Origin of the sequence: Pseudoalteromonas ruthenica (genome assembly GCF_008808095.1) — a bacterium.
In the GTDB taxonomy this organism is placed as follows: Bacteria; Pseudomonadota; Gammaproteobacteria; order Enterobacterales; family Alteromonadaceae; genus Pseudoalteromonas; species Pseudoalteromonas ruthenica.
Map to the genome: position 1 here is coordinate 2,555,172 of NZ_CP023396.1, position 57,671 is coordinate 2,612,842.

The following is a 57,671-nucleotide window of genomic DNA, read 5'->3' on the forward strand; positions in this document are numbered from 1 at the left end:
TCAAGGTCATCAAACAGGCTGGACCTCTCGCGGTGGGTGCTATATTAGTAGCCATACCTCTAATCCCTGTTACAGGTGGGGCGAGTGTACCAACTGCTGCTTTTTTTTCTTCAGCTGGCACCTCCGTTGCTGCAACCACAATTGCAGGACTGGTTATAGCGATTGGCGGAACGGTCGTAATTAGCTTATTTACTGACTGGGAGCAAGTAGAGTTGAACGGAGTTTTCAAATTGAAAAGAACACCCAAGCAACCAACTTAAGGGGCTCAATGCCCCCAGGGCATACTTCTATAAACTAGAATTTTTACTCTTAATTCATCTCAATATATGCCTTACTTAGGCATTATTGCGTGCCTTATCTCAACCCCACATGAATTAAAGGCACGTACCTCTTAAACTGCCATTTTCGTAACCAAAGTTAGTGATTGAATGCCCTCAAAGTCGCCAGGTAGACAAGCTGAAAAAAGTTGGTGAAGGCTCGCTATTGAAAACCCCGACCTTGGTATACTGACCTTAGAACGTTTTAAAAGGCTATGCACCTACAAAGCACCTTTCTCTCGACATCTATGCCCACATTGTTGACTAAAAAGTTGAGAACTCTTTTAATAATGTTAATGTAATCATTATCATGATGATGCATGGATAGGCCCAACTCATCCAATGCACAAAGCTAAATGCCAAAATTAATTTGTTGGTAGGCTTAAAGGTTAAATGGAGTTTTAGCACATGTCAGCGTCTCACCAAAATGGCAATTTCGGATTCCTCGCAGAACATGACCCTTTATTTGCCGAACTAACTTTATCGGCAGAGCGCGCTTTCGCGAGCGACCCAAACACAACATTAATAAAGCTACGCCAATTGGGTGAAGCCCTTGCACAGCATATTGCAGCGTTAGCCGGAATCCAGTTCGATGAACAAACAACCCAGGCTGACTTACTATACAAAATCAACCGTGAGTTAAAACTTGAAGCCGTTGTAAGAGAGTTATTTCATACCCTTAGGATTGAAGGCAATAAAGCGACTCATCAATTTAAAACTAAGCACAAAGAAGCAATTAACGGGTTGGTCGTAGCTCGTAAATTAGCAATTTGGTTTCATCAATCATTTGGCAAGTCAGGAACACAATTTAAGCCAGGACCTTTCGTGGCACCAACTGACCCAAGTGAGCAACTACGTAAGCTTCAAAATGAGATAGCTAACCTTAAAAACGACTTGCACAAAGCTAATCTCGATCTAGATTCCAGCCACCAGCTCAATGAATTAATAGCAAAAGAAAAAAGCGAATATGAGCAATTAGCACTTGAAATGGATAATGAGTCGAGAGCATTAGCACAACAAGCCGCTTGTCATGAGCAAGCCTTAGCCCAACAGCAGCAAGATTACGAAGCCAAAATCAGGGCGCTACAAGCTCAATTGGCTGCACAAGATGAAAAGTCACAAACAAGCCAGAAACAACAACTCAGTCGTAGTACTCAAGCTGCGAGCCAACACATTGTATTAGACGAAGCATTAACGCGGATATTAATCGATCAACAACTGATTGAAGCGAATTGGCAAGCTGATAGTCAAGAGCTCACCTATAAAAATGGAACTCGACCACAAAAAGGCAAAAACATCGCCATTGCAGAATGGCCTACATTTCATAATGGCGAAAAAGGCCGAGCAGACTACATTTTGTTTGCAGGTTTAACCCCTATAGCAGTAGTAGAAGCAAAAAAAGAAAACATTAATGTTGCAGGCAAAATTTCACAAGCAGAGCGCTACAGCAAAGGTCTAGCAGTTACTCCCCCTCTTACACCCGCTTGGGAGCTACAAGGAATGACCATCGCTTGGCCCGATGAGGTAGATGGCCACTATAAAGTTCCCTTTGTCTATTCATGCAATGGCCGCCCGTATGTTCCCCAACTAGCGGAGCAATCAGGAACATGGTTCCGCGATGTGCGTGAACCTTCAAATATAAAGCGTGCACTAACTACTTTTCATACACCTGATGGCCTTACTGATTTGCTGAAACGAAGTAAGGTGATTGCTCAGGATAAGTTAGCTAAAGAGCCATTTGGTTATCTAAAGTTACGGGAGTACCAGAAAAAGGCCATTAGTGCTGTTGAGCAAACACTTGCAAACAACGAACGCCGCGCTTTGCTCGCTATGGCTACCGGCACAGGAAAAACACGTACCATTATTGGTTTAATGTACCGCTTCTTAAAAGCAGAGCGCTTTAAGCGCATTTTATTTTTAGTCGACCGTACATCGCTAGGACAGCAGGCGTTAGACGCGTTTAATGAAGCACCGCTAGAGCAAAACCACACGCTTTCAAAAATATATAATGTAGCAGAGCTCGGCGATATGGCCGCTGAAGCAGAAACCCGAGTACAAGTTGCTACAGTGCAAGCAATGGTTAATCGCATCTTTAGGAGTGACAACCCTCCTACACTCGATCAATTTGACTGCATCATTATTGACGAAGCACACCGAGGCTATACGCTGGATCAAGAAATGACAGAGGGCGAGCTTGCTACACGAGACGCAAGCCAATATCCATCAAGTTACCGGCGGGTTCTAGACTACTTCGACGCAGTAAAAGTTGCACTCACCGCGACCCCGGCTAAACACACCAGTGAGATTTTCGGCAAGCCCGTCTACACCTACTCATACCGCGAGGCAGTCGCTGAAGATTGGTTGATTGATCACGAAACTCCCATTCGCTATGAAACCTTATTAACCCAAAACGGAATACATTTCGACAAGGGGGACAGCGTTCAGTCCATCAATATGCAAACCGGCGAAATCGAACTGGCTGACCTTGACGATGAGCTCGATTTTGAGATTGATGCATTCAATCGCAAAGTAATTAGTGAGAACTTCAACAGAGTTATCTGCGAACAACTTGTTCAAGAGCTGGACCCTTTCGGGGAAGAGAAAACGATTATATTTTGCGCCCCCTCTAAAAACGGTCTTCATGCTGACATGATGAAGCGATTACTGGATGACGCATTCAAAGCACTCTATAACGGTGAATATAACCAATCAGCTGTTGAGGTGATTAAAGGTGACTCGGATAAAGTTGAACAAAGAATTAGGCAGTTTAAGAATGAGCGATATCCAAATATAGCCATTACTGTGGACCTGCTAACAACAGGTATTGATGTACCTAAAGTTTGTAACCTAGTATTCATGCGTAGAGTGAAGTCGCGTATTTTGTACGAACAAATGATTGGCCGAGCCACCCGCCGTTGTGATGAAATTGGTAAAACAGTGTTCCGCATTTATGACCCTGTGGACATATACGCAGCGCTCGCTGATGTAAACACCATGAAACCTTTGGTTAAAGACCCAAATATCACCCTCGAACAGCTGGTGGATGAAATTACCACCCCAGAGCAATTAGAGCAGGCACTTAACTCCCCAGGTGACACGCCTGAACAAAACCATGCCGATGTCGTGCTTAGCCAACTGAGCCAAAAAGTAATGCGTGTACTTCGCAAGGCAGAAAAGCAAGCTGAAGCAAAGCCGGAGCTAAAGCAAAAACTTGATGAACTGCAAAACCTTTGGGGGGTAGAACCGAAAAAGCTGCATAAACACCTGCATGAACTAGGCCCAAAACAAGCAGCGACCTTCATCACCAAGCATAATGGACTAGTCCACCAGCTTGACCAAGTAAAGAGCCTATTAGGAAGCGAACGCCAGCCAATCATTTCCGAACATCATGATGAAATACGTGAACGAACACAGAGCTGGGGCGAACACAAGAAACCTGAAGATTACTTAGAAAGTTTCAATGAGTTTGTTAAAGAACAGCTCAATCAAAGCATCGCGCTATCTACCGTGGTTAATAAACCTAGAGACCTTACTCGTGAGCAATTAACTGAAGTGAACCTGTTACTAGATGGAGCGGGCTATTCAGAAGCTAAGCTGCAAAGCGCGGTTCGTAATCAAACGAACCAAGACATAGCGGCTAGCATTGTTGGCCACATTCGTCGTGCGGCTTTAGGCGAGCCTCTCATCCCCTTTGAGCAGCGTGTTGCCCAAGCCATGCAGCAAATTTATCAAAGCCACTTATGGACCCCTAACCAACGCAAATGGCTTGAGCGCTTAGCCAAACAGTTAGTACATGAAGTGATCGTTGATAGAGCGTTTGTTAATAACCGCTTCGGTCAACAAGGTGGCGCTAAACAGTTCGATAAGGTACTTAATAATCAGCTTGATACCGTATTAAGTGAACTCAGTGATTCAATTTGGTCACCAAAAAGTGCTTAGTTAGCTAATGTATAGATAATTGGAATTACTATACATGTCAGAGCGGTAATGTATAATTTTTCAAGCAATTTATACATTTTGAAACTGATAAGCATAGAAAAGGAATTAATTTAACCATGACTACGCCCATAGCGCCCTTGCCGCTCTCTAATATCGAACAATGGGAAACGCGCGCGGTGCTAAAAAAGACAGCGACTGCGCACCGGTACCTTGCTGAACTTAAAGGCGTTGCCGCGAGCATTCCCAATGAAGCCATTTTAATTAACACCTTGTCCCTGCAAGAAGCAAAAGACAGTTCAGAAGTAGAGAACATCGTCACAACTCACGATGAGCTTTATAAGGCAAGCCTCTTTGAAGAAGCGGTAACCAACCCTGCCACAAAAGAAGTACAAGACTATGCCGTTGCTTTAAAACAAGGGTTCGAAACAGCGCGTAAAAGCAAACTTATTCGCCTTGATGACATCCTGGCTATTCAACGAAATCTGGAACATAACAACGCCGGGCTGCGTAAACTGCCCGGTACCGATCTAAAAAATGCACGCACAGGTGAAGTGGTTTACACCCCACCACAACACGCAGATGAAATCACAAAACTTATGGACAACCTTGTGCAGTTTATCAATAACGATGAACTATGCGATGCCGACCCACTCGTTAAAATGGCTATAATTCACCACCAATTTGAGAGCATTCATCCGTTTTACGATGGTAATGGCCGTACCGGGCGTATTTTGAATATTCTGTATTTAGTCACCAAAGATTTACTTAACTTACCAGTGCTATATCTCAGCCGGTTTGTGATTAAAAACAAAGCTGATTACTACGCCAACCTACAAGCAGTGCGCGATAGCGGCAATTGGGAGCCTTGGCTAGAGTTTATGCTTGATGGTGTCATTGATACCGCACAAAACACCATTTCACTGATCACCGCTATGAAACACCTTATGGCAGAAGTAAAACATGGTATTAGAGAGCAGCTTCCTAAAATTTACAGCCAAGACTTACTCAACAACCTATTTAACCACCCCTACACCAAGATAGACTTTATTGTCGAGGAACTCGGTGTCACTCGCATTACCGCCACCAAATATCTGGAGCAGCTGGTGGAACACGGCTTTTTAACCAAACAAAAAGTAGGCCGTGCTAATTACTATATTAACGAGCCTTTGTGCGCCCTACTGGTTGCCCACGGCTAACGCCTAATTACTAATTCTGAGAACATCATGACTAATAACGACATCGTACAAAAACTCTGGAACCTGTGTGACGTATTACGTGACGACGGCATTAACTACAGCGACTATGTCACTGAACTCGTACTGCTTCTTTTTATTAAAATGGTGCACGAAAACACCGAAGCAGGCGTGTTAAAAAAACACCCGCTGCCAGAGGGCTGCCGCTGGCAAGACATTAGCGAAAAGTCAGGTATCAACTTACTTAATGATTACAAAGCTATTTTGTTTGCGCTTTCAACGGGTAAACGCCTTGAAGCAGACCCAGAAAACCCAGGCCAAACCAAAGAAGTTCAGGTACACGAAGACCCATTGATCAGTGCTATTTATGCTGATGCACAAACCCGCCTGCGTGAGCCGCGTCATTTAGAACAAATGATTAAAACGTTGGACCAAATAGACTGGTTTAGTGCGCAAAAAGACGGCCTAGGTGACTTATATGAAGGCTTATTAGAAAAAAACGCCAGCGAGACTAAATCTGGTGCGGGACAATATTTCACACCCCGCGCTCTTATTAACTCAATGGTGCGTTGCATCAAGCCTCAAACAGGCGAAGTAATCCAAGACCCAGCAGCAGGCACCGCAGGCTTTTTGGTCGCAGCAGATCAATACATGCGCGAGCAAACCGACGACTATTTTGATTTAAGCCCTAAAGACGCCGAATACCAAAAGAATAAAGCCTTTGTAGGCATTGAGCTCGTACCCAACACCCGCCGCTTATCGTTGATGAATTGTTTGTTGCACGGTATGGAAGGCGATGAAGAAGGCGTGGTGCACTTAGGCAATGCACTCGGTGATGCAGGTAAAGCCCTAGAAAGCGCAGATATCATTTTAGCTAACCCGCCATTTGGCACCAGTAAAGGCGGCGAAGCCAGCAATACCCGTGACGACCTCACCTACAAAACAGGAAACAAACAACTGGCATTTTTACAGCACATTTACCGCAACCTAAAGCCAGGCGGCCGTGCCGCTGTGGTATTGCCTGATAACGTGTTGTTTGAAGCGGGCGTCGGCACAGAGGTGCGCCGCGACCTTATGAACAAGTGTAACTTACATACCATACTGCGCTTGCCTACTGGCATCTTCTACGCCCAAGGCGTAAAAACCAATGTGCTGTTTTTCACGAAAGGCTCAGTAACCGACAAGTACCAAGAAGAAAACTGCACCGAAAACGTTTGGGTGTATGACTTACGCACCAATATGCCGAGCTTTGGTAAACGTACACCTTTTGGTAACTCCGATATTGGCTTTGCATCAGAAGATTTTGGTAAAGACCCGCACTTAGGGGCATTTGAAAAAGCATTTGATCCTGTAGGTCGTGATTTATCGCGACAATCAGATATAGCCACTATACTTGCAGCCCGAACCCAAGGCGAATACAGTTTTGGCGCAGAAGAAATCGCCGTAGATAAAGAAGCGGCCGCCGAAAACCAAGGCGTCGACGACAAACTCGCCCACAGCCGCTGGCGCTGTTTTACTCGCCAGTGGATCAGCGACACCAAAAACGACTCACTCGATATCAGTTGGTTAAAAGACAAAGACAGTGTCGATGCCGCCGACCTACCAGCGGCAGAAGTGTTAGCACAAGAAGCCAAAGAGGGGTTGACCAGTGCGCTGGTGGAGTTAGATGAGTTGCTTGCGGAGCTGGCAGATGACTAATTCTATTTTAGGCGAATGGTGCACTGTTACTCTTGGCGATATTGTTGACTATGGTAAAGCCGAAAAATGCCGCCTAGAAGATGTAAGTTCTTCAACTTGGGTGTTAGAGCTTGAAGATATACAAAAGGAATCTTCAAAGCTGATAAAAAGGGTTGATGCGGCAGAAAGACAATTTAAAAGTACGAAGAATAAATTCAAATCAGGAGATGTGCTTTACGGTAAGCTACGCCCATATTTAGATAAAGTGATTATTGCTGATCAAGAGGGTGTTGCAACTACAGAAATCATCCCTATGGATGCGAGTCCATATGTCGATAATAGATACCTCTTTTATTGGTTAAAAGGAGATAAGTTTTTATCTTATGTAAATGAAGTGAGCTACGGTGTGAATATGCCACGGCTTGGAACAAGAGATGGTAACGCAGCTCCGTTTGTTCTCCCACCACTCGCTGAACAGAAAGTCATTGCAGAAAAGCTGGATAAGCTACTAGCGAAAGTCGATAGCATCAAAGCACACCTCGGCGCCGTCCCCGACACCCTAAAACGCTTCCGCCAATCCGTCCTCGCCGCCGCCGTCAGCGGCAAATTGACAGAAGAGTGGCGTTCAACAAGAGCTTTGGAGGAACTGACAGTTTCAATCAACGAAGTCCATGAGAAACGCAAACAGACTTGGATTGATGAACAAGTAAAAGCTGCTGTACGGAAGGGCGTATCATATAAGATTGAGCAAATTGCAAAAAAATATAAAGAGCCTACAGAGCAAACTTTGGACGAGTTTGACCTCACCCTGATTAAACATATTCCTGAAGAATGGGTTAGTACAAATTTAGATAGTGTTTCCGTTGCTGTTACAGGTAAAACGCCCAAGACTACAGAAGAGTCTTACTGGAATGGTGATATTCCCTTCATAAGTCCTTCTCAAATCACTAATGAAGGACGTTTAACTTCGCCGGAGAGACACGTAACACAAGAAGGAACAAGTAAGACGACTATTTTACCTTATGGTTCAATAATGATTGTCTGTATTGGAACAATTGGTAAAGTTGGTTTAGTTGATAAGGAAGTAGCTTTCAATCAACAGATTAATGCGTTAATACCGACTCAAGTAGTATTACCTGAGTTTTTGTTTTTTTGGTCAAAAACTCTTCATTCATGGTTGAATAAAACTTCAAGTGCAGTTGTGAATGCAGCCATTATTAATAAATCGAGGCTTTGTTCCGCTCCTTGTCCTCTACCTAGTATTGCAGAACAAACCGAAATCGTCAGGCGCGCAGAAAAACTCTTTGCCTATGCTGACAAAATCGAAGCCGAAGTGAACGCCGCCCAAGAGCGTGTAAATAAGCTGACTCAATCGATCCTCGCCAAAGCATTCCGTGGTGAGCTCACCGCCAAATGGCGCGAACAAAATCCGGACCTCATCAGCGGTGACAACTCCGCCGAAGCCTTGCTAGCAAAGATCAAAGCTGAGCGAGAAAAGCTAAAGCCAAAGAAGAAAATACACACAAGGAAAAAAGTGTAATGCGCTTACTGTCACTGAGATTAGATGGAGAATATAAAGGCCTAAGAAATCGCCTCTTTAACTTTGAAAGCACCACAGATAATGTAATTGCTTTTATTGGGTTAAACGGTTCAGGGAAATCTCAGTTGCTGGAGCTGATCGCTGAATGTTTTGCATACTTAGAAAGGCTACAACGAGATGATTTCAAAAATAAGGGCCATCTTGCTTTTGATTTCACCCTAATTTACAGCATGAAAGGTTATGTCAATCAATCACCATTTGACAAAACAACTGTATTTGGTCAAAAGCTTCGAGTTGAGGAAGGCTTTACGGACCCTATATTTACCGTCGCAGTCAATGCTAACGGCAAACCAAAAATTAAGGTTGAGCAGCAGGGACAAATAAACAACATAGATATAGAACAATTAACACTGCCCTATGTTGTTGGTTACTCCTCAGGCTTAAATGAAAATCTACAAAGGCCGTTTTTAAAAAATGCTAACCAATTATTCAAAGCATTAAGAGCGCGTGCTCGATATCACAAGGAAAAGCGAAAGTTGGATATTGGTTACGAGCAAAATCTTAATGATACAGAGCTTTCATTTAACACTTATCAAAAAAATAAAAAAGAACTACTGAAAAAATACAAACGAAACCATCCTTACTTGTTTACCTACAATACCGCAGAATATCTAGAAGATGAGCAAGAGTTACCCGAAACGACAACGCATCTATCTAATTTTATTTACCTAGACTACGACAGTGCTCAATTTGCCGTTGCCTTAAGTGATTTTCGGTTTAATGCCCTTTTTAAGAAGAGTAGATCTAAAAAAGAAAATTTAACGAGCCTTACTTACACGACTCCTACGTTGCTACAGCTAGAGTTTGATTTTACTCTGTCTCACGTTACCGATGAAATCGTTGATGATGTAAGGTCATTTATCAGAATAGCTGAATCAACAGGCGGAGCCATCAAATACACCGGCGTCAATACGACCACTGAAGAGTATGATTATTACGAGTTAGACTCTTTAAAAGGCATTATTAGTCTTGACCTAAAACGTTTAGCTTTTGAAAGTAAACTATCAACGTTTGGTACCTATGACCCATTCAGATTATTTGAGCGCTTATACAAAGCACAGCAACTTGGCATGAAAAACGTTAATTCACATGGCCGAAAATACCTAGAGAAAAATGGCTTCATTGGTACGGTTAAGAAACCCCTCAAAGTAAGACTTCCCCTTATGTCTAAACGTTTGATGTTGACTGGTGATGATCTCAATGAAGTTGCCTATGAAGAATTATCTGATGGCGAGTCTCAACTATTGCAAGTATTGGCCATTATAAAGCTATACACCAATGAAAATACGTTATTCCTTTTTGATGAGCCTGAAACACATTTAAACCCAGCTTGGCGAACAATGTTTCATACTTATTTAACAAAGGCATTAATGGGCGAAGGTAAAGAAACAAATTCGCAGGTGTTCGTATCAACTCACTCCCCATTCATGGTGTCCTCACTTAAGCGCAGCAATGTGTTCTTGTTTAGCCGCAAAGGCAAAGAAGAGATAAACTTTCAGCCAGTTCAAAAAGAGACCTATGGCGCCTCATTTGATGTATTAATTAAAGACTTTTTCGAGTTACGCTCATTAATATCGCAAAGCGTTATAGATGAAATCAGAGAGCAGTTAGAAAAAGGGGACACCCACGCAAAAGAGTGGATTGAAGACAACCTAGGCTTGTCTGCTGAAAAAGCCTACTTGATAAGGAAATTGAGTCAATAATGCTGTTTCGTTTAGACCCCAATACACCAAGCTTTGAAGTATTTAGATTGCTTAATGAAGAGCTTCTATACTTCCTGGAACAAGCTGTTACTACAAATACATTTAGCCGAGCTCTATTTAATCAGGGGGCTGTTGGACAAGCTTGCTGGGATAATGCTCAAGAGAACGATGCTAGAGCCAAAAGCGGCCTGACAAGAGACAAATTTCAAGAGTTATTTGTAGCTTTAAATGAAGCTGATGAAGATATAAGACAACAGCTATTTGAGTTGATGCGAGACACTCAAGATCTTCAAGCATTCTTTGATGCTCCCCAAAGAAGTTTACTTGATTTTATGGACGAACCAAGCCGAAAAGCCTTCAAGAAATTATCCACTCACCTATATTGCTCAACAAAAGATTTAGACCCTGTTATTGCAGCCTCCGGTGGTACAAACATCACCGCACACTTTAATGACTTTCGTGATCAGTTGATTAACGGCAATGTTTGCAAAGCTTGCGGCATGGAAAAACTGGCCCCATTCAGAGCCGGAGTGCCCGATGGTGATCAGTGGCGTGCAGATTACGACCACCAGTTATGCAAATCAAAATACCCTTTATTTGCTGTACATCCAGACAATCTGATCCCCCTCTGTGATGTGTGCAATCAAGATGCAAAAAAGGCAAAAGACTTATTTAGACACAAAGATGGCACTGACCGTTTGGCATTTTATCCCGCTACCGAAGAAGCAAAAACCTTTATCAATATTGCATTGGAGCAACTTCATGATCCTGAGCCTACTATAAAAGTAAACTGGAACGCTCCTGACGATACTATATTAAATAAACTCACTACTTGGGATGAAGTCTATGAAATACGCAATCGAGTTGAAGGACAATTTCGCTCTTTAGAAGCAATAATAGAAGATGAGCTTAATCCAAATAGCCTAGCAGATGTAAGAGAAAGAATAATCGATAAAGCCCAGCCCCTATCTCCCAATACGCTAAAAAGGAAGGAATGGGCATTCTGGTATCAGAAGTTATTTGCTGAGCTGGACCAGATCGACGTAGCTCCTTTTGCCGCTAAGTGGGAGTTCATTCAACAACAAGCTACTGATGGTGGTGATTACATTCTGAACCCACCATAGCCACAAATGAACCTTTATAAGAAAAAACGGTTACCATAGCGGTTACCAAACCTTTAAAAACAACCATTAATACAACATAAAACACTGTATTTAATGAGATTTAAAACAAAATTCAACATTCAGATCCAGAATATTGAATAATCACCTCGCATTCATTTAACACATAAAAGCCCCTTTCCAGGGGCTTTTTTGGTTAACCATCTCGGCATTGCTCTTGCGGATACTCAAATTCTAAGGTGGTGTGTGCTAAACCATACTCTGCCAGGTTGTCGGCCAAACGTTGCTTTAGCGCTATCACTTGCTCAGCATTAAGCTCATGAGCAAGACACAAATGCGCTGTCAGCACATGATGTTCGCCATCTAACGACCAGTAATGCACATGGTGAGCGGTGCTGATTTCTTGCGGCTCTATCAGTACCTCAGTGAGTTTTGTTTGCGTCTTTTTATCCGGTACCCCTTGCAGAAATAGTCGTACGGTCTGCACTAGGTTGCGCACCACATTGATCAAAATAAACAGGGTAAAACAAATGGATAAAATAGGGTCTAAAATCGGCCAATCAACAAACATCAACACGATTGCGACCACCAGCACTGCCACCCAACCCAGCACGTCTTCAAGAAGGTGCCAATTAAGCACTTTCTCATTGAGTGATTTACCACTGCTCAATTTAATCGCCGCATAACCGTTCACCGCAATACCTAGTATCGCCAGGGCTAACATGCCTTCCGTTACCGGCATGACTGGGTCGAACAACCTCGGCACCGACAACACCAGTACCCACACCGAGCCAATCACTAATACCACCGAATTAATAAACGCACCGAATAAGCTTAAGCGCCGATAACCATAGGTAAAATGCTGATTAGCACCTTTATTACTGAATTTGTTAAGCAGCCAGGCGCTGCCGATTGACAGGCTATCCCCTAAGTCATGCACGGCATCGGCCATTATCGCAGTACTGTTTGTAAGCCAGCCGCCAATAAACTCGATAATAGTAAACCCGAGGTTTAAAAAGAATGCCCAACCAATGCGCTCTGAAGCGATGTCATGGGAATGATCGTGGTGATGCGCCATTTTTTTATCCTTTTGCTGCGTGTACCTACACTCTGGGTTAAAATCTCTTTACCGTCTTTCCCGCTTTTTATCGCGCTCCCTTTAACTTAAGCGCGATTAAGCACATTTTTTCTCGTGCGTTATATCTGTGTAAAAACACTATGCCAAACTTTTGTGAGCATTACTAAGCCTGTCAGCTATCCTAATTAACAGGCTCTTATCAGTGAGTACATTATGAAACTAAAAACAAAGTTGTCTTTGTCGTTTGCCGCCGTTATTGCTTTAATGGTTATCTCGAGCCTTATCGTTTGGCTTAAAGTCTCCACCGAAACCCTGCAAGCTGAGGAAGTTAAAAACGACGACCTTCCCGGTTTACTAGCCTATTTATCGATCTCCGATACTATTTATCAAATGCAAAATGAAGCCCTTGAATACATAGGCGGTGAGCAACAAAAGCGAGACAGCTTTGCGGCTTTGTATAGACAATTTCAAACGCAACACCAAGAGCTTTATAAGTATGAGTCTAACAAGCCATCAGACATAGAGAAGATGGCAAACATAGAAAACTTAGTGAAGGAATACAATCGCGGCATCACTGAGGGCGTATTTAATCGATACGACCCTGAATTGTTTCGTAGCGTACAATCACAAGTGGCACAGTTAGAACAAGACACCGGTGAGAAGTTAGGTGACTTACTCGACGAGCTAAAAGACCAAGAGTATGCACAGGCCATGCAAGCAAGCGATTTACAAACCAGCTTGCAGGATAATTTACCGGGTGTCAGATATTACCTCGAACTGATAGATGAGGCCGGTGACCTGGTCGCGGGTGTGAACGCACACATTCGCGGTGATACCGCAGCTAAAGGACGCTTTAAAGATGATTTAACCAGTTTCAATGAATACCTTGAGGCGCTTCGGCCACTTGAGCAACAACCTGATGAAGTTGCAGCGCTACGTCAAGTTGAGTCTTATCGCGATGACATTGTGCGCACGGCCAACAGCATTTTTACACGCTATAGTCCACAAGACTATATTGATGCTCGAAGTACTATCAATGACCTAGAAGCCCAGGTTGTTGATAAACTAAACACTATTTTGCAAACCTCAGCGCGAGAAGAGCAAGTAGACGCTATTAGCGCCTTAAACCACCTTGTCGAGGGCTTAAACCTGACCTTGATCATTATTGTGATCATTACCTTAATCGCCTTCGTTGTCGCAGGCATTATTGCCTACCTCATTAGCCACTCAATCATTACTCGCTTAAACAATGTGCTAGAGACAGCAGAAAGTGTCAGCATCGGCGATTTATCGCGCCCGGCTATTGCTCATGCTAACAAGGATGAAATCGACAGCCTTGCTGCGGCGACCAATAAAATGTCGTCATCTCTGCATGATTTAATGGCTCTGATCACGTCACTGGCCACTCAGGTTAGGGAATCCAGCTTGGAAATTAGCTCAACAAACGAGCAAATCGCTAATCGCAGCCAAAACTCAGCAGACCAATCAACACAGATAGCCACTGCCATTGAAGAAATGAGCTCAACGGTTTCAGAGGTCGCCAGACAATCACAACAAGCATCTGGCAATAGTGAGCAAGCAAGAGAGTATGCCGCTCATGGTGCCGAAGCAGTAAGCCAAACGGTAGCAGAAATAAGAAGCGCTTCGAGCAGAGTGCAGAACACCTCCAGCTCAGTCACCGAACTGGGTGAGCTTAGTAATCAAATTGGCAATATCATCAGTGTGATCAGTGCCATTGCCGAGCAGACAAACTTGTTGGCACTTAATGCTGCCATTGAGGCCGCACGAGCCGGTGAGCAGGGCCGAGGCTTTGCCGTAGTTGCCGACGAAGTACGGACCTTGGCTGAGCGCACGACCAAAGCCACCGATGAAGTCGCGCAGACAATTACCGCCATCCAAAAGCAAACTCACCAAGCGGTAGAGTCTATGCATAGTAGCGTAGAGCAAGTAAACAGCAGTGTATCTATGGCGGAGCAGGCCGGGGAACAACTTAGCAATATAATGCAAAGTGCCAGCGATATTGCTAGTATGATTCAATCAATCGCGACGGCCACCGAAGAGCAATCTGTGGTCGCTGCGGAAATGGCCAAGGACGTGTCTGATATTGAGCGCGCGAGCCAAGCATCACTGAACGACACGCAAGGGGCTTTAGAGATTGCGAAACAGCTTAATTCTCAAGCCGGTGAACTTAGTGAGTCTGTGCAGCGCTTTAAATTGCGTGCCAGTTAAGCACAATACCCATTGATTTTATGTATCGCTGTCGGTATTTTAGACCCTAATTTGATAACTAACAGGTGTGCTCCCGGTGCTTAAGTGTGTATTTAGCATTCTTTTACCCCTAGTGATTGTGCTGCAATCACTGGCAGCGAGTGCTGATCCCACCCCTGTACATCAAATCGACAGCGAGCATTTACAGAGCGTACATTCGCACCAACAACATGATGACTTGCAACCACAGGCAAGCGATAACTTGCACGATACTGCTGATTGTCATCACTGCGGCCACTGCTCAGGCTCACATCTCACTTGGGGGAGCATGCCGGCCCCCTGTTTTGCCAATGACCATGTTGATTTCGCATTGCCGGACTGGCGCCACCGCGCTGTGGGCGAAGTCATTTACCCAACTTTCCGCCCTCCCATCGTCTAACTGCACTTATCCGCCATGCCCAACGCGCACACTGCGCTTGCGGCTAACTTAACATTTGCAGTTAGAGAACAGTTTATGAAGCTTTCTATTTTTTGCTTTGCGCGCAGCGCGAAGGCACTTAGTGGCGCGTGTATTTATCGCGCCTTGAACACCTTTTTCACGGTGTTTATCAAAACCGTTACATTGTTAGTATTGAGCGTGTCGTCGCTCACCTTCGCGGGCGAAGGTCACGACCATAATGATACCAACAATACAGCAAAATCATCACCCAGTGACCATGGTCAAGGTATTGCTCTCAGTGAGCGCAGCATGGCCCTAGCGCAAATAAAAGTAGCGCCCTTACAAGCACGTACACATAACAAAACGCTGTATGCACCTGGAGAGCTCAAAGCCAATGGGTACTCAAGTTACATCGTTTCTGCACGTACTGAGTCGGTTGTCATTGAGCGCCACGCAATGCTTGGCGAGCACGTCAATCAAGGGCAACCACTGGTCACCTTATTCAGTGAAACAATGGCCAATGCTCAGGCCGACTACCTAGTAGCGGCGAGTGAGTGGCAACGAGTAAAGCAACTTGATAACCGAGCGGTGAGTGAAAGTGCTCGCTTAAAAGCACAGTCACAATACAACGCCAGCTACGGGCAGTTAATTGCCCTTGGCTTAACCACTGAAGCCATTGATACAATTAGTAAGGACAACATTGCGTCATTTGGCCAATATTCTTTGGTGGCCCAAACCTCAGGAGTGGTGCTTAACGACGACTTCACCCAAGGCCAACGAGTGGAAGCTGGCCAGAGCATTATGACCATCGCCGATGAATCTAGCCTATGGGTTGAGGCCAAAGTTGCGCCTTATAGCGACGGCGCCATCAATAAAGCCACAGCGGTGAATATCGTCGTCAACGGCCGCACTTACCCAGCGAAAGTCATTCAAGAAGCCCATGTGATTGACCCAACTACACGGACGCGGGTGATCCGGCTAAAAGTAGATAACCCGCAAGATAAACTCCATGCCGGCATGTTCGTCGATGTGCATTTCACATTTGCCAGCACCACGCCAATATTAGCTCTCCCGCAGAGCGCGCTCATGCGCGGCAGTGACGGCGATTGGCAGGTGTTTGTGCAACAAAGCCCCGGCGAGTTCTTACCCGTAGAGGTTGAATTGGGTGAACGCTTTGGTCGCTACCAACAAATCTCCGGCGTGCCTGCGGGAGTCAATGTCGCGATGACCGGGGCTTTCTTTATTTCTTCTCAACTGGCCAAAAGTGGCTTTGACCCCCATAACCACTAAGCTGGAGCGGCACAATGTTTAATTATATTATTGCTTGGGCGGTGCGTAACCGCCTCCTTGTCGTGCTGGCGTTGGTGAGCCTGATCGCTGCCAGCATCACAGTGATCCCTAAACTTAACTTAGACGCCTTTCCCGACGTCACCAATGTACAAGTAACGGTAAACACCGAAGCCCCCGGTCTGGCCGCCGAAGAGGTAGAGCAACTGATCACCTACCCTATCGAAGCGGTTATGTATGCACTTCCCAATGTCGAGCAAGTGCGCTCAATATCTAAAACAGGCCTTTCTGGAGTGACCATCGTGTTTAACGAGGACACCGATATTTACTTTGCTAGACAGCTGGTTTTTGAGCGTTTACAAGCCGCCAAAGAGCTTATCCCCGACGGTCTTGGCAGCCCTGAGATGGGCCCCAATACCTCAGGCTTGGGGCAAGTGTATCAGTACTTACTCATAGCCGATGCAGAAGCCGAGCTCGATACGATGGCCCTGCGCTCACTCAATGATTGGGTGGTAAAGCTGCTGATTATGCCGATTGACGGCGTCACTGATGTGCTGTCATTTGGTGGTCATGTGCGCCAATACCAAGTCGCTATCAACCCGAATAAATTACTCGCCTACCAATTAACGCAGCAAGACCTTGTTGCCGCACTCGATGCCAGCAATGACAATGTGGGCGGTTGGTATATGGACCGTGGTCAAGAACAGCTGGTAGTGCGCGGTACCGGCTGGTTTGCTCACTCACGCCAAGGCATTGAGCAAATAAAACAAGTGGCGGTAAAAACCGTCGCCGGCACGGTCATTACCGTCGGTGATATTGCTGAGGTACGCTTAGGCAGCGAGATTCGCCAAGGTGCGGTGACCATGAGCCGTAAAAACGCCCAGGGCGAGGTCGAGCAGTTAGGTGAAGTGGTCTCTGGCATTGTCCTCAAACGCATGGGTGCCAATACCAAAGCCACCATCGATGGGATCGAGCAAAGGGTGCAAATGATCAATCAAGCGCTGCCACAGGGAGTGCGATTTCAACCTTTTTATGACCAAGCAGACCTTATCACCAAAGCCGTGAATACAGTGGTGAATGCACTCACTCTCGCCTTTATTTTTATCGTTGTTGTGCTCGCCCTGTTTCTAATGAACCTACGCGCCACGTTACTAGTGCTCATATCCATCCCTATTGCCATTGCTATGGCCTTAATGATGATGGTGTGGCTTAACGTTTCCGCTAATTTAATGTCACTTGGCGGTCTTGCTGTGGCGATTGGCATGCTGGTCGACGGCTCAGTGGTAATGGTTGAGAACATGTTTAAGCATTTAAGCCGCCAAGACAGCACGTTAACGGCACGCGAGCGTATTTTACTCGCGGGTAAAGAGGTCGCTCGACCCGTATTTTTCGCCGCAACCATTATTTTAGTCGTGTTTATGCCGCTCTTTAGCTTCGAAGGCGTTGAAGCCAAACTGTTCCAACCGATGGCGATAAGCATTATTTTAGCGGTGATCAGTGCCATTTTCGTGGCGTTGATTATCGTCCCTGCACTAGCAAGCTATCTGTTTACCGGTCAAATCACGTCGCGCCCCAGCTTGATACTCAAACCCTTGGATGTGCTTTATCGAAAAACATTACACCTGGCCCTAGCGCATACCAAAGCGGTGGTAGTCACGGCGCTTATACTCGTTGCTGGCGCTGTTGCCACCCTAGGGCAGTTGGGAACCGAATTTGTTCCCGAGCTCGAAGAAGGTACCATTAACCTGCGCGTTACCTTGGCGCCTTCTTCAAGCCTCGAAACCGCGCTTGCGGTGGCTCCCAAACTAGAAGCTAAACTGTTAAGCTTTCCCGAGGTCACGTACGCCCTAAGCCGTATCGGTCGGGCCGAAATTGGGGGCGACCCCGAGCCGGTCAATAACATCGAAATCTATATTGGCTTAAAGCCCCCCAGTCAGTGGCAAAGTGCAGAAAACCGCTACCAACTACAAGCCTTGATGGAGCAAAAGCTCAGTGCCCACCCTGGGTTGTTGTTTAACTTTTCTCAGCCTATCGCCACACGAGTTGATGAGTTACTGTCTGGAGTAAAAGCGCAGCTGGCCATCAAACTATTTGGCCCCGAACTTGAAGTGCTAGCGACTCAGGGCGAGGCCATTGCCAATGCGGTAAAAGCGGTGCCAGGCACCCGCGATGTCGCGCTTGAACAAATTGCCGGCGAAGCACAACTGATCGTTAAACCAAAACGCCAAGCCTTGGCTCGTTATGGCTTGCAAGTCGCCGATGTGATGGGCTTGGTGCGCGACGGCATTGGCGGTGTACAAGCCGGACAAATTATCAATGGCAATGAACGCTATGATATTAACGTACGCATTGATAAACCCTACCGACAAACCCCACAAGCCATTGGCAATTTATATTTGCAAGCTAGCAACGGGGCGTGGGTGCGCTTAGCCGATGTGGCCGATATTAGTATTGAATCGGGGCCTCCTCAGGTGCGCCGCGACGATGTACAGCGCCGAGTTGTAGTCCAAGCAAATGTCCAAGGCCGGGATATGGGCTCGGTGGTGGCGCAAATTCGTGAGCAAATCGCAAATGATGTGGCGCTGCCCAGCGGGTACTCTGTGGCCATCGGCGGGCAATTCGAAAATCAACAGCGGGCACAGCAGCGCCTCAGCGTTGTTATTCCATTGTCACTGGCTGCCATCGCGCTGTTACTGTATTTTGCGTTTGGCAGCGTCGGCCAAGCCTTGCTGATATTAATCAACGTCCCATTGGCAGTCATTGGTGGGGTGTTTTCCTTATATTTAAGTGGGCAGTATTTGTCGGTGCCAAGCTCGGTAGGCTTTATTACTTTATTTGGCGTTGCCGTACTCAATGGAGTGGTGATGGTCGAGAGCATCAATCAGCGTATCAATAGCAACCAGGCTCTAGCCAGCGCAGTATTTGAGGGGGCCACGCAGCGCCTGCGCCCGGTGCTGATGACCGCTATCACGTCGGCATTAGGCTTGATTCCAATGCTGCTTTCTCAAGGTGTGGGCGCCGAAATTCAGCACCCCTTGGCAAGCGTGATTGTCGGCGGGCTACTGACATCCACCTTATTAACTTTGTTTGTGTTGCCAGCTTTGTATCCACGTTTTTCTCAGGCTAAGCTTAAACACTAAAGCTATTGTGGCGCATGAATCGACAACAGGTTTATGCGCCAGTTAACCTAGGCTGAGAAATCCGCTATACTACGCGGCTCTTTTTTAAACCCCAGTATTTAGAGAGACATCATGAGCCAAGTTCGTGGTAATTTGTTTATTTTATCCGCCCCATCTGGTGCGGGTAAGTCCAGCTTGATCAATGCATTACTCCAACAACATAGTGATATGCAAGTATCGGTGTCACACACCACTCGTGCTCCTCGCCCTGGCGAGCAAGACGCTAAGCATTATCATTTTGTAAGCGAAGCTGAGTTCAAAACACTGATCGACAATGATGATTTCTTTGAATGGGCGCAAGTGTTCGACAATTATTACGGCACTTCAAAGGCGGCGATAGAACAGCAACTTGCCAACGGCATTGATGTGTTTCTCGATATCGACTGGCAAGGCGCGCGACAAGTGCGTGAATTAGCCCCGGACGTCACCACTATTTTTATTTTGCCGCCATCCAAGGCAGAGCTTGAAAATCGCCTGACTAATCGCGGCCAAGATTCCGCAGACGTGATTGCCGGGCGCATGGCCAAGGCGCAATCGGAAACCTCACACTTTGATGAGTATGATTACTTGGTCGTTAATGATGACTTTGACACCGCTTTAGCTGAGATTGAAACCATCGTTAAAGCCAAGCGCTTAAGCATCAGCGCTCAGCGTGTAAAACATAACGAACTAATCCACGACTTGTTAAAATAACTATTGGCCTAAACTTAACCTTGCAGTAAACTATGCGTTTACAGAATTAAATTTTGGAGTGAAGCATGGCTCGCGTAACTGTTGAAGATGCAGTAGATAAAATTGGCAACCGTTTTGACTTAATCCTTGTCGCCGCCCGTCGTGCGCGCCAGATCGCCGTAGGTGGTAAAGATCCTATGGTTGATGCTGAAAACGATAAACCAACGGTTCTCGCTTTGCGTGAAATCGAGGAAGGCCACATTACTGTGGATACCCTAGAGGCCATTGAACGCCAAGAGCAGCAAAACCAAGAAGCGGCTGAAATGGCAGCTGTTGCGGCTATCGTTGGCGGTAACCAATAAGCGGCCTCTAACGCTCTCAAAACGGCTGCAATACTCGCGCAGCCGTTGGCTTTCCCCTCTTTTCATCGTATATTCACCTTAACTGTTCAATTTCGCCTCGCTGTGTTTGGAGTGTGAATGTATCTCTTTGAAGGTCTAAAGAAAAAAATATCCGAGTACCTGCCTCCGGCTGATGTGGCATTGGTACAAAAAGCCTATGTGGTGGCCCGTGAAGCCCATGAAGGACAATTTCGCTCAAGTGGTGAGCCGTACATCACACACCCCGTTGAAGTAACGCAGATTTTAGCCAGCATGAAGCTCGACCATGAGACCCTTATGGCGGCGCTTATGCACGATGTCATCGAAGACACTGACTTCTCGCAACAAGACCTGGCGGAAATATTTGGCGAGACGGTCGCCGAACTCGTCGAGGGCGTCAGTAAGCTCGATAAACTCAGCTTCAAAGACAAAAAAGAATTCCAAGCTGAAAACTATCGCAAAATGATCATAGCGATAACTCAGGACATCCGCGTTATTTTAATTAAATTGGCGGACCGCACCCATAATATGCGCACCCTGGGAGCACTACGTCCTGACAAGCGTCGTCGCATCGCCCGCGAGACCTTAGAAATCTTTGCCCCCATAGCTAACCGCTTAGGTATCCACGACATTAAAAACGAGCTCGAAGACTTAGGTTTTCAAGCGCTTTACCCGATGCGCTATCGCGCACTGAAATCAGAGGTTGCGAAAGCACGAGGCAATCGTAAGGAAGTGATCAGCAATATTCAGGGTGAGATTGAATCACGCTTGGAAGACGCTGGCATTCAAGCGCAAGTATCAGGGCGAGAAAAGCACCTCTACAGCATTTACAAAAAAATGCTCAACAAAGAGCTGATGTTTAACGAGGTGATGGACATTTATGCGTTTCGCATTGTTGTCGATAGCATGGATACCTGTTACCGCGTGCTTGGGGTGGCGCATAATCTCTATAAACCTATCGAAACACGTTTTAAAGATTATATTGCTGTACCAAAGACCAATGGCTATCAGTCGCTACACACCTCGCTGGTGGGGCCACACGGCATTCCCGTAGAGATTCAAATTCGCACCTTAGATATGGATCACATGGCCGATAAAGGGGTCGCGGCACATTGGATGTACAAAAAGGCGGGAGAAAATACCGGGCATACTGCTCAGCAACGCGCCCGCCAATGGATGCAAAGCCTGCTCGAGCTGCAACAAAGTGCAGGCTCTTCATTTGAGTTCGTGGAAAACGTTAAAACCGAACTGTTCCCTGAAGAGATTTACGTATTTACTCCTGATGGCCGTATTATCGAGTTGCCAATGGGGGCCACCGCTGTCGACTTTGCCTATGCGGTGCACACCGATGTTGGTAACACCTGTGTAGGTGCCCGCGTCAATCGCAAACCGCACCCCTTGAGTCGACCGCTTGATACCGGGCAAACCGTAGAGGTGATCACCAGCTCAGGGGCACACCCCAACGCCACGTGGCTCAACTTTATTGTTACCGCAAAAGCACGTTTATGTGTACGTAATTACCTTAAGAGCCAACGCCAAGAAGAGGCCATGCAATTAGGGCGTCGTCTGCTTGATTCGGCTTTGGGCGAGCACGCATTAGACGAGATAGGTGAAGAGCGGATAACGCGTGTACTTGAAGAGCACCAACTCAACACCTTGCTGGAGCTATTGGTCGAAATAGGCTGTGGCAATATTATGAGTATGCTGGTTGCCAAACGCCTACTGCAAGTAGACGAGGAACAAATCGATGACTTAGAAAAATCGGCAAAGGCGGCCATTATTGGTACCGAAGGCATGCTGGTCAATTACTCTAAGTGCTGTCGTCCGGTCCCAGGTGATGCCATTGTCGCTCATGTTAGCCAAGGCAAAGGCCTGACCGTGCACCGCCAAGAATGTAAAAATATTCGCGGCTGGCAAAGCGAGTCATCAAAATACTTTGTTGTGAAGTGGGAAGATAACCCAGAAAAAGAATACATTGCCGCTTTGCGTGTGGAAATCATCAACCACCAAGGTGTGCTCGCTAAGCTCACCAACTTAGTGGCGTCAACAGGCGCTAATATTGTTGAACTAACAACTGATGAAAAAGAAAGCAATTTATATGTTATTGACCTTGGCGTGACCGTGAAAGACCGTATTCACGTAGCAAATATCATGCGCCGCATCCGGGTGATGCCAGATGTACAAAAGGTCTACCGTAAAAAGTAAAGGGCAATCATGAATAAAATTATTATATCAACCGACCAAGCTCCCTCAGCTATTGGCACCTATAACCAAGCTGTTAAGGTAGGCACCGCTGTATACCTTTCGGGGCAAATTCCACTTGTGGCAGAGACCATGGAAATGATCTCTGATGACTTCGCGGAACAAACACAGCAAGTATTTAAAAACCTGGCTGCCGTTTGTGAAGCCGCTGGGGGTGAGTTACAAGACATGGTCAAGGTCAATATTTTCCTTACCGACTTGAGCAACTTTGCCACGGTGAATGAAATTATGAGCCAACATTTCAAAATGCCTTACCCCGCTCGCGCCGCTATTGGCGTGAAAGAGCTGCCTAAAGGCGCGCAAGTTGAAATCGACGGAATTATGGAGCTGCCATCCACTAATTAGACAGCCCACCTCACTGGTATACTTTTTGGGCAGAGTTTTCTGCCCTCTCCTCTCTTCCATTCTCCTTGTAAATCTCATAAAGTAGGATAAAACTTAATAAAGTCGTGTGCTTGCAAGGAATTATTTGTGTTTAAATTGGCCCACAATGGCAATGTGCTGTTTAATGTGACGCAGGAGACACCGGCGCCACCATCAAAAGCAGCCATGCTAGAAGCATTACGGCAATCCGAATTTGCTGGCTGTAAAGTGGACGACGAGCACCTCGATAAGTTTTACAGCGGTGAAGAATCAGGTCCGAGTATCGTAGTCGGTAAGCGCGTAGATGCCACGTTAGAGGTCACCATCAGCGACGATAAAATGTCAGCGATGGGACGGCTAACCACAGCGCAAGGGGGCAAAGCCCTCGATTTGGAAGCCGGCAAAAAGGCCATTGTGGTGGCGGGTGTACGCCGAGGCTACCAGCAGGCGCTTTTAGAAAAACTTTTACAACAGCAATTCGAATTGGCTCCTGGTAGCTCAGTGAAAGGCACATTAGCACGTGGACGCTTACCCGTTGATGGGCAGCCCAGCGAACTAGTCAAGCAAACACAAACCCTAAAAGATCGCATTAATAAACCTAAACGCCGCGAAGACGGCACGGTTGATATGCGCGACTTTGGCAAACTTGCCAGTGTTCAGCCTGGCACCATTTTAATGATCCAAAAGCCTGCAACTCCAGGGAAAGAGGGATTCACCGTCACCGGCGATGTGCTTGAAGCCAAACCTGGTGAGCAACTGTCTTTAACCCCCGGAGAGGGGACCGAACTCAATCCGGATAACCCACTGGAGCTGCGCGCGACTGTTTCTGGTGTGCCCGTGGAATCTCCCAATGGCATGCGCGTTGACGATATTTTCACGATTAAAGAAGTGAACGTCAAAAGCGGCCATATCGATTTTGATGGCTCTGTGGTGATCACCCATAACGTTGAGCCGGGTATGCGCGTCACCGCTAAGGGTGAAATTAGCGTACTGGGCACGGTGGAATCAGGCATTCTCAATGCCACCGGTGATATCACCATCAAACAAGGCACCATTGGGCACCCTAATCACCAGCAAAATGACGCCGAGCTTACTTGCCAGATTAATGCAGGCGGTAATTTACATATCAGCCACGCCCAATATTGCTACCTAGAAGCCACCAATATCTATATCGAACGCCAAGCTAGCCATTGCCAATTAAAAGCCCTAGAAAGCCTCATAGTGGGGCCAGAAGAGAGCCCAAATGGTAAGCTCTTTGGTGGCGAAGTACTCGATGCCTGCCGCCTTGAAGCCGGTGAAATTGGTAGTGAGTCGGGGGCCAAGATGCGCATTAATCTAGTTGCCCGAGGCGCGGATATTACCGCTGACAATGACGCTTGTGTGCAGCAACTTTCGCAGACTGACGATAAACTCGCGTCGTTGCAAGATGCATTAGAGAAAGCCGAAGCGATTAAAGACGCGGAAAAGAAAAAGCAACTCATTGAAAAAATTGGCGCCACACAACTGGCTCTAGTACAACAAGCAGATGAGCTTGAAACTAAGCTGTCTAGCTTAGATAACACCTTACACTCACTGCTTGATGGCGCCAATCTTGTCGCCCATCAACGCTTAAATTCCGGCGTTGAGATTCATATCTTTGACAAGGTACTGAAAACAGCCAGACAGTACCCACCCTGCGTTGTAAAACTAGAGAAAAGCAAAATAGAGGTTGAGTTTAAAACCTCCTAAACAGCAAAAAAGCGTGCCTAGCCCATTACTCATAACGAGGCTCAGCACGCTAACCACAAGATTTACAATAAGGCTTGCTGTTGTTTTAGCTGCTCAGGCCATACTCCTACCTGTACTTGACCAATATGACTCTTTTGCAAAAGCAACATTGCTAAACGAGACTGGCCGATACCGCCACCAATGGTTTGTGGTAGCTTTTTATGAAGCAAGGCTTGATGCCAAGGCAGTTGCGTTTTGTGGCTTTGCTCGCTCAACTCCAACTGAGTGAGTAATGACTCGGGGCAAACCCGAATCCCCATGGAAGAAATCTCAAATGCATCTTCAAGTACCTTGTTCCACACTAAGATATCGCCGTTAAGTCCAGGCAACCCCTCATCTCCTTGAGTAGACCAATCATCATAATCCGGGGCGCGCACGTCATGACGTTGACCGTCTGCGAGCTTACCACCGATGCCGATGAGAAAGACTGCACCATACTGCTTACAAACCGCACGCTCCCGCTCTTTCGCGCTTAGATCTGGGTATGCCTGACGCAACTTCTCGGCATGAATAAAATGAATTTTTTCAGGTAGGTAAGGAGCAATATCAAACTGCTCACCGACATAGGTTTCTGTCGCTTTAATGGCAGCATAAATTTGCTCAACAGTGGCCTTTAGCGTCGCTAAACTGCGCTCGCTACGCTCACAAATCACCTTTTCCCAATCCCACTGGTCAACATACACTGAATGGATAGGGCTTAGATGCTCTTCGTCTGGGCGCAAGGCCCGCATATGTGTGTACAATCCCGAGCCCACCGCAAAGCCGTAATCAGCGAGGGTCTTACGTTTCCACTTCGCTAATGAATGCACCACCTCATAACGTTGCTCAGGCAGGGTTTTCACCTGCACGGCGACGGCCTTTTCATGACCACTGAGCTCATCTTGAATGCCATCTCCTACCTGGGCAAGAATCGGCGCCTGCACCTCAACAAGATTCAAAGCCGCTGCTAAGTGCTGTGAAAATACCTGTTTAACCGTACTAATTTGCTGCTGTTGTTGAATATACTCTGTGCTCATGGTCCTCATTCCCATTGCTGCTGCTTTGTTCGATATAAAAACCATACCTCAGCGAGAGTTTTATTCAATACCATTTAACAAAAAGAGCTTTACTTAAAAATAGAAATCAATTTAACTGAAATATATTAGATTTCATTTATTTTTTATGTGTTTTAGCTATGGAAAATTATCGATTCGACAATTTAGACAAATCCATCCTTAAGAGCTTGATGAGTAATGCCCGCACCCCTTACGCCGAATTGGCGAAACAATGCGGAGTCAGTGCTGGGACCATTCATGTGCGCATAGAAAAAATGCGCCAAGCCGGAGTGATCACCGGCACCCAGGTACGTGTTGACGCTAAACGCCTGGGGTATGATGTGTGTTGCTTTATTGGCATTAACCTCAACAATGCCCGCGACTACCCCCATACTTTAGAGCTATTGCGTGGGCTCGAAGAAGTAGTCGAGGCCTACTACACCACAGGTAATTACAGTATTTTTATTAAGGTGATGGCGCGCTCCATCGAGCACTTACAAGACGTGCTGATCAATAAAGTGCAAGCGATTGAAGCAATTCAGTCAACCGAAACGCTGATTTCTTTGCAAAACCCTATTAATCGTAGTGTGACCCCATAGCCACATTGGCGTATAATCGGCGCACTTTTTTGTAACAGCAAAGATGGGCTATGGGCGAAAAGCGTTACCACCGAGTAAAACAAGTTTTAGATAGACGACAAACCGATCTCAGCGTGTGCTTAGATGAAGTGCATAAACACCATAATCTTTCGGCCATCGTGCGCACCGCCGACGCTGTCGGTTGTCACCATATTCATGCGGTCTGGCCTAAAGAGCAGCGTCGTCTCACCAATAACACCTCCGGCGGTAGCAAAAACTGGGTGCACACCCATATGCATGACGATATTGACCAGGCTGTTGGCAGTATTCGTGAGCAGATCCCTGGAGTGCAGTTGCTGGCCACCAACCTCAGTAGTGACGCCGTCGACTATCGTGATATTGACTACACCCAACCCACCGCCGTGATTGTTGGCCAAGAGCGCGAGGGTATTTCCGATGCAGCGCTTGCCCATGCTGATAAACATATCGTTATTCCAATGCGCGGTATGGTGCAGTCTCTAAATGTCTCTGTGGCTGCAGCGTTAATCCTATACGAGGCACAGCGCCAACGCGAAGCCGCTGGCTTGTATGAACGCGATATGCTCAATCCACAAATCAAGCACACTTTACTGTTCGAAGGATGTCACCCTATTATTGCCCAGCAATGCAAAGAAAAGGGACTCCCCTACCCAACTCTTGACGAGAACGGTGAAATTATTGCCAATGAACAGTTCTGGGATACCTTACGCTACAAACGTCAGCGCTAAGTGACTTGAAAGCAAGGCCCTGCAGTCAGTACACTTAGGTTATAACTGTTTGAAGGACATGCCATTTGCCAAGCCTGAACACCTACCCCATTAACGAGCTCAAAGGCGTTGGCCCAAAAATGGCCGAGCGCCTTGCCAAGCTTGGCATTCGTAGCGTGCAAGACATGCTATTTCATTTGCCGCTGCGCTATGAAGACCGCACCCGCATTGTTCCCATCTGCGAGCTTCTGCCCCATACCCATGTGTGTGTGCAGGCCACCATTGAATCCGCCAACATTACCTTTGGTCGCCGGCGGATGTTGGTGTGCCATATTAATGATGGCAGCGGACGCATGACACTCAGGTTCTTTAACTTCTCTGCGGCGCAAAAAAACGCCATGCAAGAGGGCAAAGTGATCCGCTGTTTTGGTGAAGTGCGCCGCGCTAAAGTCGGGCTGGAAATGGCGCACCCTGAGTACAATATTAGTGACAGCCCCGAAGCCCTCCCCACACAAACACATTTAAGCGCCATTTACCCCACCACCGACGGACTAAAACAACTGTCATTGCGCAACCTAATGCTTCAAGCGCTGCAGGCCTTGAATCGCGCGCCGATAGAAGAGCTACTGCCACAACAGTATCGTCCCGCAGGTTGGTCACTCGCCGATGCCATTCGCTTTATTCACCAACCACCGGTTGATAGCGATACCCAAGCTTTAGAGCTCGGTGAACATCCAGCGCAGCAACGTCTGGCATTTGAAGAGTTACTGGCCCATAACCTCAGCTTGTTGGCCCTAAGGCAACAGGGGCAAGCACATAAGGCCGTGGCCTTGGCGCCAAATAATGCCTTAGAGCAGCCGTTTTTAGCGTCTTTAGGGTTTACGCCGACGTCAGCACAGCAACGCGTAGTGGCAGAGATTAAAACGGATATGCAGCAGCCGTATCCAATGATGCGCTTGGTACAAGGCGATGTTGGCTCAGGGAAAACCTTAGTGGCAGCACTGGCAAGCTTATGTGCCATCGCTCAAGGTTACCAAGTGGCGCTCATGGCGCCGACAGAAATTCTCGCCGAGCAACATGCTTTAAACTTCAGCCGTTGGTTTACCCCGCGCGGTATTCAAGTTACCCTGCTGGGTGGTAAAACCAAAGGCAAAGCACGTGAGCACGCCCTGAGCGATATTCAAAGTGGCCAGGCGCAAATGATTATTGGCACCCACGCATTATTCCAAGATCAGGTGCAATTCAATAACCTGGCGTTGATCATAATTGATGAGCAACACCGTTTTGGCGTCCACCAGCGCTTGTCACTGCGTGAGAAAGGCCGCTTTGGCGATTGCTACCCACACCAATTGGTGATGACCGCCACCCCCATCCCTCGCACCTTAGCGATGACCGCTTATGCTGATTTGGAAACATCGATTATCGACGAGCTGCCCCCCGGGCGCACGCCAGTTACCACCGTTGCTATTCCCGACAGCCGACGTGACGATGTCATAACGCGTGTGCACAAAGCGGTACAAGAGCAAGGTAGACAAGTTTACTGGGTGTGTACCCTGATTGATGAGTCTGATGCGCTGCAGTGTCAAGCCGCGCAATTAAGCGCCGAAGAGCTTCGTGAGCGCCTCCCTGAGCTGCGTATTGGCCTAGTTCATGGTCGTCTAAAGGCGGATGAAAAGCAACGCGTTATGAGTGAGTTTAAAGACGGCGAACTTGATGTGCTAGTGGCAACGACAGTGATTGAAGTGGGTGTTGATGTCCCCAATGCCAGCCTAATTATCATAGAAAACCCCGAGCGCTTAGGGTTGGCGCAATTACATCAGCTCCGTGGTCGTGTTGGCCGGGGCGCGGCAGCCTCCCATTGTGTGCTGCTCTATCATGCCCCTTTGTCACATACTGCGCAGCAGCGCCTAGGAGTGTTACGTGATAGCAACGATGGTTTTGTTATTGCCGAGCGCGATTTGCAAATTCGTGGACCAGGGGAAGTGTTGGGCACAAAACAAACCGGCATGACCGATTTTAAAGTGGCGGATTTAGAGCGCGACAAATCCTTAATCAACAACCTTCGTCCGCTCGCCAAACAGCTTCTAATACAGCATCCAGAGGTAGCCAAGGCATTGTGTTGGCGCTGGTTAGGCGATCGCTCTGCCTACGCCCAGGCGTGATGGAGCTATACCTGTATCAAAGCATTATAAGTGTGCTACTCACTGTATTTAGACAACAAAAAACCCGCCAAATGGGCGGGTTTTTCATCTGCAAAGCTTAGAATTTGTATTCCATGCCTACAGCTAAATAGTCTTCATCAGCGCTCGCATCGTCATCAAATTTGGTATAAAAGCCAAATAACTTGGTACTTTTATTAAACTTGTAATCAACGCCAGCGGTCATCGCATTACGGTCGTTGCCAGCAAAATCCATGGTTTGGTATTGCGCTTTTAATACCGTTTTATCAATCGCATATGCTGCACTTACTAAGAAGCCGTCGCTGTCTTCACCACCTGCTGCGGGCTCTTGTGTTTGGTACATGGCACCGAGCTTTATTCCTGCGACTTTAGTGCCCACAGTAGCACGTAAAATGTCGTAGCCTTTTACTTCACTATCAGCGGCAATTGCGGCGTACACGTTGGATTTTTTCAGGCCTTGATCACCATAAGTCAAGGCAACCGAATAGCCGTTGTCGGCATCGGTATCGTCTTCAGCAATATAACTGGCAATAACTTTAAAACCATTGAGGCTATTAGAGGTGTATGTAACCGAGTCACCTAAGCGATTTTCACCTTTGAATACGTTTTTAATATCGCCTTCAAGATCACTGAACAAGTCAACTTTACCTTGCGATTGCTTTAGCGCGGTATCGTTACGACCAATCACGATTTGGCCAAAGTTACCTTTAAGACCGACGTATTGGTTACGTGCAGTGATGTTGTCTTTATCGCCTTTTGAATCAGCGTCAGACAAATCAACCTGAAACTCAAGTTTATAAACTACGTCCAAGCCATCAGCAATCCCCTCTGAGCCTTTAAAGCCAAGGCGAGACGCATTACTTTTGATTTCAGTGAATGATCCCTCACCCTCATCAGATGATTGCACTGTTACATTCGCTTTACCGTAAATATTGACATCAGCCGATGCGTAAAAAGGCAACCCAGCCGCCACAGCGAGCACTAGTGCAGAAGGAGCAAATCTCATAGTCGTTTCCTCAGTTAAAAATCGCAACACATAATTAAAACGCCTGCAGTCTGCCAGTGTTAAATTACAGAAATATGACAAATGACATTTAAAGTTCAACAAAGTGTCACCGAGGTGACATTTAAGCTTCACATTCAACGCTTAAATAATGATGTTTATGTGAGTTCTTCACCGATTAATTGTAGCTGCTGTTGGAGCTTTTCAATTAAGTCTTTTTGTTCATTGTCTTTATGAAAGGCGACGAACACTTCTCGCGAGGTCTGCGGCACTCCTTCAACTAAGAAGAGCTCTCCCGATTCCAGATATTGCTGCGCTTGCACTCTTGGCACAAAGGCACTACCGCCACAACGTAAAATCAACTCTAAGGCGATACGTCCTGTACTGGTACGAAAATAAGGCGGTGCCGAATTGGCAAAATTGCGGGCATGCCACAGCGAAAATGCCGTCCCCCAGTCCACGAATACATATTGGTTATCAAAAAAAGACTCAGCAGTCGCATCGGCATAACTCGACAGCGGAATAATATCCAGTGTGCAAATTGGTTCAACGCATAACTCATCGACCTTAGGTAAATCGAACAGCACCGCTATATCTAAGGTGCGTTCGAGTAATAGCCGGGTGCTCTCCTGCTGATTTTTAACTTCTGCGACCAAGGAGATGCCCGGCATAGCCGAGACAATATGGGCAATACCAAATTGTAAAAAAGCATCCCAAATATTCGCTGTGCCACTGAGTGCCAATTGACGGCGCATGTTATCTGCCAGCGCCACATCCAGCTTGGCACGCTGTACTCCGGTGACAATCAGCTTAGCGTGAGGTAACAGACGCTCCCCCGGAGCAGTCAGCTGGATGTTATTGCGTTGGCGCAGAAATAGATTGACGCCCAAGCTTTGCTCTAACTGACGAATACGAAAGCTCACCGCTGACTGCGTGATATATAAGTTTTCTGCAGCGCGGCCAAAGTGGCGAGTACGCGCGACCTCAATGAACGTCTTCAGTAAATCGATATCCACTCGTGTTTATCCTCACGATAAAAATTTTTTGTTTAAAAAAACAACGCTTGTGTACCATACTCCAGCCGATTTCCCTTGTATTAGGAGCTAGCTATGACGGCGCACCAATTGTTCGAATTACGCAAAGCCTTTGCTTGCGATCACAAATTCTATAACGATGAAAAGTTCCCACGCGGTTTCAGCCGCAGTGGCCACTTTACGCTACTAGAATCGGAGATTTTAGAAGAACATGGACGCTTATTAAAAGCTTTGCAAGAAAAAACGGTTGAACCCATTAACGACACGCAAGCGCACTTCGTTGCAGCCACGACTGGCGTATCCACGCCCATCAATCCAGTCGAGAAAGCGTGGATAAAGTACTTAAAACTGACGACCAGTAAGGCTCGTTTTTTCACCTTGTTTGGTCGTAAACGCAGCTTTGACGCTCCTGAAGTGGAAGTAGAAATCGATAGCGACGATCTCGATTAAACCACACTTTACGCCCATGCCAACCATTAGCAGGCGTGGGCGAGTTTAAAAAATTAACGCAAGCTGGCGCGATTGACGGTGCCTTGCTGCTGCGCGCGAGCGTTGCGGCTAAAGCGCCATGAATCCCAACTAAACACCAGCAATGCAGCCCAAATACAGGCGAAGGTAACGATGCGCTCAGCATCAAATACCTCGCCATAAAAGACCACGGCTAATAAAAACATCAGGCTTGGGCCAATATATTGGAAAAAGCCGATAGTGGTGTATTGCAACCGCTTAGCAGCAGCGGTGAAGCACAGTAGCGGTAAGGTGGTCACAATACCGGCGCTAACCAGCAAGGTATTTAATTGCCAACTATTGACCATTAAATCGGAGCTTGCTGTGGGCGTTGAGAAGTACCAATAAGCCAGGGCCACCGGGAATAAGATAACCGCTTCAAGTAATAACCCAGGTAATGATTCAACGGGCATCTTTTTACGAATTAAACCATAGGTGGCAAAGGAGCCAGCCAACGCAAAGGCCACCACCGGAAACGAACCGAAACTGATCAGCTGAATGGCCACCCCAGTGAGCGCCAAAGCCACCGCAAATAGCTGCCACTTGCGCAAGCGCTCAGATAAAAAAGTCACACCGAGCAATACGTTCAGTAACGGGTTGATGTAATAGCCAAGACTGGCATCGAGCATGTGGTCATTGTTCACCGCCCAAATAAACAAGCCCCAGTTGAACCCTAATAAGGTGGCACTCACTACCAGCATGAGTAAGTATTTTGGCTGTTTAATAATCACTTGGACGTTACGCCACTGACGCAACACTGCCACCACTAACAACAAAAATAGCACCGACCAAATCACACGATGGGCAAGGATTTCCAGAGCGGGTACAGCGAGCAACTGTTTGAAATAAACCGGGGCAACGCCCCACATAGTGAACGCCAAGGCTGCGAATAGCATGCCTTTTTTGGCTTGAGCATCGGATGACATAACACTAACCCAAACGGTAAAAACGCTATTCTACGCCTCGCATTGTTGAAGGGCTAGTTTATCCGACTAAATAAGTGCCTGTACCATAAGCGATTTGCACACCTTGGTCATTATGCAGCTCCATACGACAAACACACACCTTGTTACCCGAGCGAATCAACATAGCCGTAGCAATAAAACGCTCACCCTTGCCCGGGCGTAAATAGTCTGTGCGCAAATCGATGGTGCCTAAGGTTGCCAGCCGGGATTGTGCGCTGAGCATTTCTGCCGGGCCAAATTTATCAATCACCGATGCCGCAGCAAGCAATCCACCTACGGTGTCTAACAACGACGAAATCACTCCGCCATGGAGTATTTGCTGTTGCGGGTTACCGATTAACTGCGCGCTCCATGGCAATTCGATGCTCGCCGACTCGCCGTCCAGCTCCTTGATCTCCATTGCCAATAACTGGTTAAACGGCATTTGCGCAAATAACTGGCTTAGCTTATTCAGGGCTTGAGCTTTATCCATAGTCTGTTCTCAACTGGTAAGATGAGTTATAGCCTATCTGAAGATGCATTTTTAAGCAAAGAGCAAGGCAGTTGCAGACAGGAATAATAAAAGACTCTAGAATAGGCGGCCATGAGCAGTGTATCCGCATTATTTTCCGAACAAACGCCTGAGCAGATCCTGCGCGACGTGTTCGGCTACAGCCAATTTCGCGAGGGCCAACAGCAGGTGATCAACGCCGTGCTTGGCGCTCAGGATGCCTTAGTGCTCATGCCGACAGGCGGTGGCAAGTCGTTATGCTACCAAGTGCCGGCAATGTTATTACCCGGGCTAACCTTGGTCATTTCACCATTAATATCCTTGATGCAAGACCAGGTGACTCAGCTCAACGCCCAAGGGGTCAAAGCGGCTTATATTAATAATTCTCTGACTCGTGAACAGCAGCAGCTCATCTATCAGCAACTCCATGACGGCGAAATAAAACTACTCTATGTTGCTCCGGAGAAAGTGCTGCAATATGAGTTTATGCAGCGTCTTGGCTATTTAAATATCAGCCTGATTGCGGTTGATGAGGCACATTGTGTGTCTCACTGGGGGCATGATTTTCGTCCCCATTACTTCCGCCTTAGTGAACTCAAACAGCGCTTTGCCCATGTACCGATGATGGCACTTACTGCCACCGCCGACAGCGCCACTCGTGTCGATATTGTCAATCAACTGGGGCTACGCTCGCCCTATATCCATATTGGCAGCTTCGATAGGCCAAACATTCGCTACACCTTGGAAGAAAAGTTTAAACCTTTCACTCAGTTGCTGCGCTATTTGCGCACCCAAAGTGGGCAAAGCGGCATCATCTACTGCACTAGCCGCAAGCGCGTTGATGATTTGGCCCAAAAACTCAGTGAAGCAGGTTTTAATGTCGCCGGTTACCACGCTGGCATGAGTAACGAATCGCGCCACTTTGTGCACAACGCTTTTGCCAAAGACGATATTCAAATTGTGGTCGCCACCGTGGCCTTCGGCATGGGCATCAACAAACTCAATGTGCGCTTTGTGGTGCACTATGATATTCCTAAAAACATCGAGTCTTATTATCAAGAAACCGGCCGAGCCGGACGGGATGGTTTGGCCGCAGAAGCCATTATGTATTTTGACCCGGCGGATGTCCCTCGAGTTAGGCGCTTTTTTGAAGACATTGACGATGAGCAGCGCCGCCGCGTCGAAGAGCAACGTTTCAATGCCATGGCCAGTTTTGCCCAAGCGCAAACCTGCCGACGACAAATACTGCTTAATTATTTTAGTGAATACCAGCGCGAGGCATGCGGTAACTGCGATATCTGCTTAAATCCGCCACAGCGTTTTGATGGCACCGTGGTGGCGCAACAGGCGCTATCCTGTGTGTATCGCGCCGGACAAAAATTCGGGCTGGGCTATATCGTCGAGTTACTGCGTGGCGCCAACACTCAGCGTATCCGGGATCTTAACCATCACACCTTAAGTACCTACGGCATAGGCAAGGAGCACAGCAGCGAATATTGGCTCAGTATTTTGCGCCAGCTCATTCATCAGGGCTTACTGCATCAAGATATTACCCAAGGTTCGGTACTACACCTTACCGAAGCAGCCAGACCGGTGCTCAAGGGCGAATATCAGTTACAACTTGCTGAGCCACGTTTACAAGCCAAGCACGTTTATCAAGATAAGCTGGCCCAGTTCAATTACGATAAAAAGCTGTTTGCTAAATTGCGCGCCTTGCGCAAGCAACTAGCGGACGATGATGATGTGCCGCCATATGTGGTATTCAATGACCGAACCCTAGCGGAAATGGCGCAACTTATGCCTACCAATGACACCGAGTTTTTAAAAGTATCGGGTGTGGGTTTCACTAAACTCAGTAAGTACGGCAGTGCCTTTATGACTTTAATTCGTAATCATCTGTCACCCGAATAATCGCCAATACCATATAAGAGCTTAACTGTGACCCAACTCGCTATAGATAGCCAACACCACGTTATTATCATTACTCCTGATGTGATGCCCAGCGCTGATGAATTCGATTTTTGGGGCCGTATTTTCTTGCATCATGACGCCATTGCCATCGGTGAGTTTGAACAAGGTGTAGACAGGCACATGCTGCGCTTTAGCTTTGAACAGCTTCCTTTTGAGCTGCATTTTGAACATTATGGCGACAATATTTGGATCAGCGCCACAGGGGTTGAGGCGCAAGGTAAGTTAACCGAGTTAGGAAATTATTTAAGCGCAAGTTAATAAATGTGCGATACACTTTAATTCACGATATGGAAAAAAGTGAGTTAAATGAATCGACTATTCGTTCTACTGAGTACCCTAGCCGCCTTCTCCAGTGCTGTTCCCGCGCAGCAGGAAAAGTGCAAGAATGAACAGTCCCAAGTGCAAAGTAACCACTTACTATCGCGTCAACTCGAGGACAAAGCTCCCCTTCCTGATGCCAATCCTAGCCGACGGATTGGAGACATTAGCTTTAGCCAGCAAAATATCTTTAACACCGAATTAGACGACGAAAATAACTGGCTGTTCCGCCTTGCCAACGACATGCATGTGATGACTGAACAGCAAGTGTTAGAGAATATTTTGTTGTTCCAACCAGGCGATCGCTACAGCCCACAACAATTACGCGAGTCAGAACGTTTGCTGCGTCAACAAGGCTATTTATATGACGCTCGGATCAGTGCGCAAACGCGGTGCGACGAGTTTGTGGATGTGAAAGTCGAAACCCGTGAGCTCTGGACTTTGTTGCCAGAGATTAGCTTTAGCCGCAGCGGAGGTGAGAACCGATCCACGTTTGGTTTTCGTGACAGTAACTTCCTTGGTTGGGGTAAGCGCGTATCCTTAGTACGCACCAATGATGAAGAGCGCAGTGGTTACGAATTTACCTATGACGATCCGAATATTCTCGGCAGTCGTTATCGCGGTCGTCTTGAGTATGCAGATAACAGTGACGGTAAGCGCCATTGGCTGTCGGTCACTTATCCTTTTTATGCGCTGTCTACAAAACACAGTTATGGGGTTGCCAATGGCAGTAACCGCCGTCAGGAGAAGCTCTATGATCGCGGTGAAGAGATCAGTGAGTTCTCGCAACATACCTCTTCTAGCCATCTGTTTTATGGGGTTTCAAGCTCCCCAGCCCCGAATTGGACACAGCGCACCATCGTCGGTTATCGCTACCAAAAAGACCGGTTTGATGCGATAGATGAAACCGTGTTACCTCTTGCCGAAGAGCGTACGCTTTCCTATCCCTATCTAAGAGTCAGCTGGTTACAAGACGATTATGTAAAAGTACACAATATCGACTCTATCACGCGCACCGAAGATTTGAACTTAGGCTGGCAAATCGATACTACTTTAGGTTATTCAGGCGAATCTCTGGGTGGCGATACTAACCGTTTGGTACTCGACTTTCGTGTGCAGCGCAGCCACTACGTTAATCAGCAGAGTCTGTGGCGTTGGTCAGTGGATGTACAAGGTCAGCTACGCGAAGATGGGTTTACTGCTGAGAATCTATTTTTTGGCACCCAAGCTGAGTATTTCTTTAATAGTGATGATGCTCAGTCGTGGTATGTAAAGGCGCGTATAGATGGCGCTGAAGGGTTAACTTTGGACCGCCAGCTTACACTAGGTGGTGATTCCGGGCTGCGCGGATACCCGCAGCATTATCAGCAAGGGAATCGGCGAGCACTGCTTAGCATTGAGAAGCGCTATTATTGGGAATATAACCTATGGCAGTTATTTCGCGTCGGTGGGGCTGCTTTTTATGACGCAGGACAAGCCTGGTTTACCAACAGCAATCCCGCCAATGACACCCACTTTCGCCACAACTATGGGGTTGGTTTACGCTTAGCACCAAGTCGCGCCAACGCCGGAACGGTTATTCATATCGATGTCGCCAGAGCTATCAACCGCCCAAATGATGTCGACCCCGTCCAGTGGTTGGTGACCGTGAAGAAATCCTTCTAAATACACTTTGCTGATGGCTGTTTCCATGCTATACAGCGGCTTTAACAACTTGTTTTTATAAGGAACATATCTGTGGCGCTGGTTGATCTTCTTACTCAACATTATAAGTGGCTGGTTACCCTTGTGGTGCTGCTGCTTTTCCCTTTATTGGTGCGCTTGCAGCTAAAAATTTTTAACAAAACGATCCGGGGTCGAGTCGACCCTCATCGCAAACAACGCGCGCAATTGTTACTCAAGGTGCTGCTTGCTTTTGTCCTGCTGTGCATCCTATTGGTATTCTGGGGCATCGAGTTACGCGGGCTATTAGTGGTCGGCTCAAGCCTGTTTGCAATGCTTGGCGTCGCGATGTTTGCGGGTTGGTCTTTGCTTTCAAATCTGACATCATTTTTGCTGATGTTTGTACAAAATGATTGCCGGGTCGGCAACTGGGTCAAGGTGATTGATGGCGCCAACTTCATAGAAGGACGGATTATTGAAATGGGGTTGATGAACGTGGTGTTAGAGCACCTAGAGGGTCATCGTGTTCTCTACCCCAATAATTTATTTGTAACCCGGCCAGTGATGGTACTGAACAAACCGCCACAAAAAACCAAGCCTACACGGCGCATACTGGCACCTAAAAATAAACCTTAAAACAAATGCCAACAGGCGCAATTGCGCCTGTTATTCATTGTTAAGTTCAGGTGTTTTTAACTCATCATCCATGTCACTGATTTCATCAATAAATGTCTCTAGCTGTTGCTCAACCAACGAGTTGGCATGCGCAAAATAAGCAAGATGAAAAATAGCATCGCCCTCGTTCACCAAAGGCATGGTTTGTTGTCCAATCACAATGCCACTGCGCGGCGCTAAAATCGCACATTCACTATCCCCTAGCGGGCTGTTGATATAAGCCAACACTTGGCCTTTACTCACGCGTTCGCCAAGGGATACTTGAGCGCGGATAATGCCATCTGTTTCGGCCCGGATCCAACTGGTAGAACTGGCGATAACCGGCTCCGCCTGCTTGCGAACCCGCTTACCTCGTAGCATCCTCAGTTTACGCATGACGTTTTCCACCCCTTGCACACCCGCAGCAATAGCGATGGGATCGAAACGTAGCGCCTCTCCAGCTTCGTACGTGATCACCGGGATCCCAAGCTCTGCCGCTTCACTGCGCAGTGAGCCGTTTCGTAGCGAGGCATTAATCACCGCTGGCGTACCAAAGGCATTGGCTATTTTTGCCGTTTCCTCATTGCTTAAATCGGCTCGGATCTGCGGTAAATTGGTGCGGTGAATAGCACCTGTATGCAAATCAATGATATGGCTGCAATGCATCGCCACTTCGTTAAAAAACGTATTCGCCATACGCCCCGCCACAGATCCTCGCTGCGAGCCTGGGAAGCAGCGATTGAGATCGCGCCTATCGGGAAGGTAGCGAGATTTATGGATAAAACCAAACACATTGACAACAGGCACAGCAATTAAGGTGCCACGCAGTTGCGTGGCATCAACCTTTGCTAAGGTTTGTCGCACGATTTCAACACCGTTGAGCTCATCACCGTGAATTGCTGCACACACCAGCAATACCGGACCGCTTTCTACCCCGTTAACCACCTCAAGATTAATGGTCAGTGGTGAGTGGGTATATAGCTTGGCCGCTTCAAGCTCAAAGGTGCGCCGCTGCCCAGGTGCGACTTGCTCACCTAACAGCGTAAATGCCTGATTCTTTTTAGCCCTTGCCACGGGTTCTTGTCCTCTTTTCTTTAGCATTCTTTTCTATAAATTGAATAATCATGCCAGCAATATCTTTTCCTGTCGCTAACTCAATTCCTTCGAGTCCTGGTGAAGAGTTAACTTCCATCACTAAAGGGCCACGCTCAGAGCGCAGTAAGTCAACCCCAGCTACATTTAACCCCATTGCTTTAGCGGCGGCCACTGCTGTTTTACGCTCTTCTGGAGTAATCCGTACCAAACTGGCACTGCCGCCACGGTGTAAATTGGAGCGAAATTCACCTTCTTGGGCTTGGCGCTTCATCGCCGCTATAACACGATCGCCGATGACAAAGCAACGAATATCGGCCCCACCAGCTTCTTTGATATATTCCTGCACCATGATGTGTGCTTTCAGGCCCATAAAAGCCTCAATCACACTCTCGGCCGCCTTGCGTGTTTCAGCAAGCACCACCCCAATCCCTTGTGTCCCCTCTAGCAGCTTGATAACAACCGGAGCGCCACCCACCATCTCAAGCAAGTCTTTGACATCATCGGGTTTGGATGCAAAACCGGTTACCGGCATACCCACTCCCTTACGTGATAGTAGCTGTAAAGAACGCAATTTATCGCGCGAGCGGGTGATGGCAACGGATTCATTCACAGGGTACACCCCCATCATCTCGAATTGCCGTAACACTGAACAGCCATAAAACGTAACAGAAGCCCCGATGCGCGGAATAATGGCGTTGAAGTCCTCTAGTTTTTGACCTTTATAGTGTACTTCCGGCTCTTGCGAGTTGATATTCATGTAACAGCGTAAAGCATCCAATACCTGCACTTCATGGCCACGCTGCTGCGCCGCCTCAATTAAACGGCGAGTGGAATACAACGACTTGTTACGTGATAAAATGCCGATTTTCATAATAAACCTTATAATTGTGTTTGGTGTGACAATTCAGGGTCTACAACAATACGCCCTGCCATGGCTGTACGCCCCAATAGCATACGAAATTTCATGGTGTCTCTATTTGTGAGTGTTGCTTCAATGGGCCATTGTTGGCCGCCAATAAGTAACTGCGTCTGTATGACATAACGCTGCTCCTGATGCCCACCTGAGTCAGTAACGGTGCGCTGATCTATCACCTTCGCTTGGCACTGTATCTCTGTGTTGTTGTCGTCTTGAATGGGATGAACCCAAAACCGCACCCAGACCTGCTCCTCTTGTGTAAACTCCTCAACTCGAAAAGCATGAATACATGAAGTACGGGCACCGGTATCGACCTTAGCCTTGATTTTATCAATCCCCAGCTCAGGCAGGGCTAGCCACTCACGCCAACCTACTGTTATTTTATTTGTCATATGCGAAGTCACTCGTATGCTCCAACGGCGAGGAGCGCAATAGTAAAAGCCGCTTTATACGGTAATTATCGATAAAGAACAGTGAATTAAATTACTCGCGTCGATAAAGACTATTCATTGATCTTGTAGCGATAATAGACAAGGATAGAAGAAACATTCTGTATTGAAAGTGAAGGTGTTATGTCAGCTTTGATTCATGCCTTAGTGTTAGACGCTCAAGGCGGCGCTGAACAATTAACTGAAAAATCAGCGATTAAGCAGTGGAAGCCCAGTGATGGTGTGCTGTGGCTACATCTTGATTACTGCCAAGATGATATTGAGCAATACTTGGCAGCGGTACCATTAAGTGAATTTGCACATGATGCCCTTATTGCCGATGAAACACGCCCTCGTATTGTCAGCGATGACAGTGGCCATTTATTGTTTTTGCGTGGCGTCAATCTGAACCCGGCAGATAGTCCTGATGATATGGTATCGATTCGCGTGTTCGTTAGTGAACAACTTATCGTCTCTACGCGCCACCGTCGCCTGCTGTCGGTGAATGCCCTTGCTGAATCTTTACGTAAAGGCAAAGGGCCGAGTACCACCTCAGCACTGGTATGCCAATTGTGCGAAAATTTAACCTCGCGAATGCAAGGTGTGATAGATGAACTCGAAGATAAACTTGACCAATTTGAAGAAGATGTTGATAGCCAACGAGCACACGATCACAATGCACTATCACAGGTGCGCCGCCAAACTATCGGCTTAAAGCGCTATATCAGACCACAAAAGGAGGCTCTGCGCGCGCTTGTGAGTCAACAGCCAAGTTGGTTGGCTGACAGTGATACACCGCGCATCAATGAAACCATTAACCATCTGCTGCGCTACTTAGAAGAACTTGATTTAAATATTGAGCGCGCCCAGATAATCCAACAAGAGGTCGCCAGCCAAGTATCCGACCAACTTAATAAGCGTATGTATGTGATGTCAGTGGTAGCAGCGCTGTTTTTACCCCTGGGCTTTCTTACCGGTTTACTGGGCGTCAATATTGGCGGAATTCCTGGAACGGAATCAGCAGCGGCATTCCCGTTGTTTGTTCTCGCTCTAGTGATATTAACCGCCGCCGTCGCTTTGTATTTTCGTATGAAAAAATGGCTATAAAAAGCCTACCCACGTGGTCTGCTTAGCTTGCCACGTTACCCTTTCACACACGGATGTAGCCCACGTATGAGCTTAAAAATACGCGATTTAGATCAGCAGACCCAGTGGCTTAGTAGCGCGCAGCGGCTAGCGCTTAAAGAAGTGATCGCCGCTAGCTTTGCCGGGGTCAGCCCTGATGAGTACATGCAATACTATTTTGATGACCCCAAGGCATGTCAGCGTAAGCTCAGGCTTTATTTTGACCATAGCACGCTGGTTGGCTATTGCCTGTTAACCTTCACACGGCACGACAAAAGCACGGTAATACGAGCCTCTGCAGCTTTTTACCCACAATATAGAAACGGTGGCAATACCTTCTCCTTTTCCCTGTATCACAGTATTCGCTACTGGCTTACACGTCCTTGGTGCGCTGTGTATTATGCCGATACAATGCTCAGTCCAGCAATGTACCGGGCCATCGCCAAGCATGTAGCAATTATCTGGCCACACCCAGATTGCAGAAGTCCCAACGCGCTGTTTGAGCACTTTAACGCAGAGGGAAGAGTAAGCCCTGGCGGCTCTCTTCGTTGTTTAAAGCCTGTGAACCGTGCAAGTAATTACAGCATCTCGGAGCTTGCGGCCTTTCACGCCAGTGATAAAAAAGAGATTGCCTTTTACTGCAAAATGAATCCTGACTTTCATGCTGGCATGGGACTATTTGTGATTATTCCCATCCATACTAAGCAAGTGATTTATACCTTAGGCAAGCGATTGTTAAGCGTCTTTAAAGCGCGTTAATCGCTTTGATGGTATCTAGGTGCACTGGAGCGATGAACGACTCATGCGAATATAGCTGCACATTGACTTGGCGCAGCGCCATGCAAAGTTGTTCTAGTGCATGATATTGACTGCATGGCATAGGCTGATAGCTCATGACTGTCACTCACAAAAATGACACGCTCAATATGAAAGAGGGATAGTGATTGATTTAACGGCGGTAATATTAACAGAAAGAAATGGCGCTCTCGCTAGGGATCGAACCTAGAACTTGGCCTCCGGAGGGCCACGTGATATCCATTTCACCACGAGAGCGCAGTGTCTGTGTGTTCAGACAGCGCTTATAGTAAAGGCATCACAAGGTAAATACTAGCCCTAGCTGATCATATGGCGATATTTTCAGCAGCTGTCACTCAGCACCGAGCAATACGATTAAATTTCACTCGCTCATGATGCAATTTCGCCTTGGCATTCAAGGTATTTACATTTGACTCATACTTTTGCGTTATTTTCTCTGGCAATCCTGCTATCTTGAACTTTACTTATATCTACTGTGTTGCAAATTTGCTGTTAACTTCCCTCAACAAGCTGTAAGTGGGCTGAGATATCATCATCTTTTTATTTCAGTATTGTTGGCTTGCTGCCGCTATAAAAGCGCACAGCTATTGAGAAGAACAGCGCCTGTTTCACTGTATGTACACTACTATTTATATGCTGTTTGGAGCCCCTATGAACTTGATGACTGCAGAACAAGTCGCCGAATACCTTGGTGTAAAAATTGAACGCGTAAAACGCCTTGCCCGTGAGCATTTGCTCATTGCCAAAAGCCAAGATGATAACGGTGACCCAATGTTCGATAAAAGCGACGTGGAAAGATACAAGGAGTTGGCACAGCGCCTAGGTGGCATTTAGAATCTCATCGAGTTGTAGTTTGGCTTCATCCACTCGATGCGCAGTGTTATTCGCTCGATACCAAAAATAATTCAGCGCCGCGACTAACTTCTGCATAGCCGTAAACTTAATCCAGTCGATGCGTTGCTCACTGCCAAAGTACTCACTTAGCAACGCGTGCTGTTGTGCCTCAGTCAGAGAGAAACTAATGCTCAGCATGGCGAGATCAAAGTATCGGTCGCCGGGCTGAGCATATTCAAAATCGATGCACTGCCAACATCCTAAGTAACTAATAATGTTTTGCCGAATTAAGTCATTGTGACAAAAGCGCATATCTTCAGATTGCATTTTAGTATCAGTGACAACCTGATGCAGCGCCTGCGCATATGCTTGGTAAAAAGGCTGATGCTCATAGCGCTTGAGCTCGACGTGCAAATCAAGGTATGGCCCGCTGCATGGTTGGGCGTGGATGAGCTGTAAACACTTCACAGCTTGGCTGACATCAAACTGCTCTGGCACCTTACCCGGCGCATAATGAAAAATAGCCCCTTGATGCGCTTCATCGACGTACAAGGGCGCCGGACAAGCAGCCTGTTTGGCTAAGCGGCGCTGAGCCGCAATTGCCTCGTGGGGTAATGGCTTGGCATAAAATTTAACCAGCCACGATTGCTCTGCGGTATCAACACGATAGTTTTCGTTGCTCACACCTTGTGGCAAATAGGTAATTTGTTCAATGCGCGTGCTGGGTTTATAACGCCGCACTAGGCTATTAATTGAGGCAACAGATTTAGGCATAGGCCGTTCCTGTGGTGCTTTTATGCTGGTATTGCGCCCGCCAGCGCAGATAGCCGGCCACCGCCATCACCGTGTAAAACACAAATAGCACCGTTGTCGGATAATACCCTTTAGCAACATATAAGTAGATAGATGCGGCATCAATAACCACCCAATATAGCCAGTTTTCCAACACTTTTTGTGCCACCAAATAGGTCGTTACCACCGCAAAACAGGTGGTTAAACTATCCAGGTAGGCGTAATCAGCATGGGTGTAGTTATCCATAATATACCCGGCCACGAGGGCGACCACCGTCGTGGCAGCGATTACCACTGCGTGACGCTGGACAGTGTATGAAGTAATGCCTTGGCGGGCGCAATTTTGACGACCATAGCGCCATGCCCACCAACCGTACACCGCCATACCCATATAGTAAAAATGTAGCGCCGACTCCATTAATAAAGCGCCGTTCCAGTACATCAAGGTATAGATTAAGGTGCTAATGAAAGCCGCCGGCCAGCACCACAAACTCTCTTTCATAGCCAATAGCAAGTAAGCCATGGATAATGCCACAGCAACGTATTCCCACACCGACATGGCACTGAATCCGGCAATAATAGCGCTCAGAGTTTCCATCTTTACGCCTCTTAACTCGCTTCAGGAGAGAGATCACCGCATAGAAACTTACACACAAAAATAGCCTTGCCGTAGGTTTCATAGGAGCGCTTAATTTCTGCACTCACCACTGACATCACGGTGTCATAATCGCCAAACACCTGAGTTGATAAGGTATTGGTGATCACTTTAATATCGCCATGCGCATTAAGGCGGTCAATGAAATCTTGAATATAGGGGATATAGTCTTGATGCAATGGGTACTTGCTTATTTCTACTGTCAGTTTCATGGGCCTACCTTGGGAAATATAAAGCCGCTATTGTAGCCTGTCGCTAACATAAGCCAAACACCCTTGGGGATATTTTTGTCCTTCGCATAAATCACTGACGGCCATAGCGAGCACAAAAATGATGAATTATGGCAATTAGCCTGTTACTGCTCACAAAGCGCTAAATTCGCGATATAGTAGCGCTCACAACAAAAAACTCAGCACACGGATTATGAAACGCATTGCCATTATCGAAGACGAAGCTGCTATTCGCGATAACTACGTTGAAATGCTCGAAGGACAAGGCTACCAAGTACAAGGGTTTGCCGACAGGCCCAGTGCTGAAAGAGCGCTGTTTGAGCAACTACCGGATCTCGCCATCGTCGATATTGGCTTAGGCAATGAGATTGATGGTGGCTTTATGCTGTGCCAAAGTTTGCGTGCCCGCTCACATACTTTGCCAATTATTTTTTTAACTGCCCGTGACAGCGAAATTGATACAGTCTGTGGCCTGCGTATGGGGGCCGATGATTACCTCACCAAAGATATCAGCATGGCCCATTTAGCAGCGCGTATTGGTGCGTTGTTTCGCCGCGTGGAAGCACAAGAGACGCCCCCGCAAGCGAATGAAACCATAGAGCAAGGCGATTTGGAGCTAGACCTCAAGCGGATGCGCGCTGCTTGGCAAAACCAAGCCGTGGATCTGACCGTAACCGAGTTTTGGATGGTACATTCGCTTGCTAAGCGCCCTGGTCACGTAAAAAGTCGTGATGAGTTAATGAGCGATGCGAAAATATACGTCGATGACAGCACCATCACGTCGCACGTAAAACGTATTCGCAGAAAATTCCAAGCCATTGATGCTAGCTTTGATTGTATCAACACCGTCTATGGCATGGGTTATCGCTGGGAAATGAAGTAAATGGCACGATTTGGCCTCGGCCTGCGCAGTAAGGTCATTGTGTTATCTTGCTTTTTATTCGTCCTGCCATGGCTTGGCTACGAATACGTCTGGGAAATGGAAAAGTACCTACGTAAAGGACAAGAAAAAACCTTAGTGGGCACCACCCGAGCTCTGGCCACAGCCTTACACGAACGCCCGGCCCTGTTTGAAAACGCCAGTCAATTTACCGACAAGGTCGAGAAAGGCCGCGACCTGTACGCCTACAGCATCGATAATGCCATTCGGCTTGATGGCGAATTGGGTGATTGGCAGCCTTATCAAGAGTTAATGTGGCAGTATCATGGCCAATACCTGAGTACCCCCAACCCAGAGCATGACAACGCTGATCTCTCTTTTCGTCATATGGTCGGCAAGTATGGTAATTACCTGTACGCGGTGTTCGCGGTGCGAGATGACATCGTGCGTTACCGCCCCAAAAATGCCCTTGGCGTGAGTCGCAACGACCACTTAAAAATCGCCATAAAAACGCCACAGGGGGAGCTTACGAATTACATTATCGCGACCCGCGAAGATGGCTGGGTCAACGCCTTTGAACTGCCTTCACTGCAACCCTACACACAAATTCAGGGCTATTTCCGGCGCACTGCACAAGGTTATAACATCGAGCTGCGTATGCCCTTAAATATGCTTGGTAACAAACTGGGCTTTGCTATCAGTGATTGGGACGATGGCCAACAGCAGCGCCACCTCATGGCCACCTCCAATGTGCATGATGCCAACCGCCTTGGCACCGTGTTGCTGCCATCGCCTGAGATCAAGCGCATTATTAAAGGCATGGGTCACAGCGGCAGCCGCATTTGGGTTGTCGATAAACATCATCGAGTATTAGCACAGTCTGGCACCATTCAACATGCCGATGGCGTCTGGGCAAGCTCGTTACAAGAAAACGAACAACAAGGAGCGTGGCAACGTTTCGAAGAGCGCTTTTTACACCCACTGTACTATAAAATTCTCACCCGCCCGCCCAGTGATTTTTTAGATACCTTGCACGATGTAGCCGCCCTTGAAGGCAGCCACATAGCCAACGCCCTAAAAGGCAAGCCGGCCTCCAACTGGCGCCTGACACCGGATAACAAAGCCGTTATTCTCAGTGCCGCCTACCCTATTTGGGGTGATGACCAAGTGCTCGGCGCGGTGATCGCAGAAGAGACCACCAATGGCGTACGTACGCTGCGCAACAAGGCACTGGAAAAGCTATTTAACGTGATTTTGGCGGTGATGTTTATCGGCACCATCTCGCTGTTTTTCTTCGCTTCTCGTATTTCCTCGCGCATTCGTCGCCTGCGTGACAGCGCCGAGCAAGCCATTGATGAGCAAGGTCGTGTTCGCGGTACCTTAACACTGAGTAAAGACAGTGATGAAATTGGTGACTTATCCCGCAGCTTCGCCAACATCGTTAATCGCTTAGGCGGCTATACCCATTACCTGGAGAATATGTCCTCACGCCTGTCTCATGAATTACGCACACCGGTGGCGGTGGTGCGCAGCTCATTAGAAAACTTGCAAATGATCGCCACCGAGCCACAACAGCAAAAGTACCTCACCCGCGCTCAAGAAGGGGTCAATCGGCTGAACAAATTGATCACCACCATGAGCGAAGCAACACGCTTAGAGCAAAGTATCTCAACAGCAAAAAAAGAGCATTACGATCTGCAGCAAGTGGTGCATGGCTGTATGCAGGGTTATCAGTTCGCATACCCGCAAGCACACTTTGACATCAACATTAGCGACTCGGCTATTCCCGTGGAAGGTTCAGCTGATTTTTTAGCGCAGCTGTTAGATAAGCTGATTAACAACGCTCTGGAGTTTGCTTACGAGGGCAGCGCGATTGGCGTATCCCTTGAGCGCCAAGCTCAGCACGCTGTACTTCAAGTGAGTAACCAAGACCCCGCGCTTCCTGCGGATATTGGTGAGCATATTTTTGATTCCATGGTGTCGGTGCGCGAGCAAGATAAGCAGCAGCAGCCCCATTTGGGATTAGGCTTGTACGTGGCGCGGCTTATTGCCGATTATCATCAGGCACAAATAAAGGCTGAAAACCTCGCTGATGGCAGTGGCGTGGTCTTTTCACTGACCATTAAAATAATCCAAGATTGATTCACGACCTATTCATTCCTAAAGCGTTAGAGTTAGGTCATCGTCGCAATTATGGAGCACAAATGAGTATGACAGGTCAGCTTCTTCAACCTGAGGAGATTGAGTATATTTTTGCGCTCTTTAATAATAGCGAACACGCTGAGCCAACGCCTCCTCAGCCAATACCCCTTGAACCTAACAGTGAAGGTTCATTACAATAAGGCACGTCTTCTCCTCGTGCCTTATTTTTGTGAAACCACACCGCGCTAAAAAAGAACTTGCCCTACTGCCTATTTTATTTATTGCTATCGCTTTATGTGTGGGTGGTCACTTTGTGTTGCAACCCAACTATCAAGATAGCCATATCGTAGAGTACGCCCTCGCGGCCCTGCCCTTTGCATTGTTTGCGTTAGTCATTATTGCGATACGCATGGCCATCAAACAAGAACAAGATGAGCAGGACGAGGAGTAATCAGGTCGCTACAATACGTGATAACCAAACCAATCCGGCTTGATTGTTTGCGAGCGTCCGCTTGGGGTTAGGTGAATATGGTATTGGTTATCGAGCAAATCCAAGGCAAAGCAGTCATCCACCTCATGGAGATCATCTTTATGCTGATGGCTCATGTGCGTTAAATAACGTTGTTTGACTTGCTGTTTGGCTTGCTCGGCGCTGTGTGCAACGGTCAATGTGAAGGCATGTTGCTCAGCCATTTTATCCGCTTCATAGGCACCTAAGTTCACAAAATACAAACGTTCTGGACGATTTTGCGGCGTGTCGGCAATGGCAATGTGGTAGCCATCAATATCGTTAACAGCCATATACGAGTCCATATGCACCTTGTCCTTGTCACCGACCCATTGCGCCTTGAGTTTTGAGTAGGTATCGTCAATGGACTCCCCAACCACAAAGCGTACGTCGTGCATTTCAATATGACAGCCGCGAACACGCCCACCTAAATACACCATAAATAACTGCATTAAATTATTCCATGCGTCTTAAAAGAGTCAGTATATCTATGAGTTATTGAGATTGTAAGAGCCTTAGAATGGCCCTTACTTACTTGCCGATGGCGCGAACTGCTCAGCGTCAATATCGTGCTTTTTAATCAACTTATAAAAGTCACTGCGGTTACGCTTGGCGAGTTTAGCGGCTTGGGCGACATTGCCATCCACCATTTTCAAAACGCGAATCAAATACTCACGCTCGAATTGCTTTTTCGCTTCATTAAGGGCGATGGGTGAGCTCGACTCCATCTCACATTGCAGCGCTAGCGCCACTTGCTTCGCACTGATAAGCTCGCTAGGGCTAAGCGCCACAACTTGCTCCACCACATTTTGCAACTGACGAATATTACCGGGCCAATCATGGCGCAGTAACAAGTCCATAGCATCGTCACTGAAGCGTTTCACCGCCTGCTCTTGGCGCGCCGCAATTTGCTCACAAAAGTAATGTGCCAACAGCGAGATATCTTCGCGACGCTCATTTAACGCCGGTAGGCGCAGGTTGACGACATTTAAGCGGTAATACAAATCTTCACGGAAGGTATTTTCACTAATGGCCGTGGGTAGGTCTTTGTGGGTTGCCGACACCACCCGCACATTAACGGGGATTTCTTCGCTATGACCTACCGGGCGAATCGTTTTCTCTTGCAGCACCCGCAATAGCTTCACCTGCAGATTCAAAGGCATATCGCCAATTTCATCGAGAAATAAGGTGCCTCCCTCGGCCTGTGAGAATAACCCCACATGGTCCGTTGTGGCCCCGGTAAAAGCCCCTTTTTTATGACCAAACAGCTGTGATTCCAACAACTCTGCGGGCACCGCACCACAGTTGATGGCGACAAAAGGTCCATCACTGACATTGCTATTTTCATGCACTGCTTTGGCCAATAACTCTTTACCCGTACCACTGGCCCCAGAGATCAGCACATTCACATCAGCGGCGCCAACCATTCGCACCTGCTCTAACAGGTGATGCATGGTGGCACTGCGAGTAACGATACCATGATGGTTACTTTGCTGACCTTGGCTATGACCGTGCAGGCGCACCGCTTTAGCTAGGGTATCGATTAACTCGTCTTTATCTATGGGTTTAGTCAAAAAGGCAAACACGCCCTGCTTGGTAGCCTTCACCGCATCAGGAATAGAGCCATGTGCGGTCATCATCACCACCGGCATGGTCGGGTAAAGTTGCTGCACTTGTTCGGCGAGTTGCATGCCATCGATATCATCCATGCGCAAGTCGGTAAGAAGCACATCAAAGTGCTGTTGTTGCAGCTCGCTTAAGGCATCACTGGCACAATTCGCGGTGCTAACCTCATAGTTATTGGCTAACAGGCGAATGGTGAGTAACTTCAGTAGGCTTTCATCATCATCCACTAATAAAACTTTGGACTTAGTACTCATTGTCACTCTCCTGCTGGGTACTGCGCTGCAATAGCTGTTGCTCTATTGCGGCAAGCGAAGACAAGGTTTTTTGCATGCGCGCTTTCATTTGCGCTTGCTCTTGCTTTTGCGCTTGTAACTCCTGGCGCATCTGCGCATTGGCGATAAGTTGCTGTTTCAGCAACCAGAAGTAGCGAGCGCTAGATTCAGGCCAGTAATACTGGGCACTCACGACTTCGAGTTCAGCCAACATTTCTTGTGGCTGCGTTTGCCCTCGCAAGCATAAGCGCGCAAAAAATTGTTTCAGTTGCGGCTCGGCAATGAAAGTTTCATCGTTATCCTGCGCCGTGGCGGCAAAACCACCACACTGCTGTGCATGCCATTGCACTAGCTGTTGTGCGCTGGGGTAAGATGGCGGCTGTTTTGGACGCGGTTTCGGGTTGGGCGTACCGACCACCACTGTTGTTGGCGCTTTGGGTTGTTCAACCACAGTTGCACTGGGTTCTGCGCTCCCTAGCAACTGACAGCCGGCACTTAGCATGCTGATCATACCAAGGCTCACCAAGGCGACAAACTTATTCATAATGAACTCCATTACTGATTGAAATGCAGCGTAAAGCAACTGCCCTTAGGGGAAACTGAATGAATATTAATATCACCGTTGAGTTGGTCAACACATTCTTTAACTATCGACAAACCTAACCCACTGCCCTGCAAGCGACTAGACTTGCCCGCTTTGCCTTGGAAGAAAGCGTCAAACAGACGTTCTTGCTCAGCCTTAGAAATTCCAGGCCCTTGGTCGCATACTTTTAATTCAACCTCAGACTTACTTTGACTAATCGCGACGGTGATGGTGGCACCCGGTGGAGAAAACTTAATGGCGTTCGAGAGTAGCTGCACCAAAATCATTTGTACCAATTCGCCATCAAGGCGCAGCATAGCGAGTTTTTTATCACACTGCCAATTTACCTTCTGCTGCGCTAACGCTAAGCGATCAGCGAAATGCTCTAACACTTGGTGTTTTAAGTCAGCAAGATCACACGGGCGCGGATTGGCGGTGCGTGAGCGAATAGCGTTATAATTGAGCAAACTTTGAATCATCGCTCTTAGTCGTTCGGTGCTTTGGCTGATCAGCTCCAGCACATCCTGCTGTTGCTCGTTAATGGGCCCAACGACTTGCTCGCTAAGCAGATCACAGCCTTCCACCATTGATGCCAGGGGGGTTTTTAATTCATGGGTAACATGGCGTAAGAACGTATCCTTTTGCTGCTCTAACGCTTGTAGTTGCTGCTGCATCCAATGCAGCTTCTGCCCCAGCTCTCTTAATTCTTTGGCACCCGTGAGCTTAATATCAACATCCCAATCACCTTTGCCTAAGCGCCCAATCACCCGTGAAAGGTAGCTGAGTCGGCTGCTAATACGCCATAGATACCCGCCACCAAAAAGCAACACAATAGGCACCAAGGCCACCAGCCAATGGATAAAGCTTTGTTGTAAATCAGCCAGAGCTTGCTGCGCATGCGTCACTTGCTTTTTAGTGTGTTCGTGCAGCCACTGACCATGGGTATTAATCTGCTGGCGTAAAGGAACAAACAATTGTGCGTTTTGCGTTTGGCTATTACGCAATTCATCGCGGGTAGCGCTAAAGGTGGCATACAGCTCTTGCCAACGGCTTTGTTCACTGAATACATCAGCGGCACTGATTTGGCTATCCAGCATCGTATCTGCTTTTTGCCATTGCTGTGCTACCGCTTCACTTAACTGCTCACTTTGCAGTACCCAATTTTGCAGGGTTGCACGCTCCAGAGACTGAAAAAGTTGTTTAAATTCATTGAATTGCTCATTTTTTTGATAACTACTCAGAACCATTTGCTGAGTATTCACCATGTGCTTATCAAGGGCCTGCAAGAACACCACCACGACTAAAGCCAGTGGCACCAACAGAATGGCTACGCCAATAAAAAATTGTGCAAATAGATTGGGCCGCCAACGCCATAACTGTTTTATCAACTTGCCTCCTGTTGCAAATTTGCGAATCCGTAAACCTTTGAAATATATATAAATTTAAAAATTAACGCGCCACCTGTTGCTATTTGGCAACAACTTTACCTAACTACCCTCATGACCAACGTACTAACCCTATGAATTTTAACAAGAACAAAAACTGGCATTGTTCTTGTTAATGCTGCGCGGGTATGACTTTGCCATGATAAATCGGTTATACCTGCTTTTGAATTAAGCCACTATGAATTGGAGGATGCAGTGCGACGTTTAAGTGTTTTCGTTGCTTTTCTCACGGTGATAACAGTCACTTTTGCAAAAAGCCAGGTTTCATTTCAACATTTAGATAGTGATCATAATCACTCTATTTCGTATTTGGAAGCGCAGCAGCTTGATGGTTTAGCGCCTGTCTTTTCTGATCTCGACCGTAATCGAGATAACACACTCAGTGCCGATGAATTTGCTCGGTTCAGGCAACAACAATTAACACCCAGTTAGGACTTAATCGCACTAATCGAGCCATTAATCTTATTCTGGTTGGCGTGTGAAAATCGATTCGTTAGGCTAACAATATAAGTGCGTAGTCGCGCGCAAGGAACTCATATGAAAGTAATAGTCACTGTATTTATCTCATTAATTGCTCTAAGTTCTCTGAGCACTGCCCACGCTGGGAGTGTGGAGTCGCGCTTTAAAGAACTCGATCGCAACCGCGATGGTGCCATTAGTAAATCAGAAGCCGCTCAAGAACCCGCGTTATGGTCACGCTTTAGCAGCTATGATCAGGACAAAGATGGCAAGCTGTCACTACGTGAATTCAGTAATTACGCCCGCCAGTAACGACCCCTCTTTTTAAAAGTTCATTATACAGTTATGACTTTTGACACATGCGTGTCATTCCTTGATGGATAAACTTGGGCATACACCCATTGCCATTAAGGATAAAACGATGAAGTCACACTGGTTATTGTTAACGACCGCCGCACTGTTTCTGAGCGCCTGCTCATCGGATGATTTAGAGGAAGAGCTGGAAACCATTAATTTTGGCAGTGATTATTATAAAAATGATTACTACCTGCTTAATGCCACTGACTACGAGCTGGATTACCACATCGCCAACACCCAACTTAACGGTGATGAACGCGACGTGGCAGATGATGATTATTACCTCGCTACCCTAGCAAAAGATGCGCAGCAATATGCCATTACTCACGAGAGTAATGCCAACAGAAAGCTCTCCCTTTATGTTGCAGCAAGAAACGTATTTGGCCCAGTAGCGCAAAAGAAAGTGGAAGTGGAATATGATCACGCATACCACGTTGTCGCCTGGCAAAACGCTGCTCAGATAAACATAAGCCTTATAGAGCAGCAACAAGATAACCAAGACAACGCCTACGCTCTACGTATCTTTGCTGCCGAGCCAATTCAGGTTAGCATTAAGGGACACGCTTTTAGCCTAGATGCAGGTGAGCTAAGTGCTTTTGTGCATGGCAGTGATTGCGATTCTGACGTAAAAATAGCGCAAAAAAATGTCGACCTATGTACTATCTCGTTCAATCGCTCATACTTACTTGTGGCTAACCAACAAGGCTTAAAAGCTTTATATACCGAGCAGTAAACGCATGGACGCAACAACATGAAGGCATGGCAAAGTAACCACTTTATAGCGAATTGGACTGGCTCTGTTCTAGTACTATTCACCTGCGCCATCGTCGCTGGTTTTGTATTTTACTCGCTGCATCATCAACAAGATGTACTGCGCTTCAACTTGCCTTACCCAGATGTGTTCGTCGCTGCTGTGTTCACTGGTTTTGTCATGTTGCACTTGTTGCGTACTACGGGCCCACAGAGAACTTTTCGATCCCAGAAAATATTGGCCACAGCACAATTTAGTCTGTTGCTGATACTACTGCTTTGGATAAAAAGTGGTCTCATTTTAATCCTCTCTGTGGTGTATGTAGCAAGCCTTGTCTATCTGGCGCCGCTAATAGTGTGCTTAGCTTTGGCACTGGTTATGCCTTTAGCCTATTTTGCCACCACGCCCACCTCCTACGACCTCGTGAATACTCTCTTATTCATCGCTTATCACTTGTTTGCTCTGCGCTTATCCTACGCCTTACTTGATGAGCGCCGAGCCAACGAGCGCAATAAGGCCCTACTCCAAGAGCTCAGTGCCACCCAGGTTTTACTGCAAGATACCGCCAAGCGCGATGAACGCCTGCGCATCGCTAGAGACATCCACGACTCGTTAGGACATGGCCTAACGGCGTTAAATTTACAACTGGAACTGGCCCAACAACTCAGCCACTCAGCGCAACCTCCTTTGGCGCAGTGCAAACATATAATCACTGATTTACTGGCGCATACGCGCGATACGGTGAGTACTCTAAGGGCGTTCGATAATATTGATCTCAAGCAGGCGCTAACAACACTGATTGCAGATACTGTTCACCCTGTTATCCAGCTGCATTACAGTGAGCGTGTAAAAGTGCGTGATGCGCGAATCGCCGAGTTGCTGTTTCGTGCCACCCAAGAAGCGCTTACTAACGTGCGCAAACATGCGTACGCTACGCGCTGTGATATTTCCTTGTGGCGTCAGCAACAGTGGTTACTTTGGCGCGTTGAGGACGACGGTATGGGTATTAGCCACCATCAATGGGGGAACGGGCTCAAGGGGATGCAAGAGCGTGTGATGCAACTTGACGGCGAGCTGACTGTGACTTCGCTCGCGACCGGCACGCGCCTGGATATCGCGCTTCCGTTAGGTGCGGAGGCTGATAGTGATTAAAGTGGCAGTGGTCGATGATCAAAATTTGGTGCTTGAGGGATTATGTAGCTTATTAGCACTGCATCCTGATTTGCAGGTAAGCGCACAACGCAACCACGCAGAGCATATAGTTACTTGGCTCACGGCCAACCCGATCGATGTCTTGGTGTTAGATGTTCGTATGCCAACAGTCAGTGGTATTGACGCATTGCGTGAGATCCGCAATGCCAAGCTCCCTGTTGCTGTCATGCTACTTTCGACCTTTGACGAGCATGATTTAGTACTCAAAAGCATTCGCCTTGGTGCTGATGGCTATCTACGTAAAGATATTTCCTTTGCGGTGCTCACCGATGCCATCATCGCGCTCAGCCAAGGACAACGCTGGTTACAACCGGCGGTAACACAAACTATCGCCTGTCACGCCTCACGCCCGAATAATCCCCCGCTGTATGAATTTACCCAATACGAAACACTCAGTCTCAGTGAGCTGGAAATCCTCCGCTTGGTGGCTGCTGGATTCTCTAACGCCGAGATTGCCGAGGCGCTGCATAAATCCGCAGGCACAGTGCGCAATCAGGTCTCTGCTATTTTAGCCAAGCTGATGGTGCGCGATCGTACCCGCGCTGTGTTGCGAGGCATCGAGCTGGGTCTGATTTAAACGATGGCGCCAAGGTGTAGGCTAATTACAACTTGCACTCCCCAATTACTGCGAATAACCAGAAGAAGCGGGAAAATTTTATAACCCGCTTGCAGCTTTTACCGAGTCAGCAGCCGCGCACATGTGTCGCTATTCACTGTCCTGACCCGGTTTTTCATCCTGGCCTCGTTGCTTATGCGCCCCTTCTTCTGGTGACTGTGACGGCAACATCTGCACCAGCTTTTCACCGCCTTTGATACCAAAATCCAAGGTGCGAATAGGAAATGGAATAGTCACATCCACACTGTCGAGCGCCTTTTTAACGGTAATGTAGGCTTGATTGCGGATTTCCATGTAACCTGGGTCATCATTTGGGTAGGCTATCCAGAACCAAACCAGCAGATTGATAGCGCTATCACCAAAGCCATCGGCGTAAACGGCGGTATCCTCTTTACGAATAACAAAGTCGAGGTTATTGATGTGCTCGACAATGGCTTTTTCTGCTGCTTCGATATCATCGCCATAAGAAATACCGACCGGCACTTCGATACGGCGGGTACCGAGATAGTTGTAGTTAGTGAGAATATTGCGAAACAGAATCTTGTTGGGAATAATGATCAACTGACCGTAAAAGTTCTCTACTAACGTATTGCGCAGATTAATTGATTTTACGGTGCCAAACACATCGCCACTTTCGATTACATCGCCGGGTCTAAAGGGTTTACGAATACCCATGGCGACACCGGCAATCAAGTTCTCGGTCATATCTTGAAAGGCAAAACCGATAGCCAAACCGACAATCCCCGCACCCGCGAGCAATGAAGTGACAGTGCCTTTTAACCCTAAGAAATCTAGGGCGATAAACACCCCGAGCGTGAGAATCAAAATCTTCACGATCGAGGTCATTAAACCTGCAATCTGCTCGGAGTCCAAAGAGCGTTTTAATACTTTGCTAATGATTGAGCCTAGCACCCGCGCCAACAGCGCAAAGACGATAGTAATGACAATCGCCACCACTAAGTTAGGAATATGACTGATTGCGGTCTCTAGCCAACCACCGAGTTTTTCTTCAATGAGTTTTTGTGCTTTTTCGACATTGAAATTAGCGAACATGCAATGCTCCATTCATGCGCATAAGTAGATAAAGCGTAAATGATGCAAGATAGCTGCCATATTAGTGGGGAAGATGACTGGGGAAGGGTTTGCGGGCTCTCATCCTCACCTTCAAAGAGAACAGCAGAGCCCTATGTGGAATTAACTTTGTTCGTCGCGCAAAAACACCGGTTCGTTGTCTTTTTTCGTCGCTTCAGCGCTGAAATAGTACCCCGCGCTATCAAAACGTTGTAAAGCCGATAACGAGTCCACTTGGTTTTCGATAATATAACGCGCCATCATCCCTCGCGCTTTTTTAGCATAAAAACTGATGACCTTGTATTGGCCGTTCTTACAGTCTTTGAATACAGGCGTAACAATCGCCCCGTCGAGTGCTTTTTTGTCCACCGCTTTGAAATATTCATTCGAAGCCAAGTTAACCAACGTGGATGTGCCCGCCTGCGCCATGGCTTCATTTAATTTTTTGGCGATAACCTCTGCCCAAAATTGATATAAATTTGTGCCTCGGGGGTTATTTAATTTGGTGCCCATTTCTAAGCGGTAAGCCTG

General features: G+C 47.2%; 55 protein-coding genes and 1 tRNA gene (2 of these 56 cut by a window edge). 36 read left to right on the forward strand and 20 right to left on the reverse strand.

Annotated elements, in window-relative coordinates; genetic code table 11:
• The 7 genes from PRUTH_RS11890 to PRUTH_RS11920 form a co-directional block, all read left to right on the forward strand.
• Window positions 1-260, forward strand: partial view of a PM1101 family membrane protein gene (locus PRUTH_RS11890; protein ID WP_045980689.1) — the 3' portion only. Its footprint begins 109 nt before the window's first position; only the last 260 of its 369 coding nucleotides appear in the window; the start codon falls outside the window, past its left edge; the stop codon is at window positions 258-260.
• Between the two features lie 465 nt (window positions 261-725).
• Window positions 726-4,256: a type I restriction-modification system endonuclease gene (gene hsdR / locus PRUTH_RS11895; RefSeq protein ID WP_151173348.1), complete on the forward strand. Its 3,531-nt coding sequence runs from the start codon at window positions 726-728 to the stop codon at window positions 4,254-4,256.
• A gap of 116 nt (window positions 4,257-4,372) precedes the next feature.
• Entirely contained in the window at window positions 4,373-5,452 is a 1,080-nt protein-coding gene (locus tag PRUTH_RS11900) for a Fic family protein (RefSeq protein WP_045980687.1), read from the forward strand.
• Between the two features lie 27 nt (window positions 5,453-5,479).
• Window positions 5,480-7,147 (forward strand): class I SAM-dependent DNA methyltransferase, encoded by a 1,668-nt coding sequence (locus PRUTH_RS11905; protein ID WP_045980686.1) that lies wholly within the window; start codon window positions 5,480-5,482, stop codon window positions 7,145-7,147.
• Window positions 7,140-8,666 carry a restriction endonuclease subunit S gene (locus PRUTH_RS11910; protein WP_151173349.1) on the forward strand — a complete coding sequence of 509 codons (1,527 nt, stop codon included), beginning with the start codon at window positions 7,140-7,142 and terminating at the stop codon, window positions 8,664-8,666. Before PRUTH_RS11905 ends, PRUTH_RS11910 begins: the two co-directional genes overlap by 8 nt.
• Window positions 8,666-10,429, forward strand: a complete 1,764-nt coding sequence (locus PRUTH_RS11915) for an AAA family ATPase (protein ID WP_045980684.1) — start codon at window positions 8,666-8,668, stop codon at window positions 10,427-10,429. Before PRUTH_RS11910 ends, PRUTH_RS11915 begins: the two co-directional genes overlap by 1 nt.
• Window positions 10,429-11,553 carry a hypothetical protein gene (locus tag PRUTH_RS11920; protein ID WP_045980683.1) on the forward strand — a complete coding sequence of 375 codons (1,125 nt, stop codon included), beginning with the start codon at window positions 10,429-10,431 and terminating at the stop codon, window positions 11,551-11,553. Before PRUTH_RS11915 ends, PRUTH_RS11920 begins: the two co-directional genes overlap by 1 nt.
• A 193-nt stretch (window positions 11,554-11,746) precedes the next feature.
• Here the strand turns inward: PRUTH_RS11920 and PRUTH_RS11925 are convergent, their stop codons facing one another.
• On the reverse strand, window positions 11,747-12,628 hold the full coding sequence (locus PRUTH_RS11925; protein WP_151173350.1) for a cation diffusion facilitator family transporter: 882 nt from the start codon (window positions 12,626-12,628) through the stop codon (window positions 11,747-11,749).
• A gap of 213 nt (window positions 12,629-12,841) precedes the next feature.
• Between PRUTH_RS11925 and PRUTH_RS11930 the strand changes: the two genes are divergently transcribed.
• From PRUTH_RS11930 to PRUTH_RS11970, 9 genes are all read left to right on the forward strand, one after another.
• Window positions 12,842-14,857, forward strand: a complete 2,016-nt coding sequence (locus PRUTH_RS11930) for a HAMP domain-containing methyl-accepting chemotaxis protein (protein WP_151173351.1) — start codon at window positions 12,842-12,844, stop codon at window positions 14,855-14,857.
• A gap of 76 nt (window positions 14,858-14,933) precedes the next feature.
• Window positions 14,934-15,275: a hypothetical protein gene (locus PRUTH_RS11935; protein ID WP_053909709.1), complete on the forward strand. Its 342-nt coding sequence runs from the start codon at window positions 14,934-14,936 to the stop codon at window positions 15,273-15,275.
• Between the two features lie 75 nt (window positions 15,276-15,350).
• A complete protein-coding gene (locus PRUTH_RS11940; protein ID WP_170268940.1) occupies window positions 15,351-16,565 on the forward strand; it encodes an efflux RND transporter periplasmic adaptor subunit in 1,215 nt (404 codons plus the stop codon).
• Window positions 16,566-16,579: 14 nt separating this feature from the next.
• Window positions 16,580-19,702 (forward strand): efflux RND transporter permease subunit, encoded by a 3,123-nt coding sequence (locus PRUTH_RS11945; RefSeq protein ID WP_151173353.1) that lies wholly within the window; start codon window positions 16,580-16,582, stop codon window positions 19,700-19,702.
• Between the two features lie 111 nt (window positions 19,703-19,813).
• Window positions 19,814-20,434: a guanylate kinase gene (gene gmk / locus PRUTH_RS11950; RefSeq protein WP_151173354.1), complete on the forward strand. Its 621-nt coding sequence runs from the start codon at window positions 19,814-19,816 to the stop codon at window positions 20,432-20,434.
• Between the two features lie 65 nt (window positions 20,435-20,499).
• Window positions 20,500-20,775: a DNA-directed RNA polymerase subunit omega gene (gene rpoZ, locus PRUTH_RS11955; RefSeq protein WP_022943476.1), complete on the forward strand. Its 276-nt coding sequence runs from the start codon at window positions 20,500-20,502 to the stop codon at window positions 20,773-20,775.
• 117 nt (window positions 20,776-20,892) lie between these two features.
• Window positions 20,893-22,998, forward strand: a complete 2,106-nt coding sequence (spoT, locus tag PRUTH_RS11960; RefSeq protein ID WP_151173355.1) for a bifunctional GTP diphosphokinase/guanosine-3',5'-bis pyrophosphate 3'-pyrophosphohydrolase — start codon at window positions 20,893-20,895, stop codon at window positions 22,996-22,998.
• 9 nt (window positions 22,999-23,007) lie between these two features.
• Window positions 23,008-23,400 carry a deaminase RidA gene (gene ridA / locus PRUTH_RS11965; protein ID WP_022943474.1) on the forward strand — a complete coding sequence of 131 codons (393 nt, stop codon included), beginning with the start codon at window positions 23,008-23,010 and terminating at the stop codon, window positions 23,398-23,400.
• Window positions 23,401-23,526: 126 nt separating this feature from the next.
• Window positions 23,527-25,146, forward strand: coding sequence for a flagellar assembly protein A (locus tag PRUTH_RS11970; protein WP_151173356.1), 1,620 nt, complete (start codon window positions 23,527-23,529; stop codon window positions 25,144-25,146).
• Window positions 25,147-25,208: 62 nt separating this feature from the next.
• Here PRUTH_RS11970 and asnA read toward each other — a convergent pair whose 3' ends face one another.
• Window positions 25,209-26,201 carry an aspartate--ammonia ligase gene (gene asnA / locus PRUTH_RS11975; protein WP_151173357.1) on the reverse strand — a complete coding sequence of 331 codons (993 nt, stop codon included), beginning with the start codon at window positions 26,199-26,201 and terminating at the stop codon, window positions 25,209-25,211.
• Between the two features lie 158 nt (window positions 26,202-26,359).
• Here asnA and asnC point away from each other — a divergent pair, with 158 nt between their 5' ends.
• The 3 genes from asnC to recG all read left to right on the forward strand — a co-directional run bounded on the left by asnC (window position 26,360) and on the right by recG (window position 29,705).
• Entirely contained in the window at window positions 26,360-26,818 is a 459-nt protein-coding gene (gene asnC / locus PRUTH_RS11980; protein ID WP_151173358.1) for a transcriptional regulator AsnC, read from the forward strand.
• 50 nt (window positions 26,819-26,868) lie between these two features.
• Window positions 26,869-27,564: a tRNA (guanosine(18)-2'-O)-methyltransferase TrmH gene (trmH, locus tag PRUTH_RS11985; RefSeq protein ID WP_151173359.1), complete on the forward strand. Its 696-nt coding sequence runs from the start codon at window positions 26,869-26,871 to the stop codon at window positions 27,562-27,564.
• 65 nt (window positions 27,565-27,629) lie between these two features.
• Entirely contained in the window at window positions 27,630-29,705 is a 2,076-nt protein-coding gene (gene recG / locus PRUTH_RS11990; RefSeq protein ID WP_257220931.1) for an ATP-dependent DNA helicase RecG, read from the forward strand.
• Between the two features lie 97 nt (window positions 29,706-29,802).
• On the opposite strand, the gene PRUTH_RS11995 is transcribed toward recG, so the two are convergent.
• On the reverse strand, window positions 29,803-30,729 hold the full coding sequence (locus PRUTH_RS11995; protein ID WP_151173360.1) for a porin: 927 nt from the start codon (window positions 30,727-30,729) through the stop codon (window positions 29,803-29,805).
• Window positions 30,730-30,884: 155 nt separating this feature from the next.
• The gene (locus tag PRUTH_RS12000) at window positions 30,885-31,742 is read right to left on the reverse strand and encodes a LysR family transcriptional regulator (protein WP_022943467.1); all 858 of its coding nucleotides are present in this window, start codon (window positions 31,740-31,742) and stop codon (window positions 30,885-30,887) included.
• Between the two features lie 93 nt (window positions 31,743-31,835).
• Here PRUTH_RS12000 and PRUTH_RS12005 point away from each other — a divergent pair, with 93 nt between their 5' ends.
• Window positions 31,836-32,210: a MaoP family protein gene (locus tag PRUTH_RS12005; RefSeq protein ID WP_130144699.1), complete on the forward strand. Its 375-nt coding sequence runs from the start codon at window positions 31,836-31,838 to the stop codon at window positions 32,208-32,210.
• A 53-nt stretch (window positions 32,211-32,263) separates the two neighbouring features.
• On the opposite strand, the gene rarD is transcribed toward PRUTH_RS12005, so the two are convergent.
• Window positions 32,264-33,193 (reverse strand): EamA family transporter RarD, encoded by a 930-nt coding sequence (rarD, locus tag PRUTH_RS12010; protein ID WP_045979326.1) that lies wholly within the window; start codon window positions 33,191-33,193, stop codon window positions 32,264-32,266.
• Between the two features lie 58 nt (window positions 33,194-33,251).
• Window positions 33,252-33,704, reverse strand: a complete 453-nt coding sequence (locus PRUTH_RS12015) for a thioesterase family protein (RefSeq protein WP_022943464.1) — start codon at window positions 33,702-33,704, stop codon at window positions 33,252-33,254.
• A 111-nt stretch (window positions 33,705-33,815) separates the two neighbouring features.
• Between PRUTH_RS12015 and recQ the strand changes: the two genes are divergently transcribed.
• The 4 genes from recQ (at window position 33,816) to PRUTH_RS12035 (ending at window position 38,309) form a co-directional block, all read left to right on the forward strand.
• A complete protein-coding gene (gene recQ / locus PRUTH_RS12020; RefSeq protein WP_022943463.1) occupies window positions 33,816-35,633 on the forward strand; it encodes a DNA helicase RecQ in 1,818 nt (605 codons plus the stop codon).
• 27 nt (window positions 35,634-35,660) lie between these two features.
• Window positions 35,661-35,951, forward strand: coding sequence for a DUF3630 family protein (locus tag PRUTH_RS12025; protein ID WP_130144697.1), 291 nt, complete (start codon window positions 35,661-35,663; stop codon window positions 35,949-35,951).
• A 48-nt stretch (window positions 35,952-35,999) separates the two neighbouring features.
• On the forward strand, window positions 36,000-37,676 hold the full coding sequence (locus tag PRUTH_RS12030; protein WP_151173361.1) for a POTRA domain-containing protein: 1,677 nt from the start codon (window positions 36,000-36,002) through the stop codon (window positions 37,674-37,676).
• A 72-nt stretch (window positions 37,677-37,748) separates the two neighbouring features.
• The gene (locus tag PRUTH_RS12035; protein WP_130144693.1) at window positions 37,749-38,309 is read left to right on the forward strand and encodes a mechanosensitive ion channel domain-containing protein; all 561 of its coding nucleotides are present in this window, start codon (window positions 37,749-37,751) and stop codon (window positions 38,307-38,309) included.
• A 30-nt stretch (window positions 38,310-38,339) separates the two neighbouring features.
• Here the strand turns inward: PRUTH_RS12035 and PRUTH_RS12040 are convergent, their stop codons facing one another.
• Genes PRUTH_RS12040 through PRUTH_RS12050 form a run of 3 tightly spaced genes read right to left on the reverse strand, consistent with a single transcriptional unit; the run spans window position 38,340 to window position 40,730 of the window.
• Window positions 38,340-39,428 (reverse strand): succinylglutamate desuccinylase/aspartoacylase family protein, encoded by a 1,089-nt coding sequence (locus PRUTH_RS12040; protein WP_371741512.1) that lies wholly within the window; start codon window positions 39,426-39,428, stop codon window positions 38,340-38,342.
• Window positions 39,388-40,293: a 30S ribosomal protein S6--L-glutamate ligase gene (gene rimK / locus PRUTH_RS12045; protein WP_045979320.1), complete on the reverse strand. Its 906-nt coding sequence runs from the start codon at window positions 40,291-40,293 to the stop codon at window positions 39,388-39,390. Before rimK ends, PRUTH_RS12040 begins: the two co-directional genes overlap by 41 nt.
• Window positions 40,294-40,301: 8 nt before the next feature.
• Window positions 40,302-40,730 carry an ATP-dependent zinc protease family protein gene (locus PRUTH_RS12050; protein WP_130144689.1) on the reverse strand — a complete coding sequence of 143 codons (429 nt, stop codon included), beginning with the start codon at window positions 40,728-40,730 and terminating at the stop codon, window positions 40,302-40,304.
• Between the two features lie 180 nt (window positions 40,731-40,910).
• Between PRUTH_RS12050 and zntB the strand changes: the two genes are divergently transcribed.
• Both zntB and PRUTH_RS12060 read left to right on the forward strand, forming a co-directional pair.
• The gene (gene zntB / locus PRUTH_RS12055; RefSeq protein WP_022943456.1) at window positions 40,911-41,873 is read left to right on the forward strand and encodes a zinc transporter ZntB; all 963 of its coding nucleotides are present in this window, start codon (window positions 40,911-40,913) and stop codon (window positions 41,871-41,873) included.
• A gap of 66 nt (window positions 41,874-41,939) precedes the next feature.
• Window positions 41,940-42,650, forward strand: a complete 711-nt coding sequence (locus PRUTH_RS12060; protein ID WP_151173362.1) for a hypothetical protein — start codon at window positions 41,940-41,942, stop codon at window positions 42,648-42,650.
• On the opposite strand, the gene PRUTH_RS19145 is transcribed toward PRUTH_RS12060, so the two are convergent.
• A complete protein-coding gene (locus PRUTH_RS19145) occupies window positions 42,637-42,786 on the reverse strand; it encodes a hypothetical protein (protein ID WP_170268942.1) in 150 nt (49 codons plus the stop codon). The two genes, PRUTH_RS12060 and PRUTH_RS19145, sit on opposite strands and share 14 nt — an antisense overlap.
• A gap of 83 nt (window positions 42,787-42,869) precedes the next feature.
• Window positions 42,870-42,944: transfer RNA gene (locus PRUTH_RS12065), tRNA-Arg, on the reverse strand.
• 414 nt (window positions 42,945-43,358) lie between these two features.
• Between PRUTH_RS12065 and PRUTH_RS12070 the strand changes: the two genes are divergently transcribed.
• On the forward strand, window positions 43,359-43,541 hold the full coding sequence (locus PRUTH_RS12070; protein WP_022943453.1) for a helix-turn-helix domain-containing protein: 183 nt from the start codon (window positions 43,359-43,361) through the stop codon (window positions 43,539-43,541).
• On the opposite strand, the gene PRUTH_RS12075 is transcribed toward PRUTH_RS12070, so the two are convergent.
• Genes PRUTH_RS12075 through PRUTH_RS12085 form a run of 3 tightly spaced genes read right to left on the reverse strand, consistent with a single transcriptional unit; the run spans window position 43,527 to window position 45,200 of the window.
• A complete protein-coding gene (locus PRUTH_RS12075) occupies window positions 43,527-44,315 on the reverse strand; it encodes a phosphotransferase (protein ID WP_151173363.1) in 789 nt (262 codons plus the stop codon). The genes PRUTH_RS12070 and PRUTH_RS12075 overlap by 15 nt on opposite strands.
• The gene (pnuC, locus tag PRUTH_RS12080) at window positions 44,308-44,931 is read right to left on the reverse strand and encodes a nicotinamide riboside transporter PnuC (protein WP_138547108.1); all 624 of its coding nucleotides are present in this window, start codon (window positions 44,929-44,931) and stop codon (window positions 44,308-44,310) included. Before pnuC ends, PRUTH_RS12075 begins: the two co-directional genes overlap by 8 nt.
• Before the next feature lie 11 nt (window positions 44,932-44,942).
• On the reverse strand, window positions 44,943-45,200 hold the full coding sequence (locus tag PRUTH_RS12085) for a hypothetical protein (protein ID WP_045979317.1): 258 nt from the start codon (window positions 45,198-45,200) through the stop codon (window positions 44,943-44,945).
• A gap of 211 nt (window positions 45,201-45,411) precedes the next feature.
• Here PRUTH_RS12085 and pdsR point away from each other — a divergent pair, with 211 nt between their 5' ends.
• From pdsR to PRUTH_RS12100, 4 genes are all read left to right on the forward strand, one after another.
• Complete coding sequence (gene pdsR, locus PRUTH_RS12090) at window positions 45,412-46,101, forward strand: proteobacterial dedicated sortase system response regulator (RefSeq protein WP_022943449.1); 690 nt, start codon at window positions 45,412-45,414, stop codon at window positions 46,099-46,101.
• Window positions 46,102-48,240, forward strand: coding sequence for a proteobacterial dedicated sortase system histidine kinase (pdsS, locus tag PRUTH_RS12095; RefSeq protein ID WP_151173364.1), 2,139 nt, complete (start codon window positions 46,102-46,104; stop codon window positions 48,238-48,240).
• Window positions 48,241-48,302: 62 nt separating this feature from the next.
• A complete protein-coding gene (locus PRUTH_RS19150; protein WP_157576255.1) occupies window positions 48,303-48,440 on the forward strand; it encodes a hypothetical protein in 138 nt (45 codons plus the stop codon).
• Between the two features lie 29 nt (window positions 48,441-48,469).
• Window positions 48,470-48,691, forward strand: coding sequence for a hypothetical protein (locus tag PRUTH_RS12100; RefSeq protein WP_045979315.1), 222 nt, complete (start codon window positions 48,470-48,472; stop codon window positions 48,689-48,691).
• An 8-nt stretch (window positions 48,692-48,699) separates the two neighbouring features.
• Here PRUTH_RS12100 and PRUTH_RS12105 read toward each other — a convergent pair whose 3' ends face one another.
• The 4 genes from PRUTH_RS12105 to PRUTH_RS12120 all read right to left on the reverse strand — a co-directional run bounded on the left by PRUTH_RS12105 (window position 48,700) and on the right by PRUTH_RS12120 (window position 52,617).
• Window positions 48,700-49,200 carry a DUF1543 domain-containing protein gene (locus PRUTH_RS12105; RefSeq protein ID WP_022943445.1) on the reverse strand — a complete coding sequence of 167 codons (501 nt, stop codon included), beginning with the start codon at window positions 49,198-49,200 and terminating at the stop codon, window positions 48,700-48,702.
• A gap of 75 nt (window positions 49,201-49,275) precedes the next feature.
• Complete coding sequence (locus PRUTH_RS12110; protein ID WP_022943444.1) at window positions 49,276-50,628, reverse strand: sigma-54-dependent transcriptional regulator; 1,353 nt, start codon at window positions 50,626-50,628, stop codon at window positions 49,276-49,278.
• Window positions 50,618-51,190 (reverse strand): hypothetical protein, encoded by a 573-nt coding sequence (locus PRUTH_RS12115; protein ID WP_022943443.1) that lies wholly within the window; start codon window positions 51,188-51,190, stop codon window positions 50,618-50,620. Before PRUTH_RS12115 ends, PRUTH_RS12110 begins: the two co-directional genes overlap by 11 nt.
• 11 nt (window positions 51,191-51,201) lie before the next feature.
• Window positions 51,202-52,617 carry a sensor histidine kinase gene (locus tag PRUTH_RS12120; protein ID WP_138587685.1) on the reverse strand — a complete coding sequence of 472 codons (1,416 nt, stop codon included), beginning with the start codon at window positions 52,615-52,617 and terminating at the stop codon, window positions 51,202-51,204.
• Window positions 52,618-52,869: 252 nt separating this feature from the next.
• Here PRUTH_RS12120 and PRUTH_RS12125 point away from each other — a divergent pair, with 252 nt between their 5' ends.
• The 5 genes from PRUTH_RS12125 (at window position 52,870) to PRUTH_RS12145 (ending at window position 56,030) form a co-directional block, all read left to right on the forward strand.
• Window positions 52,870-53,106 carry an EF-hand domain-containing protein gene (locus PRUTH_RS12125; RefSeq protein ID WP_022943441.1) on the forward strand — a complete coding sequence of 79 codons (237 nt, stop codon included), beginning with the start codon at window positions 52,870-52,872 and terminating at the stop codon, window positions 53,104-53,106.
• 105 nt (window positions 53,107-53,211) lie between these two features.
• The gene (locus tag PRUTH_RS12130; protein WP_022943440.1) at window positions 53,212-53,445 is read left to right on the forward strand and encodes an EF-hand domain-containing protein; all 234 of its coding nucleotides are present in this window, start codon (window positions 53,212-53,214) and stop codon (window positions 53,443-53,445) included.
• A gap of 109 nt (window positions 53,446-53,554) precedes the next feature.
• Window positions 53,555-54,223 carry a hypothetical protein gene (locus PRUTH_RS12135; protein WP_151173365.1) on the forward strand — a complete coding sequence of 223 codons (669 nt, stop codon included), beginning with the start codon at window positions 53,555-53,557 and terminating at the stop codon, window positions 54,221-54,223.
• 18 nt (window positions 54,224-54,241) lie between these two features.
• Window positions 54,242-55,393: a sensor histidine kinase gene (locus tag PRUTH_RS12140; RefSeq protein ID WP_151173366.1), complete on the forward strand. Its 1,152-nt coding sequence runs from the start codon at window positions 54,242-54,244 to the stop codon at window positions 55,391-55,393.
• Window positions 55,386-56,030, forward strand: coding sequence for a response regulator transcription factor (locus PRUTH_RS12145; RefSeq protein ID WP_170268944.1), 645 nt, complete (start codon window positions 55,386-55,388; stop codon window positions 56,028-56,030). Before PRUTH_RS12140 ends, PRUTH_RS12145 begins: the two co-directional genes overlap by 8 nt.
• Window positions 56,031-56,159: 129 nt before the next feature.
• On the opposite strand, the gene PRUTH_RS12150 is transcribed toward PRUTH_RS12145, so the two are convergent.
• Together PRUTH_RS12150 and yaaA are read right to left on the reverse strand one after the other, a co-directional pair.
• On the reverse strand, window positions 56,160-57,122 hold the full coding sequence (locus PRUTH_RS12150) for a mechanosensitive ion channel family protein (RefSeq protein WP_022943436.1): 963 nt from the start codon (window positions 57,120-57,122) through the stop codon (window positions 56,160-56,162).
• A 141-nt stretch (window positions 57,123-57,263) separates the two neighbouring features.
• Window positions 57,264-57,671 carry the 3' portion of a peroxide stress protein YaaA gene (gene yaaA, locus PRUTH_RS12155; protein WP_151173368.1) on the reverse strand. It continues 372 nt past the right edge of the window, so 408 of the gene's 780 nt are visible here — the last part of the coding sequence; its start codon lies beyond the right edge, outside the window; the stop codon is at window positions 57,264-57,266.

What these genes read in the sequence shown, in the direction of transcription:
- trmH (WP_151173359.1), top strand. Translation starts at nt 26,869, where the DNA reads ATGGGCGAAAAGCGTTACCACCGAGTAAAACAAGTTTTAGATAGACGA.
- pdsR (WP_022943449.1), top strand. Translation starts at nt 45,412, where the DNA reads ATGAAACGCATTGCCATTATCGAAGACGAAGCTGCTATTCGCGATAAC.
- PRUTH_RS12085 (WP_045979317.1), bottom strand. Translation starts at nt 45,200, where the DNA reads ATGAAACTGACAGTAGAAATAAGCAAGTACCCATTGCATCAAGACTAT.
- PRUTH_RS11915 (WP_045980684.1), top strand. Translation starts at nt 8,666, where the DNA reads ATGCGCTTACTGTCACTGAGATTAGATGGAGAATATAAAGGCCTAAGA.
- PRUTH_RS11995 (WP_151173360.1), bottom strand. Translation starts at nt 30,729, where the DNA reads ATGAGATTTGCTCCTTCTGCACTAGTGCTCGCTGTGGCGGCTGGGTTG.
- PRUTH_RS11925 (WP_151173350.1), bottom strand. Translation starts at nt 12,628, where the DNA reads ATGGCGCATCACCACGATCATTCCCATGACATCGCTTCAGAGCGCATT.
- rarD (WP_045979326.1), bottom strand. Translation starts at nt 33,193, where the DNA reads ATGTCATCCGATGCTCAAGCCAAAAAAGGCATGCTATTCGCAGCCTTG.
- PRUTH_RS19150 (WP_157576255.1), top strand. Translation starts at nt 48,303, where the DNA reads ATGAGTATGACAGGTCAGCTTCTTCAACCTGAGGAGATTGAGTATATT.
- pnuC (WP_138547108.1), bottom strand. Translation starts at nt 44,931, where the DNA reads ATGGAAACTCTGAGCGCTATTATTGCCGGATTCAGTGCCATGTCGGTG.
- PRUTH_RS11900 (WP_045980687.1), top strand. Translation starts at nt 4,373, where the DNA reads ATGACTACGCCCATAGCGCCCTTGCCGCTCTCTAATATCGAACAATGG.
- PRUTH_RS12135 (WP_151173365.1), top strand. Translation starts at nt 53,555, where the DNA reads ATGAAGTCACACTGGTTATTGTTAACGACCGCCGCACTGTTTCTGAGC.
- PRUTH_RS12060 (WP_151173362.1), top strand. Translation starts at nt 41,940, where the DNA reads ATGAGCTTAAAAATACGCGATTTAGATCAGCAGACCCAGTGGCTTAGT.
- PRUTH_RS11910 (WP_151173349.1), top strand. Translation starts at nt 7,140, where the DNA reads ATGACTAATTCTATTTTAGGCGAATGGTGCACTGTTACTCTTGGCGAT.
- PRUTH_RS11920 (WP_045980683.1), top strand. Translation starts at nt 10,429, where the DNA reads ATGCTGTTTCGTTTAGACCCCAATACACCAAGCTTTGAAGTATTTAGA.
- ridA (WP_022943474.1), top strand. Translation starts at nt 23,008, where the DNA reads ATGAATAAAATTATTATATCAACCGACCAAGCTCCCTCAGCTATTGGC.
- PRUTH_RS12140 (WP_151173366.1), top strand. Translation starts at nt 54,242, where the DNA reads ATGAAGGCATGGCAAAGTAACCACTTTATAGCGAATTGGACTGGCTCT.
- PRUTH_RS11930 (WP_151173351.1), top strand. Translation starts at nt 12,842, where the DNA reads ATGAAACTAAAAACAAAGTTGTCTTTGTCGTTTGCCGCCGTTATTGCT.
- PRUTH_RS12150 (WP_022943436.1), bottom strand. Translation starts at nt 57,122, where the DNA reads ATGTTCGCTAATTTCAATGTCGAAAAAGCACAAAAACTCATTGAAGAA.
- recQ (WP_022943463.1), top strand. Translation starts at nt 33,816, where the DNA reads ATGAGCAGTGTATCCGCATTATTTTCCGAACAAACGCCTGAGCAGATC.
- spoT (WP_151173355.1), top strand. Translation starts at nt 20,893, where the DNA reads ATGTATCTCTTTGAAGGTCTAAAGAAAAAAATATCCGAGTACCTGCCT.
- PRUTH_RS12005 (WP_130144699.1), top strand. Translation starts at nt 31,836, where the DNA reads ATGACGGCGCACCAATTGTTCGAATTACGCAAAGCCTTTGCTTGCGAT.
- rpoZ (WP_022943476.1), top strand. Translation starts at nt 20,500, where the DNA reads ATGGCTCGCGTAACTGTTGAAGATGCAGTAGATAAAATTGGCAACCGT.
- PRUTH_RS12130 (WP_022943440.1), top strand. Translation starts at nt 53,212, where the DNA reads ATGAAAGTAATAGTCACTGTATTTATCTCATTAATTGCTCTAAGTTCT.
- asnA (WP_151173357.1), bottom strand. Translation starts at nt 26,201, where the DNA reads ATGAGCACAGAGTATATTCAACAACAGCAGCAAATTAGTACGGTTAAA.
- PRUTH_RS12105 (WP_022943445.1), bottom strand. Translation starts at nt 49,200, where the DNA reads ATGCAGTTATTTATGGTGTATTTAGGTGGGCGTGTTCGCGGCTGTCAT.
- hsdR (WP_151173348.1), top strand. Translation starts at nt 726, where the DNA reads ATGTCAGCGTCTCACCAAAATGGCAATTTCGGATTCCTCGCAGAACAT.
- PRUTH_RS11905 (WP_045980686.1), top strand. Translation starts at nt 5,480, where the DNA reads ATGACTAATAACGACATCGTACAAAAACTCTGGAACCTGTGTGACGTA.
- pdsS (WP_151173364.1), top strand. Translation starts at nt 46,102, where the DNA reads ATGGCACGATTTGGCCTCGGCCTGCGCAGTAAGGTCATTGTGTTATCT.
- PRUTH_RS12040 (WP_371741512.1), bottom strand. Translation starts at nt 39,428, where the DNA reads ATGCTAAAGAAAAGAGGACAAGAACCCGTGGCAAGGGCTAAAAAGAAT.
- PRUTH_RS12110 (WP_022943444.1), bottom strand. Translation starts at nt 50,628, where the DNA reads ATGAGTACTAAGTCCAAAGTTTTATTAGTGGATGATGATGAAAGCCTA.
- PRUTH_RS12050 (WP_130144689.1), bottom strand. Translation starts at nt 40,730, where the DNA reads ATGACAAATAAAATAACAGTAGGTTGGCGTGAGTGGCTAGCCCTGCCT.
- zntB (WP_022943456.1), top strand. Translation starts at nt 40,911, where the DNA reads ATGTCAGCTTTGATTCATGCCTTAGTGTTAGACGCTCAAGGCGGCGCT.
- asnC (WP_151173358.1), top strand. Translation starts at nt 26,360, where the DNA reads ATGGAAAATTATCGATTCGACAATTTAGACAAATCCATCCTTAAGAGC.
- rimK (WP_045979320.1), bottom strand. Translation starts at nt 40,293, where the DNA reads ATGAAAATCGGCATTTTATCACGTAACAAGTCGTTGTATTCCACTCGC.
- gmk (WP_151173354.1), top strand. Translation starts at nt 19,814, where the DNA reads ATGAGCCAAGTTCGTGGTAATTTGTTTATTTTATCCGCCCCATCTGGT.
- PRUTH_RS12015 (WP_022943464.1), bottom strand. Translation starts at nt 33,704, where the DNA reads ATGGATAAAGCTCAAGCCCTGAATAAGCTAAGCCAGTTATTTGCGCAA.
- PRUTH_RS12075 (WP_151173363.1), bottom strand. Translation starts at nt 44,315, where the DNA reads ATGCCTAAATCTGTTGCCTCAATTAATAGCCTAGTGCGGCGTTATAAA.
- PRUTH_RS12115 (WP_022943443.1), bottom strand. Translation starts at nt 51,190, where the DNA reads ATGAATAAGTTTGTCGCCTTGGTGAGCCTTGGTATGATCAGCATGCTA.
- PRUTH_RS12030 (WP_151173361.1), top strand. Translation starts at nt 36,000, where the DNA reads ATGAATCGACTATTCGTTCTACTGAGTACCCTAGCCGCCTTCTCCAGT.
- PRUTH_RS12070 (WP_022943453.1), top strand. Translation starts at nt 43,359, where the DNA reads ATGAACTTGATGACTGCAGAACAAGTCGCCGAATACCTTGGTGTAAAA.
- PRUTH_RS11940 (WP_170268940.1), top strand. Translation starts at nt 15,351, where the DNA reads ATGAAGCTTTCTATTTTTTGCTTTGCGCGCAGCGCGAAGGCACTTAGT.
- PRUTH_RS19145 (WP_170268942.1), bottom strand. Translation starts at nt 42,786, where the DNA reads ATGAGCTATCAGCCTATGCCATGCAGTCAATATCATGCACTAGAACAA.
- PRUTH_RS11945 (WP_151173353.1), top strand. Translation starts at nt 16,580, where the DNA reads ATGTTTAATTATATTATTGCTTGGGCGGTGCGTAACCGCCTCCTTGTC.